42 protein-coding genes and 6 pseudogenes (1 of these 48 running past the window's edge) are annotated in these 57,671 nt (G+C 57.0%); 35 read left to right on the top strand and 13 right to left on the bottom strand.

Annotated elements, in window-relative coordinates; translation table 11 throughout:
• The 3 genes from AC1RQP_RS37940 to AC1RQP_RS37930 all read right to left on the bottom strand — a co-directional run.
• A protein-coding gene (locus tag AC1RQP_RS37940; protein ID WP_492942652.1) for an ATP-binding protein crosses the window boundary here: on the bottom strand, positions 1-377 show its 5' end (the start). The gene continues 2,482 nt to the left of window position 1, outside the view; the window shows 377 of its 2,859 coding nt (coding positions 1-377); its start codon is at positions 375-377; its stop codon lies off the left edge, out of view.
• Between the two features lie 365 nt (positions 378-742).
• Entirely contained in the window at positions 743-1,726 is a 984-nt protein-coding gene (locus AC1RQP_RS37935; RefSeq protein ID WP_492942650.1) for an NADP-dependent oxidoreductase, read from the bottom strand.
• Between the two features lie 243 nt (positions 1,727-1,969).
• Positions 1,970-2,599: a hypothetical protein gene (locus AC1RQP_RS37930; protein ID WP_492942648.1), complete on the bottom strand. Its 630-nt coding sequence runs from the start codon at positions 2,597-2,599 to the stop codon at positions 1,970-1,972.
• Between the two features lie 138 nt (positions 2,600-2,737).
• Between AC1RQP_RS37930 and AC1RQP_RS37925 the strand changes: the two genes are divergently transcribed.
• From AC1RQP_RS37925 to AC1RQP_RS37890, 8 genes and pseudogenes are all read left to right on the top strand, one after another.
• Positions 2,738-3,307, top strand: coding sequence for a cupin domain-containing protein (locus AC1RQP_RS37925; RefSeq protein WP_492942646.1), 570 nt, complete (start codon positions 2,738-2,740; stop codon positions 3,305-3,307).
• Between the two features lie 598 nt (positions 3,308-3,905).
• Positions 3,906-4,706: an indole-3-glycerol phosphate synthase TrpC gene (gene trpC, locus AC1RQP_RS37920; protein WP_492942737.1), complete on the top strand. Its 801-nt coding sequence runs from the start codon at positions 3,906-3,908 to the stop codon at positions 4,704-4,706.
• Between the two features lie 204 nt (positions 4,707-4,910).
• Positions 4,911-5,591: pseudogene (locus AC1RQP_RS37915) on the top strand (response regulator).
• Positions 5,592-5,714: 123 nt separating this feature from the next.
• Positions 5,715-6,059: a hypothetical protein gene (locus AC1RQP_RS37910; RefSeq protein ID WP_492942644.1), complete on the top strand. Its 345-nt coding sequence runs from the start codon at positions 5,715-5,717 to the stop codon at positions 6,057-6,059.
• On the top strand, positions 6,056-7,024 hold the full coding sequence (locus AC1RQP_RS37905) for a cytochrome-c peroxidase (protein ID WP_492942642.1): 969 nt from the start codon (positions 6,056-6,058) through the stop codon (positions 7,022-7,024). The genes AC1RQP_RS37910 and AC1RQP_RS37905 overlap by 4 nt, the downstream gene beginning before the upstream one ends.
• 58 nt (positions 7,025-7,082) lie before the next feature.
• Complete coding sequence (locus tag AC1RQP_RS37900) at positions 7,083-8,423, top strand: DAHL domain-containing protein (RefSeq protein ID WP_492942640.1); 1,341 nt, start codon at positions 7,083-7,085, stop codon at positions 8,421-8,423.
• Positions 8,366-8,506 (top strand): annotated as a pseudogene (locus AC1RQP_RS37895) (hypothetical protein); the annotation flags it as partial. The gene AC1RQP_RS37900 and the pseudogene AC1RQP_RS37895, both read left to right, overlap by 58 nt.
• A gap of 84 nt (positions 8,507-8,590) precedes the next feature.
• Complete coding sequence (locus AC1RQP_RS37890) at positions 8,591-9,187, top strand: ATP-binding protein (RefSeq protein WP_492942735.1); 597 nt, start codon at positions 8,591-8,593, stop codon at positions 9,185-9,187.
• A 326-nt stretch (positions 9,188-9,513) separates the two neighbouring features.
• On the opposite strand, the gene AC1RQP_RS37885 is transcribed toward AC1RQP_RS37890, so the two are convergent.
• Complete coding sequence (locus AC1RQP_RS37885; RefSeq protein ID WP_492942638.1) at positions 9,514-10,152, bottom strand: HD domain-containing protein; 639 nt, start codon at positions 10,150-10,152, stop codon at positions 9,514-9,516.
• A 446-nt stretch (positions 10,153-10,598) separates the two neighbouring features.
• On the opposite strand from AC1RQP_RS37885, the gene AC1RQP_RS37880 reads away from it, so the two are divergent.
• The 7 genes and pseudogenes from AC1RQP_RS37880 to AC1RQP_RS37850 all read left to right on the top strand — a co-directional run bounded on the left by AC1RQP_RS37880 (position 10,599) and on the right by AC1RQP_RS37850 (position 16,163).
• A complete protein-coding gene (locus tag AC1RQP_RS37880; RefSeq protein ID WP_492942636.1) occupies positions 10,599-11,111 on the top strand; it encodes a Dps family protein in 513 nt (170 codons plus the stop codon).
• 342 nt (positions 11,112-11,453) lie between these two features.
• A complete protein-coding gene (locus AC1RQP_RS37875; RefSeq protein WP_492942634.1) occupies positions 11,454-11,840 on the top strand; it encodes a DUF302 domain-containing protein in 387 nt (128 codons plus the stop codon).
• A 53-nt stretch (positions 11,841-11,893) separates the two neighbouring features.
• On the top strand, positions 11,894-12,658 hold the full coding sequence (locus AC1RQP_RS37870) for an HD domain-containing protein (RefSeq protein WP_492942632.1): 765 nt from the start codon (positions 11,894-11,896) through the stop codon (positions 12,656-12,658).
• Positions 12,659-12,821: 163 nt separating this feature from the next.
• A pseudogene (locus tag AC1RQP_RS37865) lies at positions 12,822-13,622 on the top strand (alpha/beta fold hydrolase).
• 171 nt (positions 13,623-13,793) lie between these two features.
• The gene (locus AC1RQP_RS37860; RefSeq protein WP_492942733.1) at positions 13,794-14,699 is read left to right on the top strand and encodes an MBL fold metallo-hydrolase; all 906 of its coding nucleotides are present in this window, start codon (positions 13,794-13,796) and stop codon (positions 14,697-14,699) included.
• Positions 14,700-14,762: 63 nt separating this feature from the next.
• Positions 14,763-15,200 (top strand): DsrE family protein, encoded by a 438-nt coding sequence (locus AC1RQP_RS37855; protein WP_492942630.1) that lies wholly within the window; start codon positions 14,763-14,765, stop codon positions 15,198-15,200.
• Between the two features lie 741 nt (positions 15,201-15,941).
• Complete coding sequence (locus tag AC1RQP_RS37850) at positions 15,942-16,163, top strand: hypothetical protein (RefSeq protein ID WP_492942628.1); 222 nt, start codon at positions 15,942-15,944, stop codon at positions 16,161-16,163.
• A gap of 712 nt (positions 16,164-16,875) precedes the next feature.
• On the opposite strand, the gene AC1RQP_RS37845 is transcribed toward AC1RQP_RS37850, so the two are convergent.
• On the bottom strand, positions 16,876-17,238 hold the full coding sequence (locus AC1RQP_RS37845; protein WP_492942731.1) for a winged helix-turn-helix domain-containing protein: 363 nt from the start codon (positions 17,236-17,238) through the stop codon (positions 16,876-16,878).
• Positions 17,239-18,006: 768 nt separating this feature from the next.
• Positions 18,007-19,236: an ABC transporter substrate-binding protein gene (locus AC1RQP_RS37840; RefSeq protein ID WP_492942626.1), complete on the bottom strand. Its 1,230-nt coding sequence runs from the start codon at positions 19,234-19,236 to the stop codon at positions 18,007-18,009.
• A gap of 472 nt (positions 19,237-19,708) precedes the next feature.
• On the opposite strand from AC1RQP_RS37840, the gene AC1RQP_RS37835 reads away from it, so the two are divergent.
• The gene (locus AC1RQP_RS37835; protein WP_492942624.1) at positions 19,709-25,174 is read left to right on the top strand and encodes an AAA family ATPase; all 5,466 of its coding nucleotides are present in this window, start codon (positions 19,709-19,711) and stop codon (positions 25,172-25,174) included.
• 107 nt (positions 25,175-25,281) lie between these two features.
• Here the strand turns inward: AC1RQP_RS37835 and AC1RQP_RS37830 are convergent, their stop codons facing one another.
• Positions 25,282-25,923 (bottom strand): response regulator transcription factor, encoded by a 642-nt coding sequence (locus AC1RQP_RS37830; RefSeq protein ID WP_492942623.1) that lies wholly within the window; start codon positions 25,921-25,923, stop codon positions 25,282-25,284.
• Positions 25,924-26,204: 281 nt separating this feature from the next.
• Between AC1RQP_RS37830 and AC1RQP_RS37825 the strand changes: the two genes are divergently transcribed.
• The 11 genes and pseudogenes from AC1RQP_RS37825 (at position 26,205) to AC1RQP_RS37775 (ending at position 38,741) form a co-directional block, all read left to right on the top strand.
• Positions 26,205-26,609 (top strand): response regulator transcription factor, encoded by a 405-nt coding sequence (locus tag AC1RQP_RS37825; RefSeq protein ID WP_492942621.1) that lies wholly within the window; start codon positions 26,205-26,207, stop codon positions 26,607-26,609.
• A 586-nt stretch (positions 26,610-27,195) separates the two neighbouring features.
• Positions 27,196-27,939 (top strand): SDR family oxidoreductase, encoded by a 744-nt coding sequence (locus AC1RQP_RS37820; RefSeq protein WP_492942620.1) that lies wholly within the window; start codon positions 27,196-27,198, stop codon positions 27,937-27,939.
• A gap of 222 nt (positions 27,940-28,161) precedes the next feature.
• Positions 28,162-28,364: pseudogene (locus tag AC1RQP_RS37815) on the top strand (oxidoreductase); the annotation flags it as partial.
• 3 nt (positions 28,365-28,367) lie between these two features.
• Positions 28,368-28,674, top strand: a pseudogene (locus tag AC1RQP_RS37810) (IS5/IS1182 family transposase); the annotation flags it as partial.
• A 962-nt stretch (positions 28,675-29,636) separates the two neighbouring features.
• The gene (locus AC1RQP_RS37805) at positions 29,637-30,020 is read left to right on the top strand and encodes a DUF302 domain-containing protein (protein WP_492942618.1); all 384 of its coding nucleotides are present in this window, start codon (positions 29,637-29,639) and stop codon (positions 30,018-30,020) included.
• A 764-nt stretch (positions 30,021-30,784) separates the two neighbouring features.
• Entirely contained in the window at positions 30,785-31,771 is a 987-nt protein-coding gene (locus AC1RQP_RS37800) for an MBL fold metallo-hydrolase (protein WP_492942616.1), read from the top strand.
• A 243-nt stretch (positions 31,772-32,014) separates the two neighbouring features.
• Positions 32,015-33,223: a SorA family sulfite dehydrogenase catalytic subunit gene (gene sorA / locus AC1RQP_RS37795; protein ID WP_492942614.1), complete on the top strand. Its 1,209-nt coding sequence runs from the start codon at positions 32,015-32,017 to the stop codon at positions 33,221-33,223.
• 47 nt (positions 33,224-33,270) lie between these two features.
• Complete coding sequence (sorB, locus tag AC1RQP_RS37790) at positions 33,271-33,561, top strand: SorB family sulfite dehydrogenase c-type cytochrome subunit (RefSeq protein WP_244623339.1); 291 nt, start codon at positions 33,271-33,273, stop codon at positions 33,559-33,561.
• A 276-nt stretch (positions 33,562-33,837) separates the two neighbouring features.
• A complete protein-coding gene (locus AC1RQP_RS37785) occupies positions 33,838-35,241 on the top strand; it encodes an aminotransferase-like domain-containing protein (RefSeq protein WP_492942612.1) in 1,404 nt (467 codons plus the stop codon).
• Positions 35,242-36,320: 1,079 nt separating this feature from the next.
• Positions 36,321-38,090 (top strand): MFS transporter, encoded by a 1,770-nt coding sequence (locus tag AC1RQP_RS37780; RefSeq protein WP_492942610.1) that lies wholly within the window; start codon positions 36,321-36,323, stop codon positions 38,088-38,090.
• A 522-nt stretch (positions 38,091-38,612) separates the two neighbouring features.
• Positions 38,613-38,741, top strand: a complete 129-nt coding sequence (locus AC1RQP_RS37775) for a hypothetical protein (RefSeq protein WP_492942744.1) — start codon at positions 38,613-38,615, stop codon at positions 38,739-38,741.
• Between the two features lie 955 nt (positions 38,742-39,696).
• Here AC1RQP_RS37775 and AC1RQP_RS37770 read toward each other — a convergent pair.
• Positions 39,697-39,897 carry a hypothetical protein gene (locus AC1RQP_RS37770; protein WP_492942608.1) on the bottom strand — a complete coding sequence of 67 codons (201 nt, stop codon included), beginning with the start codon at positions 39,895-39,897 and terminating at the stop codon, positions 39,697-39,699.
• Positions 39,898-40,086: 189 nt separating this feature from the next.
• On the opposite strand from AC1RQP_RS37770, the gene AC1RQP_RS37765 reads away from it, so the two are divergent.
• From AC1RQP_RS37765 to hsdR, 5 genes are all read left to right on the top strand, one after another.
• Positions 40,087-40,485, top strand: coding sequence for a hypothetical protein (locus AC1RQP_RS37765; RefSeq protein WP_492942606.1), 399 nt, complete (start codon positions 40,087-40,089; stop codon positions 40,483-40,485).
• Positions 40,486-40,572: 87 nt separating this feature from the next.
• On the top strand, positions 40,573-41,619 hold the full coding sequence (locus AC1RQP_RS37760; protein ID WP_492942604.1) for a hypothetical protein: 1,047 nt from the start codon (positions 40,573-40,575) through the stop codon (positions 41,617-41,619).
• Between the two features lie 507 nt (positions 41,620-42,126).
• Complete coding sequence (locus AC1RQP_RS37755) at positions 42,127-43,584, top strand: class I SAM-dependent DNA methyltransferase (protein WP_492942602.1); 1,458 nt, start codon at positions 42,127-42,129, stop codon at positions 43,582-43,584.
• Positions 43,581-44,378: a restriction endonuclease subunit S gene (locus AC1RQP_RS37750; protein ID WP_492942600.1), complete on the top strand. Its 798-nt coding sequence runs from the start codon at positions 43,581-43,583 to the stop codon at positions 44,376-44,378. Before AC1RQP_RS37755 ends, AC1RQP_RS37750 begins: the two co-directional genes overlap by 4 nt.
• On the top strand, positions 44,375-46,723 hold the full coding sequence (hsdR, locus tag AC1RQP_RS37745) for an EcoAI/FtnUII family type I restriction enzme subunit R (RefSeq protein WP_492942598.1): 2,349 nt from the start codon (positions 44,375-44,377) through the stop codon (positions 46,721-46,723). Before AC1RQP_RS37750 ends, hsdR begins: the two co-directional genes overlap by 4 nt.
• Before the next feature lie 293 nt (positions 46,724-47,016).
• On the opposite strand, the gene AC1RQP_RS37740 is transcribed toward hsdR, so the two are convergent.
• Both AC1RQP_RS37740 and AC1RQP_RS37735 read right to left on the bottom strand, forming a co-directional pair.
• Positions 47,017-47,730 (bottom strand): DUF6998 domain-containing protein, encoded by a 714-nt coding sequence (locus AC1RQP_RS37740; RefSeq protein ID WP_492942597.1) that lies wholly within the window; start codon positions 47,728-47,730, stop codon positions 47,017-47,019.
• A 408-nt stretch (positions 47,731-48,138) separates the two neighbouring features.
• Positions 48,139-48,447 carry a c-type cytochrome gene (locus AC1RQP_RS37735; protein ID WP_492942595.1) on the bottom strand — a complete coding sequence of 103 codons (309 nt, stop codon included), beginning with the start codon at positions 48,445-48,447 and terminating at the stop codon, positions 48,139-48,141.
• A 714-nt stretch (positions 48,448-49,161) separates the two neighbouring features.
• Here AC1RQP_RS37735 and AC1RQP_RS37730 point away from each other — a divergent pair.
• The 3 genes from AC1RQP_RS37730 to AC1RQP_RS37720 all read left to right on the top strand — a co-directional run bounded on the left by AC1RQP_RS37730 (position 49,162) and on the right by AC1RQP_RS37720 (position 52,224).
• The gene (locus AC1RQP_RS37730) at positions 49,162-50,730 is read left to right on the top strand and encodes a hypothetical protein (RefSeq protein ID WP_492942593.1); all 1,569 of its coding nucleotides are present in this window, start codon (positions 49,162-49,164) and stop codon (positions 50,728-50,730) included.
• A gap of 504 nt (positions 50,731-51,234) precedes the next feature.
• Entirely contained in the window at positions 51,235-51,630 is a 396-nt protein-coding gene (locus AC1RQP_RS37725; protein WP_492942591.1) for a hypothetical protein, read from the top strand.
• Between the two features lie 204 nt (positions 51,631-51,834).
• Positions 51,835-52,224 (top strand): hypothetical protein, encoded by a 390-nt coding sequence (locus AC1RQP_RS37720; protein ID WP_492942589.1) that lies wholly within the window; start codon positions 51,835-51,837, stop codon positions 52,222-52,224.
• Between the two features lie 1,842 nt (positions 52,225-54,066).
• Here AC1RQP_RS37720 and AC1RQP_RS37715 read toward each other — a convergent pair.
• The 3 genes and pseudogenes from AC1RQP_RS37715 to AC1RQP_RS37705 all read right to left on the bottom strand — a co-directional run.
• Positions 54,067-55,551 carry a hypothetical protein gene (locus AC1RQP_RS37715; protein ID WP_492942587.1) on the bottom strand — a complete coding sequence of 495 codons (1,485 nt, stop codon included), beginning with the start codon at positions 55,549-55,551 and terminating at the stop codon, positions 54,067-54,069.
• Positions 55,548-55,964 carry a hypothetical protein gene (locus AC1RQP_RS37710; protein ID WP_492942585.1) on the bottom strand — a complete coding sequence of 139 codons (417 nt, stop codon included), beginning with the start codon at positions 55,962-55,964 and terminating at the stop codon, positions 55,548-55,550. The genes AC1RQP_RS37715 and AC1RQP_RS37710 overlap by 4 nt, the downstream gene beginning before the upstream one ends.
• A gap of 726 nt (positions 55,965-56,690) precedes the next feature.
• Positions 56,691-57,584 (bottom strand): annotated as a pseudogene (locus AC1RQP_RS37705) (AAA family ATPase); the annotation flags it as partial.
• Positions 57,585-57,671 lie beyond the last annotated feature (87 nt).

Below are 57,671 nucleotides of genomic sequence, written 5' to 3'. Positions count from 1 at the left end.
ATAGCGCGGCTGCTGAAGAGCCCGCGCGGATCTTCCCCCGCGCGTTGCACGGGTGCGACGAAACAATAGCCACGGCCGGAAACGTTTGCGATGTACCGTAAGCCATCTCCTTCGGGATCGAGAGTCCTGCGCAGAGCGGCAATGTGGACCCTCAGATTGGTCTGGCCGACATAGACATCGGGCCAAGCTCTTGAAAGCAGCTCTTTTTGACTAACGACTTCTCCAGCGTGCTCGAGAAGCACCATCAGTATGTCCATCGCTCGGCTGCCAACGGCAAGCGATTGATCGCCTTTGCTTAGAATTCTGCCCGCAACATTCAAGCGGAAAGGTCCAAAGACGAAGACTTCTCTGCGCGCAACTGTCTTCAACTCGGCCATAGTTCAAATCCAGTGATCTGAACCTTGCAATCATGGCGACCTGGCGGAAGCAGGTCTTCGGCCGGAGAATATCCTTGTGTCATTCGAGCTGCAATTGCAGCTTGGGCCCTGTTTGCCAAAGGCCTAACCACAACTTTGTAGAGATCGTCGCAGGACAGAATAGGAAAGTTTGTCGAGTGGGGCCCGTCCTTGGACTCGCCCTGGGCGCCTCACGCATGCCGAGTCTGCGCAGGCAGTGAGTTGCTTTGCGGCGTTCTGGCCGGGCCTGCTGTTCAATTGCCATCGCCGCTTAATGCGGCTGAAGAGGAGCTCTCTTCTCGCAAGCGCATCGCCGGTCTCCAAGTCGATCGCGGTACGAAGCGGCTCTATTGGGGCGCATCAACGCTGAGCACGATCTTGCCTCTTGGACGCGAGATGCCACCCTCGAGCATTATGTGTGCCTTTCGGGCATCCGACAACGGAAGCACTGCACCTACTTCGGGCTTTAGCTTACCACGATCGAGGAGTTCGGCTATTCTTTTCAGCCTCTCAGTGGTCACTTCCACTAGGAAGAACTCTGCGTGGACATTGTGGCTTTTAGCAAGCCGTTGGTCCGGCGGAGACACTGTCGAGATCAGCTTTCCGTCGCGATGGAGGACGTCGAATGAGCGGGTCTGCGTTTCGCCGCCAACGAGGTCAATGACTGCATCGACCTCTCTGACGTGTTCCTCGAAACGTTGGCTGCGATAATCGATCACCTCGCCGGCGCCAAGCTTCCGCACGTAATCCATATCCGCGCTTGCTGCTGTTGCGACGACATTGACATTCGCGCCATGTGCGAGCTGCACCGCATAGCTGCCGACGCTTCCGGCAGCCCCATGGATTAGCACCCTCTGGCCCGAGGCAAGGCGAGCGTACTCGAAAAGAGCTTGCCAGGCAGTGACCGCGACTACGGGAACTGACGCTGCCTCGACATATGTTAGTGACTTCGGTCGCTTTGCTAACATCGAAGCGCTGGCGACTGCGTACTCGGCATACGCCCCAAGAAATTGCTTGTTCGTTACCCCGAAAACCTCTTCACCTACGCTGAGCTCGACAGAACCAGAGCCCACTTCGCGAACCTCGCCGGCCAGGTCAGAACCTAACGTTAGCGGCAGGGGTTGAGGCAAGGCGCTGCGGCCTGATCGTATCCATGCGTCCCAAGGCCCTACGCCTGCTGCACGAACCCTCACGAGCACTTCGCCGGGACCCGGCTTGGGACGATCAATCGTTTCGAACCTCATGGCTTCTGGCGCTCCGAAGTTGTGAACACGCCAGGCTTTCATCGGCAATGTAGATCGCGCGGCATCGCTATCTAGCTCGTCTGACATATCTTAACTCCTATTCGTGTTAGGATCTTTGCTTATAGCTGCCACGCGGCGAGCGGTCCAAAGCAGCTCGACCAGGTCGTTGAGGCAAACGAGATATCATTGGTCTGCAAGCACACGAAGTGAAACGGCTGCAGCCTATAATCCCGTAGCGTTCATATCCGTTCGTACTGGGCTCTGTCCCGGCAAAATCGGGCTCGCGCTGCGAAGCGGTCGTTCGAAATCGCGCTCCGGCGGATCGGGCGGCTATCCAATTGGAGCTGATGCCGATGGTTCGGCTTGGTGGCCGACACACTCCGGCGGTTGCGCAAGAAGGTCAATTGCCGCAACACGATTCAGGTCGCTCAGACGCCCGTCCGCCGACTTTGATAAGTCGAGACTATCTAGGACCTCCAGCAAGCCAGCAAAGGCGCGATCAGCGATCGAAACCGGAACGGGCTCTTCGTAGAACGCATCTATATAACGCGATGCGAGCAAGCTTAGCAGCTTATACAAAGCTCTGTTATTCGGGTCGCCTACAGCGAGAGTCTCTAGCTCCTGCCGGAAGAGCTGGAAGGTGCGCAGCCCGTGGTGCTGTCGCGAGAGCCAATCGTGGAGGTCTTTCATGATGAGTGCTTCTCCGAGCTCATTGAAGAAGCCGCAAAGTCCTATTCTCCGGTTGCTAGACAGTAAAGTGGCTAGAATGCACGCCTCATATGAATAGCATTCAGCTGTAGGAGCCGGGAGCGCCATTGTCTCGAATGGCTCGATGAGACAATTTGAATGAAGAGAGTACCATGCGCCATGCTCACGATAGTATTGAAATCGTTTCACTTCCATGGTCGCGCATATTTGTTGGATGATGCAGAGCGAGATGAGCGCCTTACTGGCGAGCATCTGCAGGGGCCCAAGCGCGAGCGCTATGTGCGTTGTGGCCGTAGATAGCGGCCCGTGGCAGCTAACAACCATTGCACGCTGCTGTCATCGCGACATGTTCGTCAGGTGCCTCGGCCTCTCATTGCAGGAGTACACTGAATGTCGTCATGTAAGTCGATTGCATCGCTCATTGCGAAGGCTGCCATCGTGACTATATCCCTTCCCGCTTTATCAGAGGCTGCGCCGAAGGCGCACGAGGATAGCGAAGTATCCCTTACTCGTTACCAGTGGTCAGAGATGATCTCTGGCGAGGCGGCCAAGTTCCAAATGACTCAACTGAAGGAACAGACTCGGGAGTCAGCACCTGCGGCAGGCCAACCGTCTGAGAGCGTAAAGCCAATTTTCGAGCGGCCGATTCCCAACCTGCCTGACAGAAAGATGATTGCAGTAGTCGTCAGCTACCCCCCGGGGGCACGGTCTCGGCCTCATCGCCACGCCGGATCCGCGTTCATCTATGCCTACGTGCTCTCCGGAGCGGTCCGCAGCGCAGTCGGCGCAGAGCACGAACGAGTCTATCGCCCTGGCGAAAGCTTCTACGAAGAACCGGGAGCACATCATTTGATCAGCGAAAATGCAAGCGATACAGAACCGGCAAGCATGTTGGCGGTCTTTATAGTCAAAGCCGACGATAGGCCCCTCACGGTACCTGACACCGAACCTGGCAAGTAGTGTGGTAGGCATGTAGTTCGCGGGCAGGCCCGACCTGATCGCCGCCACAGCCAGAATGCAGCACGACTTGCCGGAGCCTCGCACATGGTTCGTGGCAGAAATGCGAGGAGAGGTTTCAGCTGAAATCATAAATCGATGGGAGTAGCGATCCTGTAGCACCCAAGCCTCATCATATTTCCCATGGACCATGAAGGTCCCGCGGAAGACAGGGTGTCTGCAATGACCGAGACGTCAAGGGTGAACAATGAACGGGATAATAATAAGAGCGACTTCCACTATGGTTCAGGCTCGGCGAACTCAGGACCTTCCGGACCCGAGGGGACGTCCGTAGAAAGCGTGATTCGCTCGCTAGCTCGCTTGGACGATGAGACGCTTGGCAGTTTTGGCGTTTATGATCGAGATATGATTGAATTCACCGTGCGGTACTGCTTCGAGTGTTGAACGCGCCTTGCCAACTCGCTCGATGCGACCACGTTCGCCGACCGAACATGTTGGAACGTTAGGTGGCCGCGCAACGTCAAGCGCACCGATCTGTGGCTGTACTAGCCAGCTGGTTACGAGCTCCACAACAACTCATGCGCAAGGCAGATGAGACATGATACCGGATATCCTGAAAAGAATAGAAGAATACAAGCTTGCGGAAATAGTGCATGCCAAGCATGCGCTACCGATGAGTGAGTTGCTCTCTCGGGCCAAGCGTTCGGCGCCCGCCCGAGGCTTTGCGTCTGCGCTTCGGAAAAAGCGAGCATCGGGAGAGTGTGCCCTAATTGCAGAGATCAAAAAGGCGTCGCCCTCTAAAGGGCTTATCCGAGAGCAGTTTGATCCTGTCGCTTTGGCGAAAGCATATGAGGCGGGAGGTGCTGCTTGCTTATCGGTTCTAACGGATCAACCGTCCTTTCAGGGACAACTTGAATTCCTGACGTGGGCTCGAGATGCGACGAGTCTGCCGGTTCTGCGAAAGGACTTTATGTTCGACGTATATCAGGTGGTAGAAGCGCGGGCCTATGGCGCAGATTGTATTTTGCTGATCATGGCCGCCCTTGACGATCAGACCGCGGGCGAGCTTGAAACCGCGGCATTTGACTTGGGCATGGACGTGCTGATCGAAATACATAATCGCACTGAACTGGAACGTGCCTTGCGCCTGCGTTCACCATTGATTGGGATCAATAATCGTAACCTCCGAACATTCGAAACGACGCTTACCGTCAGTGAGGAGTTGGCCCGGTACGTCCCAAAGGATCGGCTGCTCGTCGGGGAAAGCGGGATATCCACCCCGGACGATATCGCTCGTCTCGGGCGAATAGGTATATCCACCGTCTTGGTCGGAGAAAGTCTCATGCGGCAAGCGGACGTGACTGTAGCAACGCGCGCCTTGTTGACGAGGAATCGCAGATAGGCTGCCGAGCTCACTAGAAGGGGGCTTGGCCCACAGAGCGCCGAAGCTCGTAGCGAGAGCAAGCGTCGCTCGTCCGCTGAGGGGTCGACTATCAGGCTTAGAAGCGCGGCCATCTGAGCTAAACGAGCCCGACCTCCATTGCAAAGACTTGACGTCGCTGCCCACCAAACGTTGACGTGTGTCGTCGTCGAAGACGATCTTACAATGCGTCAGCTGGTAACCGACTATCTGACTGATAACGGCTTTCACGTGATCTCAGCGTCGTGACGAGAACAGCCGCGCGTCATTCTCGCGCAGCATAAGCCGGATCTCGTGATTCTTGATCTTCGCCTCGGGCAGGAGGACGGTCTGGACCTGCTCCGCGAGATCAGGGCGAAAAGCGATATCCCAGTGATTATTGTGACAGGTCATCGGCGCGACGAAATCGATCGTGTAGTGGGACTAGAACTTGGCGCGGACGACTACTTGATAAAGCCTTTCGGCCTGCGGGAGCTTCTTGCACGTATCAGAGCGGTCCTGCGGCGCCGAGACGCAGGGTTGGCCTCGGCTCAAGCGGATAGGGGGAAGGGTCTCTGGCGTTTCGGCAATTGGCAGATCGATAGGCGAGCGCGTCGCCTGACCAATTCTAGCGGCGAAGCAGTACCTCTTTCCAAGGGGGAATATGCATTGCTGACGGCGTTTTTAGATGCTCCGCAAAGGCCGCTCTCTCGTGAACATCTTCTCCAAGCAACCCGGGTTCACGAGGATATCTATGATCGGAGTATCGACGTGCAGGTTCTTCGATTGCGACGCAAGCTCGAAACGGACCCAAGCGCACCCTCTATCATTCGTACGGAGCGAGGGATCAGGTATGTTTTCACGCTGCCTGTGGAGCGGCTCTCGTGAACATCAGAAGGCATTCACATCCATGCCTAGTGTTGCTGATGTAACCTCGTTATCGCTGTTCTGTACTGGCCAGGCAACGGGAGGCTCACACGATGTGCAACGTCGGTTGCGGCGGAGAAAGGCATGTTGATCAAGCAAATCGGTCTCGTTCGTGAGAGAGTGGAGAACCGCCGGAAATCTATTACGAAAAGACAATCGTCGACTGATCAAGAAAATCAGCCGCCTGTCCGGCCGAGCTGGGGGCTAGATCCAATTGTGGCAAAGCCGTCGAGCCTAATTGTGACGTTCATCTGCCAATACAGCCGCCTGTCTGTGGGCCAGCCTTCCTGGCTGTTGGTCGCAGTCTGCTCGTGGGTCATCGCCAATGTTGTCTCGTTAACGGCGCAGGCTCATGCCAAGGCCCTCGATAAAGAAGGCGCGCTTGCATCAGTCGCCCGCCAATCGAAGCGTCGGGGTTTGCGGAGATGATGAGCGGGCCCAACGGTAATGCGCGCTTGTTGTCCGTGATTTTTCTGGCTGCTGCTTCAGCTTCTGATCTAACTGGTGCCGTTGCTGACGGCCAAGGAAGTAGCGGCTGGTCATCACTTGAGCAATTTCAAGTCGGCGCTACGATTGTCCCGATCCCGCAGCCTCCAAGGGCCGACCCTCGGAAGCTGGGCTTGGGCGAGAGTCTGTTCGGAGATGTGCGGCTGTCTGCGGACGGTAAGCTATCGTGCTCCAGCTGCCACGACCTTACGAGCAATGGAGCTTACTCGCATCAGGCGCCGTCAAGAGGTGCAGCTCTCGATGTACCGACAGTCTTCAATGCGGCACTGAATTATCGGCATACATGGAGCGGGAGCTTAAGAGACCTTTCCGAGCAGGCGAGGGCGTCGATTGCGGACCCCTCCGGCATGCATAGCGACATTGAAGATGTTGTCGTTAAGCTGAAGGCCGACCGGGATTTAGATGAGAGATTTCTGAAAGCGTATGGACGTTCCGTCGACAGTGAAGGCGTGCTTGACGCACTGGTAACTTTTGAGAAGTCGTTGCTTACGCCCGACAGCCGCTTCGATCGATGGCTTCAGGGGGACTCGACGGCTCTGACGCCGGCGGAGGTTGAGGGATACAATACTTTCGATGCGGTCGGATGCAGTTCTTGCCATCAGGGAATCAATGTCGGGGGCAATCTGGTGACCCGGCAGGGTATCTTTGCTCCCCTAGTGCAATCGGGCCCGAGGCAGGTCCGTGTTCCTAGTTTGCGCAACGTGGAAGCAACCGCTCCCTATTTTCACGACGGAAGCGCGCCAACACTTGAGAGTGCTGTTCGACGAATGGCCGCCGCTCAGCTTGATCGTAGCCTGACCGATAATCAGATCGCTTCGGTCGTGGCGTTCCTGAAAACCCTGACTGGCAATTTCAGAGGCCGGCCCGTTGTGGGAGGTCGACCATGAGCTTCCATCGACCGATGATAACCGGTTTCAGCCTTATTGTGATCCTCACGGGGCTATCGTGCGCGCAATCAACCCTCGCGCCGAGCAGTTCGACCTCGCGCTGAACGACATCGATCGTCTCGAGCTCGTTCAGGATGCACTGTATCGTGATCTTCTGGAGACCCGCATCGGCTTATCGCGCAACTACGATCTGGTTGTGAGTGAGATGGATAATTCGCATCGCCTCGTTTCTCATTTGGAACAAACGGCCTCGTTCGACGAGCAAACAAGGGAAGTCGTTAGTCGTTTGAAGGAGTCCATTGATCGTGAAGAGAGCCTAATTGAATCATTCAAGCGGGAAAACGCGGTTCTTCGCAACTCGTTGGCATTTTTCGCTCGATTTGCGATCCGTACCGACGTGCGCGAGCTTGATGCTGCGATCGGCGCTGCCGCAACCTCAATTCTCCACCTCACTCTGGACACGTCGCCCGATGCGGTGGCGAATGCGGCTATGCGGCTCGAGAATTTGGAACGTCAAGCAGAAGTGGCGGGACAATCCGCTGAAGTGGAACCTCTTGTCGCCCATGGACGTCTTCTGCATAGGCTATTACCCTCGATCGACGACACTCTCAAGGAGACCTTGATCCTCACCAAGAAGGCAGATCTGGATGCGCTGCGCGATCTGATACAGATTCGGCAAGTCTCTTCTAGAAACACGGCGCGCAGCTACAGATCAGCGCTGTATCTCGCGTCATTGGCGCTGCTGGCATTCCTTGTGTACCTCGGAATCCGGTTAAAGGCACTGGTAGCGGACCTTCAGAAGCGAGCCGCCCTGGAGCACTTGCTTGCGGATATCTCCATGCAACTTGTGAAGACGGCGCCGGGCGAGATCGATGCGCAGATTGAGCGTGCGATAGGGCAATTAGGGTCCCACAGCGGCTATGATAGGGCATATTTGGTGATGCCAGGTGAGCGCGAAAAGGCATATCGTTGGCATTGCGCGAGCGCGCCCTTTCCTCCCGGCTGGCCGGAGGCGGTTTTGGAGCTTGCCGCGCAGACTGGAGAGAGTGGGCACCTCGGAATTAGCGCGCCCCGAGTTAGCCGCCTACCCGCAGGGCGAACTAAGTCTCAACTCGATCAGCTGGGCGTCAATGGTTGGGTATGCGTAACCGGTATCGATCGACAGGGAAGCGTACTCGCGTTGGGCCTAGAGACCCTCAGTCCGGTGAGCACACTCTTTCAGGATAGCGGTGAGCTTACATTGCTCCGTATGCTGCTTGACACATTCATCCATGTGATTGACCGCAGGTCTATCGAGGAGGAGCGCATTCGCCTTAGGGACGCATTCAGCAATCGAGCAGAATGGAGGAGATTGGAGCATTTTCGAGCGGCATCGCTCACAATTTCAACAACATACTAGGCGGCATTCTGGGCCACGTGGAGATGATGCAGAAGTCGAGTGCCGTGTCCGGAGATAGCACGCGTCATCTCGTCGGAATTCGGAAAGGTGCGGAACGGGCGCGAGATCTAGTTGGTCAGATCCTGGCGTTTGGACGACGCCGCGAGATCGGCTGGAGATCAGTTCGCATGGTCGAACTCACGCGCGAGACGATCCGACTTTGTCAGGCGTCGCTGACATCTAAAATCGAACTCGAGATGACATCAGTTCCAAGCGGCGTGATCGTAAAGGGAGAGGCCGTTCAACTGCAGCAGGTGATACTCAATCTGTGTCAGAGTGCGGACGACGCCATGGGAGGGAAGGGTCGCATTCAGGTCATTGTTGAAACCGACCAGACCGAGACAAAGATTTCTCTCATGCACGGCGAACTCGCGTCGGGAGGGTATTTGAGGATCTCGGTAGTGGACACCGGAATCGGAATGGACGCGGGCGTACTAGATCGCGTATTTGAGCCGTTCTTTACAACGAAGCCAGATGGGAACGGGCTGGGGCTTGCAACGGTACGTGATATCGTTTGCGACCATAGAGGAGGGATCAATGTCGCAAGCCTTCCTGGAAGAGGAAGCAGGTTCGAGGTCTGGTTGCCGTTGAGCGCCGAAACAGCTCTTTTGCCTGCCGCAACCACGAGAGATGATGGCCTCGGCCGAGGCGAGGCCATTATGCTTCTGGAACCTGACAAGGACCGGTTGCTCGGCGATGAGGAGAAGCTTGCCGCTTTGGGATAGGAAGCGGTCGGTTTCACGACGGCAGAGGCCGCTATAGACGCGTGCATCACGAGATCGGGCGGTTTCGACTTTGTCGTGTTGGGCCAGCTAGGTTCCTTGGCACACTCTCTCGAAGTGGCGAATGATCTGCGTCAGGTGCTGCCTTTTACGCCATTTATCGTCGCAACGACGTCGGCTTCTGAGACCGATCCCGACTCTCTCGTGGCCGCAGGCGTCTCGGACGTCGTTCGATGGCCGATATGTTTGGAGGAGATTGCAGCCGTTTTGTCACGGCTTTCGGAGCAGCAGTTCAAGAGAGAGATCTCGGCGACTCCGGTGGTCTGTCGCTAGGCGCTCCAGTGTGAGTGCCGGATCACGCTGCAGAAATTGATCGGACGGAAGTTAGGGTCCTTATCCGCGAGGACATCCGCCTTGACATTGCCGAAAGTGGTATGCGGCTTATGTTTTATTCCCTGATAGAACGCGGAGATAATGTCCTCCTTGAAATGTGGCGTCCTGGGGTTTGCGGCAACAATCGCGAGGCGTTGTTCGTCGGAAAATTCATCGTACCCTATTCCTAATACGTCCATTTCTACACCAGCAGTGACGAGTGCTACGATCGGATGCATGTGGACGGGGATGCCGGGGGTTGTGTGGAGAGCGATTGCCGTCCAGACAAGATCGATGTCCGCTTGCGAGATGCCGCGAGCCTTCAGAAAATCGCGAGCAGCATTGGCTCCGTCTACTTCGAACCTTTCGGTCTTGCTGCTGTACTTCGGCGTAAGGCCCATGTCGTGGAACATCGCGCCCGCGTACAGGAGTTCGCGGTCGAAGGTGAGGCCGCGACGGAGACCCGTGAGCGCCCCGAAATGATAAACTCGGCTTGAATGATTGAACAGAAGCGCGGATTCGGTGTCGCGCACGAGCTCTTGGATTTCCTTGCAAAGCGCCGTGTCGGGAACCTGGATATCGTCGATCGTTGCCATTAGCCATCTCGCTGTAGACCGAACAAGAAATAGCTGCCTGCGCATGAGGTTGAAGCGGCAGCCGTTTGGAAGCGATTGTGGCTCAATTCGAAGAAGCGGGGGAAGTGAATTTCCGCCAACATCGGTATGACAAGTCTTCATGCTGCGGAAGGACCGCGAGGTCTAAATCAGGTCGTGCGGGGTTCGACCTCTCTCATTCGCGTCCTGAATACAGTGCACTTGCGTCGAGCTTCTCGAACTGAATTGCTGGTGGCTCCTCCCTGACTCTTGCCCGTCGCGCCTTGGACGCGACGGGCTCTTTCTGGCGTAAGCACTGCCTCTTACTCTCGCGCCTGCAGTCGAGTGAAACGGCGTCATCTCGCCTGTGAAGGAGTTTCACTTCCACCTGCGCGGATGAAGGCGCATACCACGGCGACCGGGTAAGCAGCCAAACAGGAAATGTTGAGATGGGTACCGCAATACAAGCCAGGAGTGCTTCGCCTGTCTCCCATATCGAGCAGAGCCTACCTTCTGATGTTGCTGTTGAGATCAGCGGTGCGCTGACAGACATACTTGCGGACGTTTTCGCTTTGTATCTGAAAACCAAGAACTTTCATTGGCACATCGCGGGACCTCATTTTCGGGACTATCACCTGCTGTTGGATGAACAAACCGATCAGGTGTTCGCGATGGTCGACGCGGTGGCCGAACGTTGCCGAAAAATTGGTGGTCAAACGATCCGGTCGGTGGGCGAGATTGCCCGTAGGCAGCGGCTCAAGGACTCCGATGAAAGCGAACTCTCGCCAGAGGAAATGCTGAGTGAGCTTCGGGCTGACAACCTCCGGCTCCGAGAATTTATGCTTGATGCGCATGTTCTCTGTGACCGACACAAAGATGTTGCGTCAGCGAGCGCGCTGGAAAACTGGATTGACGAAGCCGAAGGCCGAATCTGGTTCCTGTTGGAAGCTACGCGCAACTAGGGCCGAGGTAGCAAAATGGGCCGATCCGCGACTCATGTTGGTTCAGGAATTCTCTTGCCTGAACGGCTACTCTGTTGTTCACCGCGGCCGGTCAGCCTCTTGACTTTCTGTGCAGCAGTCTGGCGACCAGCTATAGGGGCAGGTGGCTTGCAGGGTGCTCAAGGATCAGTTGCCGTTCTTTCACTTCCTTCTCGGCGCTGATGGCGCAAAGTGCCCTGCAACTTGTCATGCCAACCTGTGACAATTTGGGATCGCGGATGGCTTTGAAATTGTGCCAAGCGGCATTGTCCGGAATTTGCGCCGTTACCCGAGTGGCTGCCGCGGAAGAATAGAGAGAAAGCCGTGAGACTGGAAAGCAATTACTCATTTGCCGAGACGTTCACTCGCTTGCGCTCAGCCATCGAAGCGAGCGGCTTGAGAAGTTTTGCGACCATCGATCACCGAGCGGCGGCTCAATCGGCGGGATTGGAGATGCCCCCGACGACCGTCCTCATATATGGTGACCCGAAAAGCGGCACTCCTCTGATGTTGACTGCTCCAGATTTTGCGCTCGAACTTCCGCTGCGGCTCCTTGTTCGAGAAGGTGAGCAGGGTAGAACCTACGTAGCCTACAACTCGTCTGCCAGCCTCGATGGAAAACATGGGCTGCCGGCAGGCATGGCATTAAGGCGTGCTCGAGTAGGGCACATTATCGCCAATGCGCTGGAGCCTCCCGCTGCGAACAACTGAGAGAGGTCCGATCAAGTGCGGTCCGCTAGTTCGACTACAGAAGGAGTATGTCCATGAAGCTGTGTACCACTCTCACCTTCGCGGTCTTTGCGATGGTGTTGGTCGGAACCGCATCGGTGTCAAGGAGCCAGGTCGAAGCCGTGAAACCGCCAGCTGTCAAAGCGCCTTCAAATGCTATCGAAGTCGCCGGCATAAAAGTACCGGACAGCGATCTGGCTCGCGACGCAGCTCAGGCAATCCGAGATCGTGAAGGCGAGTTACTTTTTCAGCACTCTATGCGCGTTTATTGTTGGGCTGCCTTGGCTGGAAAGCGCAAGGGCCTGCGGTTCGATCCGGAGCTTCTCTTTGTAGCGGCGATGTTCCACGACTACGGATTAACCGCTGACTACAAGGCAAGCCATTTGCGCTACGAAGTTGATGGCGCGAACGCTGCACGTGAATTTTTGCACCGTAAAGGCATTTCGGAAGCAGACCGTCAAAAGGTCTGGCTTGCGATCGCGCTGCATACCACGAATGGGATTTCCCCGCATCTGTACCCGATTGCATCGCTCCTCGCGGAAGCTGCGAACATGGACCTTGTTGGCGCCGGTTTTGATGACTTCACTGCGGAGCAACGGAGCGCTGTAGAGGGAGCTTACCCGCGTCCGCGGCAATTCGCGGAAGGCTTTCTGCAGGCTCTTTACGATAGCCTCAAGCACCGCCCTGAGACCACTCAAGGCACGGGTTTGGCTGATGTATTGGCCTACAAGGACTCCAACTTTCGCCGCAGAGACTTCAGCAGTCTGATGCGGACGTCGCGCTGGGTTACCAGCAAATAGCCGAGGTGCCTCGATAGCCGCCCCACTTCTTGACGGCCTTTAATGACAGCTGGTTACCAAGCCCGGGCTTTGAACGAAGTCTAAGGACCGACGAGCAACACCTGTACCTTTGGATTCCATTTTTAGCTCGGTTCACGCGGTTCAACTAAGGAGGAGGTTCGCGATGCCCACGATCACCACCAAAGACGGCACAGAGATATTCTACAAGGACTGGGGTTCGGGACTGGCCGTTATCTGCCGACGATTGGGATGCGCAGATGCTGTTCTTCCTTGATCATGGTTTTCGCGTCATCGCCTACGACCGCCGTGGCCATGGGCGCTCGAGCCAGGGCTGGACCGGACACGACATGGATTACTATGCTGACGATCTCGCTGCACTCACTGAGCACCTCGACTTGAGAAAGGCGGTACATGTCGGCCACTCCACGGGTGGCGGGGAGGTCGTGCATTATTTAGCCCGGCACGGTGAAACCCGCGTGGCTAAGGCTGCAATCCTCTCTGCCGTACCGCCCTTGATGGTACAGTCGCCTACTAATCCGGGGGGCTGCCGAAGGGAGTGTTCGATGGCTTTCAGCGGGAATTGGCGGCAGACCGATCGGCATTCTACTTCAATATCGCCTCGGGGCCGTTCTATGGGTTCAATCGGCCTGACAGGAAGCCGTCGCAGCCCGTGATCCTAAACTGGTGGCGTCAAGACATGATGGGTGGAGCGAAAGCACATTACGACGGCATCGTCGCGTTCTCGCAAACTGACTTCACTGAGGACCTAAAGAAGATCAACGTCCCCGTACTGGTGATGCTCGGTGACGACGATCAGATCGTGCCATATGCCTATTCCGCACCACTCTCCGCTGAGCTTCTGATCAACCGTACACTGAGGATCTACAAAGGGATTCCCACACGCCATGCCGACGACAGAGGCCAACACGACGCAGACCTCTTGGCATTCGTCGAGAGCGAATGAGGATCGCCGTTGGTTGTACCCGACCGCGACCAATGGCAAGTCGACACAATCGTTCGGATCGAAGATTGCACTCGCAACGCCGTATCCTGCGCCCTAAGGGGTTCCTAGGAGCTACCTATGGCTACTCTGAACCAGCATAGCATGTCACGACGTGGATTCTGCTTGTGCTGCATGGCGGCAACGACCGTTACGGCGGCGGGGGGCTGGCTCTCGCCGGGACATGCTTTTGCCAAAGCGCGCAACCTTGTGGACCTTATTCGTGACGACGCTGCCAAAGCCCCTATCAAGATCCACAAGCTGAGCGCAAATATTAGCATCCTCGAAGGTTCTGGTGGCAATATCGCTGTAGTAACGGGCGCGGACGGCAAGGTCTTTATCGATGCGGGGATCGCTGCATCTCGGCTGCGGATCTTGGAAGCTGCAAATAGCCTCAGTCGCGACCCGGTTTCCCACCTAATTAACACGCATTGGCACTTCGATCATACAGACGGTAACCAGTGGCTGAATGCGGAAGGGGCAGCCAGAATCGCCCATGAGAATACCCAGAAGCATCTGCTAGCCGCCCAGAGGGTCGAAGACTGGGATTTCAACTTCCCGTCTTCTCCGCTGTCGGCCGTTCCCACCGAAACCCTTTCGTCTGAAAAAGTTCTGAAGCTGAATGGATCCACGCTTCTGCTTAAGTACTACGGTCCCGCGCACACCGACGGCGATTTATCGGTGACGATCCCTGAAGCAGACATTTTTCATTGCGGCGACACCTATTGGAACGGCATCTATCCATTTATCGACTATTCAACTGGCGGCAACATTGACGGGATGATCAAGGCGGCTGATGCGAATATTGCGGCGGTATCCGATAAGATGATCGTCGTGCCAGGGCACGGCAGCCCGATAAGCAATAAGGCAGAACTGTTGGCCTATCGCGACATGCTTCTCGCAATCCGCGACAATGTCGGCGAGCTCAAACAGCAGGGTTGCTCGTTAGACGAAACGATGACTGCCAAGCCGACGGCGGCTTTCGACGCGAAGTGGGGCCAATTCCTCATCAGCCCGACTTTCTTCACCCGACTTGTTTAGGAAGGCGTCTAGACCTCATCTCAAATCACATAAATGGTCTCATCGCTCGATAGGAGAATTCATATGTTATCCTCCGAGAAGCCGCTTCTTATTGATATCCCGGTAACGCTTGAGGACGTGAAGACAGTGTATAGCATCGGAGCGCTGACGTTCGAAGGCGATCTGCCGGCGTCCATTTTTCACCTTCAGCTTATCACTAACGACATCGCCGGCTCGCGCGCCAGGTCGGAGGTTATCGCCGTTTTTCACACAAATGCCGGCCACGCAACGCTGCACGATGCGGCCTACAACGCCGATCGCAACATCGCGACCGGTAATCCCTACAGAGAGCTCCTGACAGACTTGATGGGCCGCGGTGTGCGCCTAGAGCTGTGCGGCGCTACCGCAAGGGCTCACGGCTGGGGCAATGCTGATTTGCTGCCTGGTATAAAAGTCAATACAGACGCCATGGCAAGAACGACGCAGCTTGTTCAGCGAGGATTCGTGAAGATTACTGAATAAGAGAGATGGTCGAATGTTGAAGAGCTGACCCGCTTAGCTCAACACCGTTGACGCGCCTGTGTGTATGCAACGGCTAAGTGATCGGAGAAAACGCAGTGCGTTGTGTCTTGGGATTGTGCTTCTTGATCGGCTTGTGTGCCTATGCGAACGCCGCAAGATGGCATCACAAGTCTGGCCATTTCATCGTTCGCCCTACCCAGGTCCCGCTTCCGAACTACGTCACATTGGGAGGAGCGCGGATTTATCGCGACGATTCAGCTCCAGGCGGTCTGCGAACCGACCACGACGAGCCTCCTGCTTACGATGATCCATCCAAGTTCGGCGGCGGCTGATCCAATCCCAAGTGAACGGGCACCTGTAGCTCACAATGTGAACAATCACCTTAACTCGCAGGGCCCCAAGTGTTTATCCGCAGGGGTTCAGCACGAGCTTTGTCTTGTCTCCCATCTCGCCAGAGATGCTGGTCTTGTGACAGCTCCTGGCTGCTGACACGTCAGTGCGCACGTCATCGGCAGCCGCCGTCTTTGACGGCGCAGTGCCGCTCCGTTGCGCTGCTGCGAGATCGGGAGATGGCACACTCAACCTGATTATTCGTTCTTTACCACCTACTTGGCGGAGAGACCTCCTATGCGGCTGATGCAGCGCGCGCGTCCCTACCCGCAAACGGACAGCGATTTTGGGAAGTTAGGAACGAGGTAATGTCTTCCACATTCTTCCTAAGGTGCAACAAGGAGCCTCAGCATGGCAACGCAAATCGTTATGGATCACAGCGGCGACAGCCGGCACTTCTTCGACCGCTCCAGTATAGATGCGCTGGCGGAGGCGGAGGACCGCTTTGTGGAATATACTAGCAGGGGATATACGGCGGCGGTGCGGAGGGGTCCGGGGGAGGTAACCAGGATCACCGCGTTTGATCCGACGGCCGAGGAGACGCTGTTCTTCCCGCGGCTCGTCGGCGGGTGATCACCAAGTGAAGGGAAAGCTTGGTCTCGTAGGACCGCGCACAGTTCGAGGCCTAGCGGTTGGTCGGATTTATCAAGGATTTAGGGACGAGAATACGATTCGGGCGTACGCTGAGGCTGCTGCGCTCCTGGCTCGCGCCACAGGAAAGAGCTCAGTTCAATGCGAAGGGGTACTTCGACGTTGTAGGATGTGATACGGGGAAGCGGTACCGCATCCGGCGGGGAACGTCCGGTAACGTCAAATGAGATTGACGGACACGGACGCCTCGGAACCGGGTTGGTGCTTCGTGCCGCTGGGTGGCTTGGTCGAGGGCGATGTCATGCTCGCCCGGAGAATAGCTCTTGAAACTAACGAGCCGCGCGCTTTGAGCATCGCCAACTGTTCCCCGGGGCCAATCAGGTGGCGCCTACTGGTCAATCGTTGCTCAGAGGGGAGAAGTTAGCGTGTGCGCCTTTATCCGAGCTAGAGCCTATACAGGACACTGCAATTAAGCCCCCGCTCGTCACCGAGCGGACTGCGCAGCCAGAGGGACTGCAGGTGGTTAGAGGTGGGCAATCCCGCATTGCAGGGGAACGGTGCGCCACGACAGCCGGGGCAGGGGAACCTCACGCGGCAACGGCCTAGTGATCGATCCTTGCACAAGGGTGGCGCCGCCGGGCAGGCGATCAAGCGTCGGAGACAACCAAAATCAACCTACCGGGTGCTCTCGAACTCAGCTCGTAACCGTATTCCTGTTGAGCTGGCAGCACGTGAGGCGCTGTACCGGCGCAACAAACACATAGCCTCTTGTGGGTACGGTCACGATGAAGCGCTCACAGTTCGAGGCTAATGCACGTCTAAGATCGGAGACCTGAACTCGGATGCTTGACTCGCTAACCGTCAAGTCCTGCCAGACCTGGTCTAAAATCTGCCGATGAGTGACAACTTCTCCGGATCGCTTTACCAAGAGCGCCAGTATGTCGAAAGCCCGTCCTCCCAGCTCCACTTGCTGCTGGCCATCAAGGAGAAGACGTCTGCTGGGAATCAGGTAATAACGTCCAAACTTTAGAACTTCTGGCGATTGGCTAGTCGGCATATCCAATATTTGCCCTAACACATCCTGTTGGCGGGGTATGCGGGCAGGCACGAGTTCGTTGATTTGCATGGCATTTACCAGTCTTTCTTGGTTGTCCTCAGGCGCTTGCTGCAAACCAATCAAACAACAACCAGGTCCAGCGTCGCAATCGCACATTGGTGGGACCGAGAGGTCGGAAAGACAGAAAAGCCTATACAATGGTATAGTAGTTGTGAGATCGGAATACGTTGGCTCTGAGGGACTCTGAAGACAGACACCCCCTGCAATGCTTTGAAATCACAGAGCCGAATTCGGTGATAGACCTGGAAACGAGTGGCCGCCCTGATAGTACCTTTCATGCTCCGTTCTAGGGCGATGGACATGGTCACTCCGAGCCGCAGGCACGTGTAGCTAGAGCAAGGCGCAGTTGCGCTTGAACTCGTCAATGCGAGCGATCTGGGCGAACAAAGGTTCAGGAGCGAACTGGTTTGCCCCGTCACACGTCCGAGGCTTGCCCCGGGGCCGTGAAATGATCAATGCTGATGTAACGAGGGGCTCCAGGAACGGGGAAATCTCCACAAGATCATCCCCGGTCCTGACGTCATCCTTGGGGGCGCCACGTGCACTCCTCTGCCTGGCTGCCGATTACTAAAAGTACCTTATACGAGAGCAAAGCGGAATCCTCTTTGCTGCCCGGACAACGGGTAACAAAGGTTACTGGGGGCGTGACGCATTAGAGTATACCCCACAGAAGGGTGAGGAACAGTAGTCGCAGCAAACTCGCATCCGTTACTGCGTGCCCATTTCGCCAGAAAGCGGTTTACCGAACAGTTCGTTGTACTCGCCGTTGAAGCGCGAGAGCTGCATTTGCTCAATCGGATTAAAATCGCTTTCGTTGGTGTTGATCTTTATGCCCGGGAGAAGGACGCCAAGCTCAAGATCCTTCAAATTAGCCGCTTGTCTCATGATGTTCGCGCGCGTCAAATCGTCGCCGCATTGCTTAAGAACCTGTATAAGCGTCTGTGCGGTCGCGTACCCATACACGGTGAAGGTCGAACTCTTGTCGCCATCCGGAAAGTGCTGGTCCATGAAGGCCGACCATTCTTTGATGGCCGCGTCATCCTTCCAAGTTGGATCGGTTGGGTCTTTGAGATAATTCGCAGAAATAACTCCCTTAGAGTTTTCCAAGCCCGCCGGCTTGAGGACTGCGCCTACCGAATTCGAAATATTGGCCAGGATCAAGGTTGGCCTCCAGCCGATTTCTGCGGCCTTCTTGATGGCTTGGGCGGCGAATTTTGGTGAGGCCTCGTCGAAGAAAATGTCGGCGCCCGATGATCTCAGCGCCACCACCTTCGAGTCCACCGTCGGCTCAGTCAAGTCGTACGAAATTTCGGCGACGATCATACGCTTTGCTGCGGCTTCCCCGAGCCCGTCCTTCAGACCTTTTAAGTAGTCACGGCCGGAATCGTCATTCTGATAAAGAATGGCGATCTTGCCATGCGGAATATTCTCGAGGATGTGCCTTGCATAAATGCGTCCTTCGGTCTGGTAGGTCGGCTGCCAACCTATAGTCCAAGGAAACGTCTTGTAGTCGCCGAACCTGCTCGCTCCGGTCGCTACAAACAAATGAGGGACGTGCTTTTCGTTCATGTACCTCTGTATAGCCGCGTTCGTGGGGGTGCCCAAGCTCTCGAAGATGAAGAGCACCTCATCGCCTTCAACGAGCTTCCGTGCTTGCTCCACGGTTTTTGGCGGACTGAAGGCATCGTCATAGCTGATGAAATTGATCTTGCGCCCGTTGATCCCGCCATGTTCGTTGACCATCCGGAAATAGGCCGCTTGCGTCCGCCCTATTTGCGCGTAGGCCGACAGTGGGCCGCTATACGGCATGATGTTCCCGACCCTGATCTCGGTATCTGATGCGCCAGGATCGTATTTCTTCTGAGCAGCACTTGGATGTGTAGCGAGCGAAACTAACAACGCGACGGATACGAACAGAATGAAGCGGAGCTGCATCATGACAATCATCCCTTGCCGTGGAGAGACAACGCTTAATCGAGCAACCAATAATGCCCTCTGTCTGATTCCAGAGGGTCGGGGATCCCTCTCGAGGCTGCATCCCAAAAAATGCATTTTACAAGTCTTCCCACACTCGGCCACCTCCCTTTGGCTTAAGCCGATTTATACCAACGTATGATGGAAGGGGTTTTGGCGCTGCAACAAGTCTCGGGCGGCGACTGGCATCTCAAGTAACCATCTCGTCGGGCGGCTATACTTGAAAACCTGTCGTCGTCGAAGCGTTCGGCCGATTGCTGTGTCGCGCTCGACTCTGGAAAGCTTCCACGACATTGCGCAAAAATGCTAGCTTGGAACAAAGAAACTGGTTCGCACCTTTAGTGCCTCTGACCTTTTTGACGCGTGCCGGCTATCCGCGCCTCGTGGCCAGGGTAATGATTGCCAGGGCAATGATTAGTGAGTGGGACCATTTCCAATGGTGAACGCGCGCGGAATAGATGTTCTTGAGATCTTATCGGAAGACGGTGGGTTCATCTTCGGCCGAGGTTCACGGATCGCCTCAGGATGGCAGCGCCAAAAAGTACTGGTTGCCTTTCCGGTTGCGACAGGGGAAGAGGCGACATCCCTCGGCCGCTTGGCGCATGAGTATTCGTTGAGGGATGAACTTAAGGGTGACTGGGCGCTGCAGCCGAGTGAACTCCTGATGGACTGTGGTCAGAGCATTTTGCTGTTTGAAGACCCCGGTGGCAAGTTGCTCAGCGGACTACTCGACGCTCTGATCAGCATTGAAGTGTTCCTGCGAGTCGCCCCCAGCATTGCAGCGGCCCTTCGAAAGGTCCATGAGCAAGGCCTCATCCATAAAGATATTAAACCGAGCCATATTCTCGTCGATGCGGACAGCGGGGAGGTACGGCTCACCGGCTTCGGTATCGCGTCACGCCTCTTGCGAGAACGGCAGGCGCCATCCGCGCCGGAGTCTATTGCAGGGACCCTCGCTTATATGGCTCCGGAACAGACAGGGCGGATGAACCGCTCGATGGATTCGAGGAGCGACCTGTACTCCCTGGGTGTCACGCTCTACCAGATGCTGACTGGGGCGCTCCCCTTTAGTGCGCGCGATCCCATCGAATGGGTCCATTGCCACATTGCTCGAACGCCTATACCGCCGAGCCACCGGTCAGACAATATTCCCACGCCGCTTTCTCAAATAGTTATGAAGCTCCTCGCCAAGACTGCTGAGGAGAGATATCAGACGGCCGCGGGAGTCGAACACGATCTGCGACGATGCCAGGTCGAGTGGGATAAGCGGCAGCGTATCGAAGAATTTCAGCTCGCGGAGCACGATTTAACAGGCCGGCTCCAGATCCCTGAAAAGCTCTACGGTCGTTCGCACGAAATCGACACCCTACTGAGCGCCTTCGATCGAGTCGTGACCACCGGTGCGCCCGAATTGGTTCTCGTCTCTGGGTATTCGGGCATCGGCAAGTCCTCAGTAGTTAATGAACTTCACAAGGTCCTGGTGCCGCCGCGAGGGCTGTTTGCCTCTGGCAAGTTCGGTCAGTATGAACTTCACATTCCCTATGCCACCGTAGTGCAAGCCTTTCGAACTCTCGTCCGCCAGATACTTAGCAAATCCGAAGCGGAGCTCCGACGTTGGCAAGAGGAGTTGCGCAACGCGCTTGGCGAAAATAGCGGATTAATCGCAAATCTCATCCCCGAACTGGAGCTCCTTATCGGCAAGCCACTGCCAGTCGCCGATCTACCTCCTCAGGAAGCGCAGCGACGATTTCAAGCCGTCTTACGACGATTTATCGCTGTGTTCGCCCGTCCGGAGCACCCGCTGGCGCTTTTCCTCGACGATCTGCAATGGATAGATGTCGCAACGCTGGACCTGATCGAAAGCCTTACTACGCAATCTGATGTCGGGCATCTGCTGCTGATTGGCGCTTATCGGGACAATGAAGTCGACCCTGGGCATCCTCTCTTAGCAAAGGCCGACGCGTTACGTGGAGTTGGCGCGAGAGTACATGAAATCGCATTGGCGCCACTAACCTTGGCCGACCTTTCACAATTGATCTCGGATGCCTTGCGCTGCGAGGCACATCTCGCCGAACCGCTTGTCCGGTTGATTCACATAAAGACCGGCGGGAATCCCTTCTTCTCTATTCGATTTCTTTCATCCCTCGCGAATGAAGCGTTGCTCGTGTTCGATTCTGCGAATTCACAATGGTGCTGGGATCTCGATTGCATTTACGGCAAGGGCTACACGGACAACGTTGTCGATCTCATGACCAAACAGCTCGGCAAGTTACCGGTAAAGACTCAGGAAGCACTTCGGCAGCTCGCCTGTGTTGGTTCAGGTGCGACGTTTGGGCTGCTTGGGATGGTCTGCGAGATATCACAGGAAGATCTTCATGAATGCGCCTGGGAGGCAGTTCGAGCCGAGCTCATTCTGCGCTCAGATGACTCGTATGTATTCCAACACGATCGCATTCAGGAAGCAGCCTATTTGCTCATCCCCGAGGAAGCGCGCGGGGAGAGTCACCTACGTATAGGCCGGCTGCTCTTCGCATATACGCCGCCTCACAAACGCGAAGAGGCGATCTTTGACATCACAAGTCATTTCAATCGAAGCGCGGCATTGATCACCTCGCAAGAGGAGCTAAATCAAGTTGCGCACCTCAATCTGCTTGCCGGCAAACGCGCCAAGGCCGCGGCTGCTTACGCCTCTGCGCAGACCTATTTTGCCCTCGGGCGTTCGTTGTTGGCAAAAGACTGCTGGTCGCAGCTGTACATACTCGCTTTTGAACTGGAGTACAACCTTGCCGAGGCCGAGTTTCTGAGTAACGATTTGGGCGCCGCAGAACAACGATTGTCCGCGCTCGCGAAGCGCGCGAAAAATATCGCCGACCTAGGCACTGTCACGTCGCTGCGCGTAGATCTCTACGTGATGCTCGCTCGTTCCGAGCGCTCCGTCGAGGTGGGACTGGAGTATCTCCGAAAGGTTGGCATCAACTTGTCGCCTCATCCAACAGACGAGGATGTGCGGCAAGAGTATGATAAGCTCCGGGAACAACTTAGACTGCGCTCCATCGAGGATCTGCTTGATCTACCATTGATGGAGGACGCCACCACGCTTGCGACTATGAACGTCCTGTCCAAGCTCATGCCGTCCGGCAACAATACAGATTACAACCTCAATTGCCTTTTGATTGCGCGGATGGTGAACCTCAGCCTCTCACACGGCAACAGCAATGCTTCATGTCTTGGATACGCATCCCTGGCCCTAGTTTTGGCCACCGACTTCGGAGAGTATTCCATGGCGGAGCGCTTAGCGCAGCTCAGCCTCGATCTCGTCGACAAGCGTGGAATGGACCCGCTCAAGTCCCGCATTTACCTAAGAGTCGGAGGGGCAGTTAGCCCATTGATTCGCCACTTTCGTTTTGGACGCCTGCTCGTCGCAAGGGGCAGCGAAGAGGGAGATAAAGTAGGCGACGTCCTTTACGCTGGTCATTGCCGCTCTCACCTGATCAAAAGCTCGCTTGCCTCTGGTGAGCCTCTTGATGCCGTAGAGAAAGAAACCCTCGCAGCGCTGGATTTTGTGCGTCGGACTGGATCCAGTTTTGTTTACCTCCTCATCCTCAACAAGCTCTACTTCGTTCGTACTCTGAGGGGGAGACCTCTGAACCTCAGATTGTTTGATGATACTGAGATCGATCAAGCTGCCTATGAGCAATATCTCGAGGCAGATCCTAATCTGACAAATCCTGCGTACGCATATTGGACAAGAAAGATGCAGGCGTGCGTCTTCACGGAAGAGTATCCGTCAGCGCTGAAAGCGGCGAACAAGGCGCAAGGCATGCTCATGGGCCCATCTCCAATCGAGCGTGCCGAGTACCATTTCTATTCCGGATTGGCGCGAGCGGGATCGTTCGGCAGTTTTGAAGGCGTCGAACCTGACGAGAGGAGGGCGGCACAGAAGGCACTGACGGCTCACCACAGGCAGCTTCATATCTGGGCTCAACAATGTCCTGAAAATTTCGAAAACCGGGCGGCGCTAATTGGGGCGGAGATGGCTCGCCTCGAGAGGCGAGACATGGATGCGCAACGGTTGTACGAGCAAGCGATCCGGTCGGCCGAGCTTAACGGCTTTGGGCACAACGCGGCTCTCGCGCGCGAGTCAGCTGCACGTTTTTACGCGACGCGCGGCCTTGAGGGGATCGCCGATTTGCTTCGTGAAAAGGCGCGACACGGCTATTTGCGGTGGGGGGCTGATGCCAAGGTTCGGCAACTCGAGTCCCGGTATCCTCACCTAGCTATGTCCGATCTTCGCAGAATGAAAGGAGAAACCGGGACACCGGATCAACAGCTCGACGTTGCCGCTGTAGTGAAGGCATCACAGGCCTTGTCGGGAGAGATGCTGTTGCCTCGCTTGATCGAGCGGCTCATGACGATTGCCATGGAGAGCGCGGGAGCCGATCGTGGCTTGTTGATCCGGCCAGGCGAAGGCGATTACCGAATCGAGGCAGAAGCGCGGGCAGATGGGGAGCAAATTGTCCTGAATTATGGCTCAGAAGCAAGTTCGGCGGTGCCCGCAACTGTCGTTCGGTATGTTATGAGAACCCAAGAGACTTTGATACTCGACGATGCGGCCAAACAGCATCTTTTCTCGGAGGACTATTGCCGCTCAGGACGCGCGCGATCTATCCTTTGCGTTCCGCTTGTTCGGCAAGGAGCGCTGGTCGGATTGATTTATCTCGAGAACGCGCTGGCCTCGGACGTTTTTACGCCGGATCGCGCGAGGCTTTTGGAGCTCTTGGGTTCGCAAGCGGCGATTTCACTTGAGAACACCCGTCTCTATAGCGAACTACAGGAACGTGAGGCGAAGGTTCGCCGCCTTGTCGATTCCAATATCATCGGGATATGCATTTTCGATTCCAATAGTTGTATTTCTGAAGCGAATGATGCGTTTCTTGACATAGTCGGCTATAGTCGTAGTGACTTCACGTCTGCTCGCCTGAACTTTAGCGACTTGGTACCTCCGGAAAGGAGTGGCACCGAAGTGCGGCTGTTGGACGAGATAGCCTCAGCGGGAAGCTCAGAGCCAAGTGAAGAAGTTCTTGTGAGGAAAGACGGCACTCGTGTACCCGTGCTTGCCGGTGGAGCGTCGTTCGGAGAGCCCCAACGCCAAGGTGTAGCCTTTGTCCTCGATTTGACCGACCGAAAACGCGCCGAGGAAGAACTGGCGCACGCAAATCGGGTCGCGACTATGGGGCAACTCTCTGCCTCCATAGCCCACGAGGTCAACCAGCCTCTTGCTGCCCTGCTCACAAATGCCGGAACCGCGGCGCGCTGGCTCGCTCGTCAGCCGCCGAACTTGGAGAAGGCCCAGCTGTTGATTGACCGGGTTGTCGGTGATGGCAAACGGGCCGCGGACATTCTGAGCCGGATTCGTGATTTCTCCAAGAAAGCGCCAGGACGCGCCGAGGCATTAGACATCAACAAAGTGGTACTAGAGATCTTAGGGATAACCCGCGTCGCTCTATCCGAACATAGCGTCTCATTGAAAATGCACCTTTCAGATCAATTGCCTATCATTTTTGCAGATAGAGTCCAATTGCAGCAGGTGATCTTGAACTTGATTATGAATGCCATAGAAGCGATGAGCGGGGTTAGTGAAGAGTCGCGCACGTTATCGATCACCACGAGTGCAGCCGATTTAAGCGGCGTACTTTTAGCTGTAAGCGATTCGGGGCCCGGCCTCTCACCAGCGAACGCCGAGCGAATCTTCGAGGCGTTCTTCACGACGAAGCCAAGCGGCTTAGGAATGGGTTTGTCGATCTGCCGATCAATCGTTGAGGCCCACAGCGGGCGACTGTGGGCGATGCCTAACGAGCCTCATGGCGCCATGTTTTGCGTGTTGCTGCCTGTTGAAAAATGAAACTGCAAGAGTCTCAAAGCCCGAGCTTATAAGTGGCTGGTTTAGGGGCACTGCTGCAATCGCGCTGTCTCTCCTGCAAATCTCAGCAGGCAGAAAAGCGACTAATGCTAACGGATCGTATTGCCACGGCAACCTTTCAATGAGTCGGCCATTCGAACCAACTCGGCATAGCTTTGAGCGCTCATCTTGTGCATGACCGCTCCACGATGAATCTTGACGGTGATCTCGCTAATTCCAAGATCGCTTGCCACCTGCTTGTTCATTTTCCCGGCTGTGACGTGCCACATCACCTCCTGCTCGCGTGGCGAAAGAGTTTTGAAGCGCTGTTCCAGCTGAAAGACATCGTACTCAGTGCTCCGACGTTGCCGGTCTCGCTCGATGGCAGCTATGACTGCATCGAGCATGTCCTGGTCACGAAACGGCTTAGGAAGGAAGTCGACCACGCCATGCTTCATGGCACGGACTGACATCGCAATGTCGCCGAAACCGGTTATCATTACCACCGGCATCCGGACGCCGATCTGGCCCAAGCGACCTTGAAACTCAAGACCGTTTACGTCCGGCAGTCGGACATCGAGAACGATACAACCGGGTCTGTCGGTCCGGCCGGCCGAGAGGAAATCCTCAGCTGTTGCATACGTCTCAGTTTGCAAGCCTACCGAATCAAAGAGCTCTGTCAACGCACTACGCACCGACGCGTCGTCGTCAACGACATGCACCAGGGGTTTTGTCTTCTCTCTGGCCTGCATGCCCCCAGTCTAAACCGTCTCTCGCCAACACTGCTATCAAAATGGCATGGATTCGGCGATCACACTTTTGTATGATGGGAAACGTCTGCTTCACAGACCCATTTAAAAGCGGCTCTATGACAAGAGGTTAGAAGCATCACAGTGGCTCTCCCGAACAAGCATTTTGTCCGCGGTCCAAAGGTAGTAAAACAATAAGCCATCGCAAAATTCAACCATCCCGCGCGAACGGCGTAACACTCTCGTATGATTCCACCCGACCGCATTGCGTGCGAGTGTACCCCGTGCTCCACTTATCCATAGCTCAGTTGAAAGCAAAAGTGCCAAGAGAGCTTGAGATCGCAGTCATCGATGATGATGAGTCATTCCGGACGGCGCTGGTGGAGTCGCTTTCCTCGCTCGGATTTGGAGCGAGTGGATACGCTTCCGCGGCGGAATACATCAGCGCGGTTGCAAAGACCTCATTCGATTGCGTTGTCACGGATATTCATATGCCCGGAATGAGTGGGCTGGAGCTGATGAAATGGCTCAAGGCGCGGGGATCAACAATTCCGGTCGTTCTGGTTACGGCGCACACCGAAGAAAACTTGGAGGGCAGAGCGGCGTCTGCCGGAGCAGTATCCTTACTGCGAAAGCCGTTTGAAATTGATGATCTGATCGAATGCATAGGGCGTAGGCGGCAGAATTAGCGGCGGGCATTTAGTCGGCAATGCACCGCCATGACGTCGGAGCCAATAGGCCAAGCTACGGGACCGTTTTGGAAGCGTTTTCCAGCGATACCGGTGAAATTGCGGATTGCACGACAGCCGCCCAGTTTGGGCGCCCGCGAGCGCGAAGCCTAGGACTGGCCTGCCGATGCTTGGACGACCAACGAAATTCCGTGCCCAACCCCTTTCAATAGCCTTGCCATAGCCACGTTGAGGACAACTCAGAGCGTTTCCAGATCCGCATCGTTTCGATGATGAAAGCTGCTTGATCTCGTCGATCCGGTACTGGATGGACAAATCATACCCCGCGCTTCGAACAGGAACTCGCGAGGTCGTCAGTCTCACTCATGCTCAAGTTCGAAGGGCCTGACTTTGGTTCATCCGCGAGTTGAACCAAGTTCACTGGTAGTGGTGGGTGCTATATGGGACGAGAGCGGTGCCCAAAATACGAGCGTCCGGACTGCGGAAGAACGGCCCTGCTCCCAACCGTGTGACTGTTTGATTGCATATTGGGTCGTTCTCACTTCAGAAAAGAGGAAAGAAGATCATCGGATAAGAGAGAAGAAAAATGTCCAATGTAAATGGAAAGAAGGTAGCCATTGTTACGGGTGGTTCGCGCGGCATCGGTGCTGCAATCGTCGAACGGCTCGTCAGTGATGGCTTTGGGGTTATCATCAATTATTCAGGCAAAGCGGCCGAGGCGGAAGAGCTGGCCAGAAAGATCTCTCAGGCAGGCGGTCGGGCTATTTCTGCGCAGGCGGACGTTAGTAACGCGAGCGCTGTGGCGAGCATGTTCGACACCGCGGAAGCTGTATTCGGCGGCGTCGACGTGCTGGTGAACAGCGCCGGGGTGATGCGCCTAGCGACGATTTGTGAAGCCGATGATAATGTCTTCGACAGCCAGATAGCCATTAATCTGAAGGGCACCTTCAACACCCTACGCGAGGCGGCACGCCGGCTGCGGGAGGGCGGCCGCATCGTCAACCTATCCTCGAGCCAAACTGGTCTCTTGCATCCAACTTACGGCATTTATGCCGCCACTAAGGCGGCTGTAGAGACGATGACGCAAGTCCTGTCCAAAGAGTTGCGTGGCCGCAACATTACCGTCAACGCCGTAGCACCCGGACCGACTGCAACGAAACTGTTTCTCGACGGCAAGCCTAAGGACTTGATCAATCACCTCGCGAGCCTCGCGCCCCTGGAGCGGCTCGGCGAGCCTAGAGATGTGGCGGCTACGGTGGCGTTTCTCGTCGGGCCAGATGGAGGCTGGATTAACGGTCAGGTGCTCCGAGCCAACGGCGGGATCATCTAATGATTCGACCGGGCGTCAGCAGATAGCTCGAGAGAGATATCCCATGAGTAAGATTGTTCTAATCACCGGCGCGTCCGGGTCGTCTCATGGTCGAAGCGTTGGCCAAAGCCGGGCACGTCCTCTACGGCTCCATGCTTTGGACCTCGCCCCGCAACGCGCCCGTGGCGGCGCAAATGACGGTATTCTCTCGCGAGAACCATGCAGAACTGCGTCCACTCAAAGCAGGGCCTGCTAGTCTGGATTTCCTCCTCCAGCTTGGCCAGCGGCACCCCGCCTTATCTTGCATTTTGCGGCAAAGGCGGGAATGAGCTCGATAGCCGTGCAGTATGCCCGGGAGCTGTCGCGTTGGGGTGTCGAGACCTCGATCATCGTGCCAGGCGCCTTCACCTCGGGCACCAATCACCTTGCTCATTCGGGGCGGCCATCGCTGCGCGTTCAAGCTCCGGTGCTGCCCGACCCAGGCTCACGAAGGGTGGCCGGCTCGGTCTACGAGGGCGCTCGCGGCATGGCGCGCCAGATCGCAAGATCGGGGGAGGGCGCACTTCTCGTCGGCTTCGCAAGAAGATCGAGATGCTGTTCGCGCACCTCAAACGCATTCTCCAGCTCAATTGCGTGCGAAAGGGGCCGAACGGCGCGCCCGACGAGTTCACCCCCGCAGCCACCGCCCAGAACCGCTGCAAAATGGCCAAAGCTGATCCCAATGCCAACCCCGAGGCTCGCATAAGAAGCCGGTGAGCCGTCGGCCGCATCGGCGCTCGCACCATTACAACGAAATACTCCGACGTTTTCAACGGAATCTGAACCAGAGCAGACATCCGCCCCGCCTAGGTAGAATGACAAGCTTCCATGTCTTTCTTGTCAGTTGGCTCAAGTCGCGGCCGGACATTATCGAGCATTTGCAGAGAGTGTCATTGGCTTGGCAAGCCAGCCCAAGCGGCTGGGAGCTGGGTGCAACATCGCTGAGCCGCTTAGTGATCTGAGCACGCAGGTCATGACCATGGCGCGTACCACCTACTTCAAGGGCTTATCGCTTCTTGCGCTTCGCCTTCCTCGACCAACTAGCTACGTCCTACGTTGTTTTCCGTTGCCCGGTGCGTTCCAGTACCTTCACAGTCCAGCGCTCGTGCAGAGTTCTCATCTGGCGCCTGCAATCGTTTCATTTCCGTAGTTAACATCGCTTCGCTATCAATGATGAACGATCTGGAGAGAGCCATCCATTACGTCGATCAGATATGTCAGGCGGACCAATTGTTGCGTTTGCGGTGAACCCGATCATCTAGGATAAGTCATGTCTTGCAAGTGGATCGCAGTGGCTTTGACGATACTCTTGACGACCAGATTGGAGGCCGCGGGGCAGACTGCGCAGACCAGCAAAGAGCCTTGGCCCATTCGGAACGGTCATAATATCCAGCCGACCGCGCGAGAGCTCAGAGCCTTAGGTCGAGAGGATGTCACGCCCGAGGAGGCGAGTGAAATCGATCGATTGTACGATCAACTCTTGGGAAACGACAAAAAGGCTTCGAAGGCCAAGCGGCCTTCTGGACGAAATAGAAACGATCGGCGTTCTGACCTTCTACTGCAGCGTGGGTAGGACATATTCTGTCGATTAAGGCATGGCGAGATGAATTGCGTTCACGCGGCCTCTCAAGACGCTCGCAGGAATTGTCTACCTCCAGATCAAACAAACGGCGGTCGCTATGAAAATGGAAAGCAAGTTTTCTTTCGACGATACCGTCACCACCCTGACCGCCAGCCTGACGGCGTACGGCTTCACGATTTTTTGCGTGATTGACCATCAAGCGGCCGCGCGGTCAGTGGGATTGGAGATGCCGCCCGCGACCGTTGTTGTTTATGGTAATCCGGAGGGAGGGACGCCAGTCATGATCGCGGCCCCTGATTTCGCCTTGGAGCTCCCCCTGCGAGCCTTGATTCGAGAGGAAAATGGCAGAGCGTACGTCACGCTGAATTCGTCAGCCTCGTTAGAAGGCAAGCATGGCTTACCACCTGGCATGGCAGCTAGGTTCGCTCCAGCGGAAAGGCTTATCGCTTACACAATATCAGCAATAGCCGAGGCCAGATAGCTGGTAGAGCGAGATATTCGTTTTTTATGGCAAGAGCTTTCAGGAGTGTCGTGGACACGTCCTGTATCGCATGACTGTCTGTTGCGACGAGTGGCCTGGATAGAAGGAATGCCATCGTGAATGAACGATCACCTGCACAGCTAACTGCAACGCCTATTGCTGCTTTTATCAGCCTGCTCGCATCAATGGCAGCCGATGCAGGACCCGCGACCCAAGACGAGGTCAGGCAGGAGGACTACTTTCATACGGGCGCCGGCTCTCGATATCTCAAGCGAGCCGAGCCAGATCTCTTGGTAGAGCCTTTACGCGGAGGACTCACCGTTTTGATGGGGCCCGGCGGAGACATCACAGTCTTGCCTGGCAACGAAGGAAGGTTCTTTGGTTGATGTTGGGATCAGAAAATCGAAGTGTATTGGAGACTGCACCCCACACTATCGGCTCGTCGCGGTTGAGATACGTTGTTAACACCCATTGGTATTGGGACCACGACGGACGCGAGTGGATGTATGCCGCTCGTGCGACCATCGTGGCACGAAGGAACACGAGCACGCGGTGTTGCGCACACCATGACTTTGTGGTCGGCGACATGAGCGATGAGCCGCTCGCGCCTGTAGGTCCTCCGTCCATACACTGTCATCGGCGCCAGGTTTATTTCCGGGCGGCGAACGCTATTTTCAATTCAGGCAAGCGCAATGCATGCAAAACATCTCTGACGCATATGGCCAACTCTTTGCGCCGGTTGCGTTAGGAAAGGAGATCCAGTCATGGCAATCAGCCGGCTTACCATTCCATCGATCGCCGTATTCATTTCGGCTCTTGCTTTTGGATATGCCGCCCCCGCAGCCGCCGCCGCGTTGGTAAAAGGAGACTATTTCCATACTGGGGCTGGCGCGCATTATCTTGAGCGAGCCAAGGGCGACATCGTCACTGTGCCTGTTCGCGGCAACATCAATGTCCTTATGGGATCCGGCGCGAATATCGTGGTTCTCTCCGGAAGCGAGGGCAAGTTCCTCGTCGATTCAGGCATCAAGCCTTCAAAAGAAAAGTTGCAGGAGGCTCTCAATAACCTCAGCCCGTCACCGTTGAAATACGTCGTAAACACTCATTGGCACTGGGATCATACCGACGGAAACGAGTGGATGCATGCAGCCGGCGCCTCGATCATTGCGCAGATAAATACGCTGAAGCATCTTGCCGAGACCACTCACGTCGATGATTGGAATTGGACGTTTGATCCCGTTCCAGCCGGCGCGCGCCCGACGATCCTCGTGGACAATGAGAAAGAGTTCACCTTTGCGGGTGACACTATAAAGGTGGAGCATTTCGGCGCCGGCCATACCGACGGCGATGTGGTGGTGTATTTCGAAAAGGCCGATGTGATGGCCCTCGGCGACGCGTTCTGGAACGGAAACTATCCGTTCATCGACAACGAAGACGGCGGCAGCGTCAATTCGGCCATCGCCTTTGCCAATAAGATTATCGACCACACCACGGATAAAACAATCCTGGTTCCGGGTCATGGGCAGGTCGGCAACCGCGCTCAATTGATTGAATTTCGCGATATGCTGGTCGCGGTGCGCGATAAGGTCGCTGCACTGAAGTCGCAGGGAAAATCCCTCGATGAAGTCATAGCGGCGAAGCCGACCGCCGCCTTCGACGCGAAGTGGGGAAGATTCGTAATCGGTCCGGAATTCTTCACAAAGCTTGTGTACGAAGGACTTCCGGCACGTTCGCAGAAAGACCCATCGTGAACGTCGTGCAATCTACGTTCGAGGGCGATCTGTCCACACGTGCCAGTCGGTCGCCAACGCTTTCGAAAAGCATAGCGTCGACGTTGCGCGGTGGCCGACCGGCATGAGTTCGGCCGATATTTCGCTGCTGGCACCACGAGACGTTCCGCAAGGTGATGGCGGTCGAAAGCCGCATCATTCCCGACCCGGTTGAGATCAGCGACAGCTGAACTTCATTTGGACGAAGGCAACGAGAGGACCATCATGATCGACAGACGCACCCTCATGCACTCCGGAATGATGCTTGCGGCGTCCGGTGCCGCTATATCTTTTTCATCAAAGTTGGCTTTGGCTGAGACTGTGACGTTGCCGTTCGGCAATGGCGAGCGGCCGCTGATCAAATACCCTCAGAAGCGTCCGCTGATCGGCCTGACCAGCCGGCCGCCGCAGTTAGAGACGCCGTTCTCTGTGTTCAATGAAGGTGTGATCACACCGAACGATGCGTTCTTCGTGCGCTACCATCTCGCCGATATTCCGCTGGAGATCGATCCGGATACTTTCTCCGTCGAGATCAAAGGGAAGGTGGACAAGCCGCTGAAGTTGTCGCTGGCCGAGATCAAAAAGATGCCGGCCATTGAGCTCGTGGCAGTCAATCAATGCTCCGGCAATAGCCGTGGATTTTTTGATCCGCGCGTCGGTGGTGGTCAACTCGCCAACGGCGCCATGGGCAATGCACGCTGGAAGGGCGTTTCTCTAAAGGCAGTCCTCGACCAAGCCGGCATGCAGGCTGGTGCTAAGCAAGTCGTATTCGGTGCGCTCGATGGTCCGGTCAGCGACAGGACGCCGGATTTTGCCAAGGCACTCGACGTCGATCATGCGAGAGACGGCGATGTGATACTGGCCTATGCCATGAACGGAGAGGACCTTCCGGTCCTTAACGGATATCCGCTGCGCCTGATCGTGCCCGGCTACTATGGCACCTACTGGGTCAAGCATCTCAACGAAATCACTGTCATCGACACGGTGTTCAATAACTTCTGGATGAAGAGTGCCTATCGAATTCCGGACAATGACTGCAACTGCGTCGAGCCGGGAACGGCGCCAAAGGCGACCATTCCAATCAATAAATTCACCGTGCGCTCCTTTCTGACCAGTCTCGTTGACGGCGCCAAGGTGAAGGCTGGTGCTGAGACGCCGTTAAGAGGCATTGCATTCGATGGCGGAAGCGGCATCAAAGAGGTCGCGGTCTCGACCGATGGCGGACAGATCTGGACGCCGTCACGCCTCGGCGAGAATCTCGGCCGGTACTCATTCCGCGAATGGACGTTGATGGTCAAATTGCCGGCCGGCGCGCATGAGTTGAAGGTCCGCGCGACCAGCAATGACGGACAAACGCAGCCCTTGCAGCCATTGTGGAATCCCGCTGGCTACCTGCGCAACGTCGTCGAAACCTATCGTATTGTGGCAGCTTGAGGAGAGTGGTCATGAAGCTCGTGGTTATGACTGGCCTCCTGGGTGCGATGGCCTTGGCAGGAATTGCTTACGGTCCGATGTTGGCGAAGGCCAAGCCTGTCTCCTACAACCTTCCCGAGGAGACAGCTGCTTTCAAGCCAGGGCCAAACCTGGAAGTCGTCCAGAACAACTGCACCGCATGTCATTCAGCCGACTACATCAAGACTCAGCCACAGGGCCCCAAATTCAAGAAGGATTTCTGGCACGCCGAGGTCATGAAGATGATCAAGGTGTACGGCGCACCGATCGACGAAGCGGACGTCGACAAGATCGTCGAGTATCTTTCGCAGACGTATTAAAGCGACCAGCCCGCTGTATCGATCAGTCGGACAACGGTGAACGACCACTGCGTTGCCCGTTCGAGCCCGTATCGAGATGGCAGCAACGAAGTCGTGTTCGTGCAATTTCCTCAAAAAAAGTCTTGAGGAGATGGACCACATCTACCAAGTTCATGAGGAGGGCTCCCTCAACGTGGAGGTAAAAATACTACCGAAGGATATCGGTCAGCTACACGTAGCCCCATCACGTTGGTGGCCTCGGAATTCAGTCTTGGTCCTAACACGAGAGGCAGTTGTATGAGCTGGACTCCTACACTAACCGATCGCGAAGGCCCGGTTTATTTGCGCATTGTGGCAGCCTTGGCCGCGGACATCGAGAGCGGAAGGCTAGTGCGCGGACAACAGCTCCCCACGCATCGGGAGCTGGCGAAGACGCTCGGCATCGATCTCACCACGGTGACGCGCGCCTACACGGAAGCTCGGCACCGCGGGCTGACGCAGACCCGCGCCGGGCAAGGCACGTTCGTCGTCGAGTGTCTATCGTTCCCGAGGCGCAGCTCGTACCAGGCGCCGGACATCGACCTTTCGATGATTCTTCCGCCTCAACCGCTGGACAGCGACCTGGAAGGGCGGCTCACGCGCGGACTCGCAGCGATCCAGCGCGAGGTTGGGTTCTCCGCGCTTCTCACTTACCGGGACCCTCGAACATGCCAGGCCGAGTGCAACATTGCTGCGGAGTGGCTCCGTTCGCGCATTGCGGACGCGCGTGGTGATCGCCTCGTGATCTGCCCCGGAACTCAGAACGCAATTTTCATTCTGCTTGAAACGGTGACGTCGCCAGGTGATGTGGTTCTCACCGAAGCGCTGACCTATCCCGGGATAAGGGCCGCGGCCGGATATGCGGGTGTTCGCCTGGTCGGGGTCCCGATCGATGAGGACGGCGTCGTTCCGGCCGCGCTCGAAGAGGCGTGTCGGCGACATGCCCCCAAGGCGGTGTATTTGGTTCCGACGATCCACAACCCGACGACCGCGACAATGCCGCTTCCGCGGCGCCAGGAGGTGGCCGAGGTATTGCGGAGAAATGACGTACTGCTGCTGGAAGACGATGCCTACGGCGCACTCGAGCCGGAGGCGGTGCCGCTTGCGTCACTGATTCCGGAGCGGACATACTTCATGGCGAGCCTTTCAAAGTGTATCGCTCCCGGCTTCCGTGTATCATTTGTTCTGACCCCCGACCACGCGTCCAAAGAGCTTCTGGCGGCCGCGCTGCGAGCGAGCGTTCAGATGCCGATGCCCCTCACCGTCGCGCTCGTCACGCGGTGGCTGCAGGACGGCAGCGCCAATGCGATCATTGATGCCGTCCGCGCCGAAGCGGCAGCAAGACAGAAGCTGGCCGCCAGCGCGCTCGCGCGACACTCCTATCGCGCACATCCCAACGGTCATCACATCTGGATCCCGTTGCTCGGTGATTGGACCAGCACCGAATTCGCGTCGCATGTTCAGGGTCAAGGTCTTGCGGTCGTTACCTCCGAACCATTCGCCGTCGATAGAGTTCCGCGGCACGCTGTTCGCATATCGCTCGGCGCCGCCACCAGTCGATCCGATCTCATCAGAGCGTTGAATCTCGTCGCCGCCGCATTGAATCATCAATTGACGAGTCAGTCTGACTCAACCCAGTCTAACCAACTGCGTCGTCGCTAATACGAGCCGCTCAGTACTCTATCCCGCAACTGAAGTACCCGACGGCGGTTCTGATCTATCGAGCCCGCGAGACTGCGTTGGCCCACGCTGAATGCAGCTTCTTTTATCGCCTGCAGGTCCTCGGTCCATACACTGCATCGTAGCGAGCTTTATTTGCGGTAGGCGGAAGGCTACTTCTATCCGTGCAAACGCAATTTGACAGTTCGATGCGCGGATGACGATTGAATGAGTCCTTACGCGCACAACTTTCTGGCTCGCCGAGTGAGTGCTCGCATGTCTTTTGCCAAAGATCGCGGTTCAAGTCTTTTTAAATCTGACGAGCCGATTGTGTGGCCCGAACGGAACCGGACGGCGCGAGTCGCATTTGGTCTCAGATCATTCTGGCTATTGGCTTCAGTGTCTGTAGCGTTGCTGTCTGGCTGCTCTGACAAAGCTCAGAGCTTCCTGGCACCAGGCGCACCCGTCTTGGAACGAGAGTATCATCATTTGTGGTCGATCACGCTGGCCACGCTAATCGTCCTGGCGTTGTGCCTGATGTTGTTCTCGGGGTCGCTAGTTACCCTTATGAACCCGCGAATTATCTGGCTACTTTTCAACCTACATAAGCGGATAATGTCGGTAGCCAACGCCGCCAGCCTTGAGGTCCTCTTTCCCGGAGCCGAACCATTGTAAGTCGATGTCCCGATCTCATGCGACAAGACTGCACGAACCCAACCATCACCATGAGGAGAAAGAAGATGATAATTTCACTGTCAGCCCTAGTCCTGGCTTCGCAACTGATCGTCACGGTTGCGGATCATGTTCCAAACTTCAACATTGAACGGGGGTGCAAAATCGAAAGCACCTCCGCAGTCGACCCGAATGCAGGTTTGAACGCAACGGTAAAGAAATGTGTGGACGACGAGCAAAGCGCAAAGGACCAACTTCAAACGCAATGGGCGCAATATGCACCGTCCGAAAAGAAAATATGCATGGCATTAACAACGGACGTCGCTTCTATCCCGCCAAGCTACGCCGAACTGGAGACGTGCCTTCATGGCCAACAGCTAGTCCGACCGAAGGATAGCAGGTAAGGCGCGTTGGCTCTTCACTCCAAGAACGCGATAGAGCACCACCTCGCGGACAAGCAACGCCGCGGCTTCCCGTGGCAGCTTGCTATCGACAAGGCCGGCGTCGGTATCGAGGCTCGCTCCGTGTCAATTGCTCGGAAAGTTCATACGCGGGCGAGGCAATTCATTCGTCTGATCTTCCCCGAGCAGATCATGTCCGCGCATGCCGGCACGGCTGCAGTCTGCCGCGCGACGGGTTTCCGCGGCGGGCTCGCCGTCGCCCCACCGGACATGGGTCGAACGAAAGCAAAGATAAGAAAAATGAAGCACGAAAGGTCGATAACTCCCACGGCACCAGCGAAGAGCGAGGTCCAAAATCTCGATCCAAAGCGGTGGTGGGCGCTCGCGTGTCTACTAGTGGGTTCATTTCTGGCGCTGCTCGACTTCTTCATCGTCATTGTCGCAATGCCGTCGATCACGTCGGGTCTGCAAGCGACGGCGGCGGACGCGCAGCTCATCATTTCAAGTTACTCCGTGGTCTATGCGGTCTTTCTCATCACCGGTGGACGGCTTGGGGATATTTATGGGCGCAAGTCCATCTTCCTGATCAGCCTTGCCGGCTTCGCCTTGGCTTCCGCATTCTGCGGCCTCGCTTGGTCGCCATCCTCGCTCATCATGGCGCGCCTGTTGCAGGCGATGGCCGCCGCCGCCATGGCCCCGCAATCGCTGGCGTCGGTGCATGCCCTGTTTCCGCCGCGCGAGCGCGGACGCGCGCTCAGCATTTATGGCATCACCCTCGGCCTCTCCTCGGCCGTGGGCCAACTTGTGGGCGGCGCCCTCGTTGCCGCCGATATCGGCGGATTGAGCTGGCGGTTGATCTTCCTGATCAATGTGCCGATCGTGGTTGTCGCATTCATCGCCACGCTCCGCGTGCTGCGGGACACGCGTAGCGAACGCCGTCCGCGCCTCGACTGGGGCGGCGTCGTTTTGTCCTGCGCAGCACTTACGGCTTTCGTGCTGCCGCTGGTCGAAGGGCGCGAGCGCGGCTGGCCGGTGTGGTCGATCGTCATGTTGCTGACCACGCCGATCTTCGTCGAGTGGTTCCGACGCTACGAAATCCGGCTGGCTGGGGCCGGTGGCGATCCGCTCATCGCTCTTGAAATCTTTCAACAGCCTGGCCTGATGCGCGGCCTGGGCGCCATCATGACGCTCTACGCCATTTCCACGTTCTTTCTGATCTATTCGATTTATCTCCAGGCTGCGATTGGCTTTACCGCCCTGCAGGCCGGGCTCGGAGTCATTCCGTTTTCCATCGGCTTCGTGACCGGATCGACCTTCAGTCCACTGTTCGGCCGCTGGTTAGGAAGGGCAGCGACGTCGCTCGGCTTTTCTCTTTCGGCGACCGGCGCTATCGCGATCGCGTTGATTGCTTCCCATTTCGCCGCTGGTGTCGCTCCGCCGTGGACGTTGCTGGGTCCAGCGGTGGCGGTCGTCGGGCTCGGCATGGGCATGTCCATGCCGACGATGATGCGGGCGATTGTCGAGCGCGTGGAGCCGCGCCACGCAGGTCTTGTCGGCGGCATTGTCAATTCTACGTTGCAGGTCAGTGCCGCGGTCGGCATCGCGGTGCTCGGCGGCCTGTTCTATTCCGTCATTGGCGCGCATGCCGTTCCGGCAACCGTGACGCGAGCCTTTTCAGTCACCCTTGTCGGGATTGCCATCTGCCATGTCGGCGGTGCTTTACTCGCCGCCGGTTTGGGGCAGCGCAAGCCGCGCTCCCCAACGGGCACGGTATTTTAGGAGTCGTATCGCGCTTAAGTGAGGACCAGCCAAATCATAGCCATGACGGCTGCCGTACCGCCAATACCGAATACCCGATCGAATAGCCCACAGGACCTTAGGCCCCGAGATTTTGCAGCGCCAAAACAATGCGGACGTTTACCGAAGTCGGCTGATGATCGATACTGTTGAAAAAGTCGAAAATAGTACTAGCGCAAAATGTCGCTGAGATCAGCTCAGGGCGAATTCCGGCAAGAACAGCTTTCACGGCAAAGCTAGGAAGATCGAAGAGCGATTCAGCGCAGATTGACGTGGCGCCCCGTGTCTAACGGCGTCGACCGCACCGGTAGCCCTTAGAAAATAGGCATGCGCGACAGATCGGACTTTTTCAACAGAATCGCTCCTGAGCAGAACAACGCAAGAGCCGTCGCTATGTCGGCTGTCTGCGGCAGAGCGTGCGCCATGTGCTCGCTGAGCTGACTGCTGCTGTTGACCCTGGCTGTGTGAAGAGCCACGAGTCAGCTACGATTCCCCCGTTTCCTGATGGGGGATACTGTCCAGCCGATCAACTATCCGACGCGCGGCACCGAGCGGCTGCGCATTACCGCGACGCCCTACCACGATGACGCCTGGTTCGCGCCGGTCGCTTTAGCGAGCTCGCAAACGATTTGAGCGCGATCGTCCTGTGCACATGACTGCACGACGATGGGCCGGCCTTCGTATTCCTGACGGTGGAAACTCCTAGGCCAACTCAACCGGTGAGAGATAGCGCGCCGCGGACCCAACTATCGCGCCCGGCGCTCTTACTCGGCTCAGCCTCAAGAGCTGTCCTTGAGACCTTGAACTTGCCGTGTTGCTTGCAATCAAACCCTTCGGCATCACCGGTTCTTGGAAGCTCTCCGATTTCGTTTCCGCAAATCGGACATGTCGCCATTTGGAATCCTCTCCATGCGGGGCCGCTCATGGCACTGCAAAACCAAGCGAGATTTAGCGTGCGAGAAGCGTGCCGCTATAGGCGCATTCCCGCGCACGTTTCTGCATTTGTACTCACTGCGCCTACCCCGATGGTTTTCCAAAGAGCCTAAAAATCAAAGGGGGAAGCTGGTGCTGCCAGACAGGATTGAACTGTCGACCTCTCCATTACCAATGGAGTGCTTTACACGTACGGCGCATCGAATACTGGAATGGCGCTGGCGGCTAACCACCGATTGACCACCGAAACGCCGTGAACAAACGGCTTTAAGGTGGTCAATCAGGAATGATCTTGATTGTTTTTGCTGGATTTTTCGATTGCTACTTACGTTCGGGACGCAGGGGTCGCAGGCCGGAAAAAGCGCCGGCTCGTGATTTACAACTCAGCTGTAACCCATTGATCCATATAGCTCTGCTGTGACCTTCTTTTACATCTAAGTACCTGTAGTTATTTAGAAAACATCAGACTCTTAATCAGCGGGTCCCAGGTTCGAGCCCTGGTGCGCCCACCATATAATCCCTAGCAATGACTTAGAAATTCCCCTCGGCACGCGGCCCCGGATTATTTCGGGCCCGAGGCAAATAACCCAGATTGCCCCGACGCCGCTGCTGCTGGGCCGCGGCATCGTGGCTATCACCTTGAGTAGTGGTGAGCCTAGTTCTTGGTGTGCGGCAGGTGGATGACGTCCGGCGGCTGAGGTCCTAGATCGCCATCATCGCTCAGGCCCTCGGCACGCATCCTGAGGTCGGCCGCCTTGGCAACGAGCTTTGCTGAGAGTTGTGGGTCTGATGTGGCCTTCGCGAACGCCAACAGCGTCGCTGCCTGCGTCGTCAGGAACTGCTTACTCACTGCCACGTCGAGAACTCCCCGTGGCCCCGCCTCACTATGCTTGAGCAGGCCTAGGGTTCCAGGAACCTGCAACAATTCGCCCTCGGCCCAAAAAAATCCCCCTCTGTCGAGCAAGCTTGTTGCGGTACCTCAACAGCACCTGCTGCTGATCTTGCGAAGAGTGACTTCACGACGGCCATATGAAGAGGCAGGACCATGAGAAAATTCAACCCGACTTCGTCCCATCCCGAACGCGCCGTTCAGGCGTGGCAGATCCTGGTGGGCAAAGCGAAGAACAGACAGACCGTCACCTATCAGGACCTCTCTGTCCTGATGTACGGCCACGAGGCGGCCGGGGTACTGAACGACATCCTTGGTCACATCGCCTACTATTGCAACGACAACGCGCTCCCGCCTCTTACGGCAATAGTGGTGGGGAAGGGCCGGGGGACGCCGGGTGAGAACATCCCGATCGATCAGTCGACGCTCGATAGGCAGAGGGAGGATGTCTATGACGCGAAGAGAGTGGACTGGTACGACGTCTATCCCCCGTCCGCGGAGGAGTTGGCCGAGGCCTTCTCTCGTCATCGCGACCAGGCACGAAGGGCCGTGTGAGCCGCAATCACCTTAGCGCCGTACTAGCGAGAAGCGCTGACGGGCCGCGCAGCTTGCTAGTTCACGCCCAACATGTCGAGGACCGAAGTGCTTCGCATCGATAGGAGCCAGAAGTTACTCGTCCGGCTCAAGTCCGAGAGCTCCGTAGGCCTCGGGCTGCTGGAGCGCGAGGACCTTCAGCGGATGATCCTGCAGAGTTCAGAGGCCTTCTTTGAGGAGATGGGCGAGAACCTGAAGATCATCGGCGAGGAGGTGCGTCCCACAGACTTCGTCGCCGATCGAATTGACCTGCTCGCCATCGATTCCGACGGAGCTGCGGTCGTAATCGAGCTGAAGCGCGCCAGTCACAAGCTTCAGCTCCTCCAGGCCCTGTCCTACGCCGGGATGATCTCGAAGTGGTCTGCGGACAATTTCATCGAGGAGCTAGAGCGACACAAGACGCGTGACGCGGCAACGACCGAGCTGGAGGACTTCCTCGAGCAGGGCGAGCTGGAGAGCATCAATCGTTCGCAGCGAGTCATCCTGCTCGCGGAGGAGTTTGACTTCGAGGTTCTGGCCGCCGCCGAGTGGCTCTACGAGGGCTACGACGTCGACATTCGCTGCTACCGTCTCGCGATGGCAGTCGACAATGAGCAGGTGTTCTTGACGTGCGCGCGACTCTACCCGCCGCCTGAGCTGACGGCCCAGGCCAGGCGTCGCGGCGTGCGCGCTGCCTCGGGGGCGCAATTTCCTGATTGGGCCACTGCGCTCGAAAAGATCGAGAATCCCGTCGTGCTCCAGTACTTCAAGGCAGAGGCAGAGCGCGGTCGCGAGAAGGCGCCGCGAAAGGCCGTGCTTCGCTTCCGCGCCTCTGATCGGATTCGCTTCAGAATGGCTGCTAAGAGGACCTTCGCCTACGTCAGTCAGAGGGGGCGCTTCCAGGCAGACCAGGAGTTCTGGGCCGCTCGACTGAGCGACAAGGAGCAGATCAGGCCCGTGGCTGCGGGGAAGAGATTGCGGTTTCGCCTTCATACCGAGGAAGACTTCCGGGCGTTCAACAAGGCGTGGGACGAGCAGCTGCAGACCGTACCATTCGCGATTGCCGTCGAGGGCGAGGGGCCCAGTGCCGACGACGAGGCGGACGAAGATAGCTGAGCGTGAGGAGGTCCTGCGATGTCTAAGAAGTCGGCCGACGTGACCTCGGCGGGGGTACCCTGGTCAGAGGTCCCCGAGTTTGCCCGGCCCAGCGAATCGGCCTCTCCCGACGGTCGACGAAGTACCTGTGCCTCCCGAGTTCGAGGACCTGCCGTGTCCCCATCCGGATCGCCCGCGCGGGACGAAGCCGATGATCGATGCTCACGCCTCTAAGGCTCGACTGGCGAACTGCCGCCCTGGGGCCTGGCTCGTCAGCCCCTACACGGGCTGGGAGTGGCCGAATGGCGAAGTGGCCCGGCTCCCTTCTTCAATTTGCTTGCCAGAATCGCTCAGAATCCGTGCCTTATAGGGGTTGGAGGCCTGATCTGGTCCGCAATCGGGCGCCCCAAGACTAGATAGTTTTTATCGCTAGACAACCGCGCATCTTCCTGCATCTTGCGATTGAACAACGTCGTTGGGGTTTGCGGGCTAGGTGCAGCTTTTGCTGCGCTCGCGATAGGGGCACATATGTTCGAGCAAGTATTCAAGAGCATCGACGACTTCCTCTGGAAAGAGGTCGGCTGCGCCACCGAGCTGGACTATGCCGAGCAGACGTCCTGGATACTCTTCCTCAAGTATCTCGATGACCTCGAAAAGATCAACGCGGACAAAGCAGAACTCAACGGCAGGAAGTATCAGTCGATCATCGACAAGCCGCACCGCTGGTCAACCTGGGCCGCACCGAAGAAGAAGGACGGCTCCTTCGATCACGACAGGGCACTGACCGGCGACGATCTCATCGGCTACGTCAATGATAAGCTCTTTCCTTACTTGAAGGGTTTTAAGACCCGCGCGGAAGGTCCGAACACGATCGAGTACAAGATCGGAGAGATGTTCGGGGAGATCAGGAGCAAGTTTCAGAGCGGCTACCTGCTGCGCGACGTCCTCGAGCTGGTTGACGGTCTCAGTTTCCGGTCGCAGGCCCAGAAGCACGAGCTTTCCGAGCTCTATGAGGCCAGGCTCCGCAATATGGGCAACGCCGGTCGGAACGGCGGGGAGTACTATACGCCGCGGCCGCTGATCCGCGCCATGATCCAGGTGGTGAAGCCCAAGATCGGTGAGCGCATCTACGACGGCGCTTGCGGATCGGCCGGTTTTCTCTGCGAGGCGTTCGAATACCTGACGCGTAACCGGGAGAAGCTGACAACCAAGGACCTCCACACTCTTCAGACGAAGACTTTCTTTGGCAAGGAGAAGAAGCCGCTCGCCTATGTGCTCGGCGTCATGAACATGATCCTGCACGGTATCGAGGCCCCGAACATCGTGCGCACTAACACGCTGGATGAGAACATCAGCGACATCCAGGACAAGGACCGCTTCGACCTGGTGCTGGCCAACCCCCCATTCGGCGGGAAGGAGCGTGCGGAGGTCCAGCATAATTTTCCGATACGCACCGGCGAGACCGCTTTCCTGTTTCTACAGCACTTCATCAAGTCTATGAGGGCAGGCGGCCGAGCAGCGATCGTCATAAAGAACACCTTCCTGTCGAATACCGACAACGCTTCTGTGGCGCTACGCAAGGAGCTCTTGGAGAGCTGCAACCTGCACACGGTGTTAGACATGCCTCCAGGCACCTTCCAGGGGGCAGGCGTCAAGACCGTAGTGCTGTTTTTCGAGAAGGGCTCACCGACGCGGAGGATCTGGTACTATAAACTTGATCCCGGTCGCAATCTTGGCAAGACGACCCCACTCCGTGATGACGATCTTAAGGATTTCGTCGCGCAGCAGGCGAATTCCGAGGCCGGCGAAAGTTCGTGGTTCGTCGACGTCAAGAGCGTCAATAAGTTGACTTACGACTTGTCGGTAAAGAACCCGAATAAGCCGGACGAAGCAGCTCTGCGCGATCCGAAAGATATCATCGCCGAAATAGCCGCACTGGATGCAGAAAGCGCAGAAATCCTGGCAGACATTGGAGCTTTGTTGTGACGGGCTGGGAAGAAAAGAAGCTGGGTGATGTGTTGGCCCTTCAATATGGCAAGCCGCTGCCTGCAACGGAGCGGAATATTGATGGGAAATATGCCGTCTATGGTGCCAACGGTATTAAGGATCGATCTAACCTATTTTTCGTAGATGAGCCTTCGATCATTGTGGGTAGGAAAACCACTGAGCTTGGTAATGAAGTGCGATTTATTGACTACCGCGGAAAGACTCCGCCAAAACGAAAGGCGGGAATTCGATTGATCACGGCGAAAAATGTAAAGATGAATCGTATTAGACGTGAGCCGGAGGAGTTTATTGATCCGAGTGTCTATCGCAGCTGGATGACGAGAGGGTTTCCAAGAAAAGGCGACGTGCTTTTCACAACTGAGGCGCCTCTCGGAAACGTTGCACAGCTGGATACTGATGAAGATGTGGTTATCGGCCAACGGTTGATTACGATGCAGCCCAACGATAATGTGCTCGATCGAACCTTTCTGAAATATGCACTGATGTCTCGACCGATCCAGCAAGAAATTATTAGGCGGGGCACCGGAGCCACTGTTGTAGGCATTAAGGCGAGTTTGCTGAAGCAAGTTCCTATCTCATTTCCGACTGAGGTCAAACAGCAGCGAGCATTGGCTCAAGCGATCGAGGCTAACGCAAATTCGGTTCAACGGCTTGCAGATATTTATCGGCGAAAGCTAGTCGAGCTGGCCTCCCTAAAACAATCCGTCCTGCAAAGGATGTTTTCCGGAAAACTGAGTACGCCCTCCGCGGCCATCAGAGAGGCGGCTGAATGAATGAGGCCGAGACCCGCGCCGAACTCATCGATCCGGCGCTCCGGCAAGCTGGCTGGGGCGTCGTAGAAGATAGCCGGATGCGGCTGGAAGTGATTTGCCCGGGTCGTATCGAGGGCATCGGACGCCGCGGAAGGTCCGAGATTGCCGATTATGTCCTGACATTCCGTAATCATAAGCTAGCGGTGATTGAGGCCAAGGCCCGCGACAAAACCGATACGGAAGGCATTGGCCAGGCAAAGGCCTATGCCAAAAGGCTGCAGGCTCGATTCGCCTATTCTACCAACGGCCGGCGCATCTACCAAATCGACATTGAGACCGGTGAGGAGAGGTACGTCGAACGTTACCCGACGCCGGAAGAGTTGTGGGCCAAAGTATTTGCTGTTCCGAACGAATGGCGCGACCGCTTCGCCAGCGTGCCGTTCGAGGAACGAAGTGGCACATGGCAGGCGCGTTACTACCAGCATAACGCAATCGAGAACGCGCTTGAGGCCATCGCGGCTGGCAAGCAGCGCATCCTACTGACGCTCGCCACAGGTACTGGCAAGACCGCGATCGCTTTCCAGATCGCTTGGGCTCTATTCCAGAGCCGCTGGAATCTGTCGCGCAAGCCTTCGCGGCGGCCGCGCATCCTTTTCCTTGCTGATCGCAATATCCTTGCTGATCAAGCCTACAACGCTTTCTCTGCGTTTCCTGAGGACGCACTGGCCCGCATCAAGCCTGAAGAAATTCGTAAGGCCGGTCGGGTGCCGAAGAACGCGAGTATCTTCTTCACCATCTTTCAGACCTTCATGAGCGGGACGGATCTGGATGGCGAGCCCGCTCCCTATTTCGGTGATTATCCCCCCGACTTCTTTGACTTCATAATAATAGACGAGTGTCATCGCGGCGGCGCTAACGACGAAAGCAACTGGCGCGGCATTCTCGACTACTTCGCGCCTGCAGTGCAGCTCGGCCTGACGGCCACTCCGAAGCGCCGTGACAATGTCGATACTTACAAGTACTTCGGAGAGCCGGTCTACACGTACTCGCTGAAAGACGGCATCAACGATGGATTCTTGACTCCATTCAAGGTGAAGCAGATCGCCACCACCCTCGACGACTACGTCTATACGTCGGATGATACGGTAGTCGAAGGAGAGATTGAGGAGGGGCGGCGTTATAAAGAACCGCAGTTCAACCGCACCATCGAGATCGAGGAGCGGGAGCGCTACCGGGTCAAGCTGTTCTTGGATCAGATCGATCAACGCGATAAGACGCTGGTATTTTGTGCCAATCAGGCGCACGCGGCGCTCGTTCGCGATCTGATCAACCAGATGAAGACGAGCGTCGATCCGAACTTTTGCGTGCGGGTAACAGCCGAGGATGGTGCCCGGGGCGAACAGTGGCTGAGGACGTTCCAGGACAACGAGAAGACCATCCCGACCATCCTGACGACTTCCCAGAAGCTCTCGACTGGGGTTGATGCTCGGAACGTTCGTAACATCGTGCTGATGCGACCAATAGGAACGATGATCGAGTTCAAGCAGATCGTCGGGCGTGGCACGAGGCTGTTTGAAGGCAAGGATTATTTCACGATCTATGATTTTGTGAAGGCCTACGAGCACTTCAACGATCCCGAATGGGACGGCGAACCTAAGGAGCAGGTAGAAGCGGAAAGGCGACGGAAAGATGAGGATGCAGCTGGAGACCGGGCCAGCGCTGATGAGCTCGAAAGAGACACGCCCAAGAAGATCAGGATCAAACTAGCCGACGGGAAAGAACGCACTATTCAGAGCATGACGGCGACGAGCTACTGGAGTCCCGACGGCAGGCCGATATCTGCAAATCAGTTCATCGAGAAGCTATTCGGCGAGCTGCCTCACTACTTCAAGGATGAGGAGGAGCTGCGCCGGCTCTGGAGCAAGCCCGACACGCGGAGGGCGCTTCTGGATGGGCTGGCCGAGAAAGGGTTCGGTAGCGAGCAACTCGCCGAGATTGGCCGGATGCTAGACGCGGAGAAGAGCGACATCTTCGATGTGCTCGCGTACGTGGCCTTTGCGCTACCGCCGATCCAGCGCTCAGAACGCGTAGAGTCGTGCCGTCCTAAAATCTTAGCGAAGTACGACGCGAAAATTCAAGCCTTCCTAGACTTCGTACTGGCGCAATATGTGACCCTCGGAGTGGAGGAGCTGGACCAAGAGAAGCTCGGAAGCCTTCTGGAGCTGAAGTATCACACCATTGACGACGCGGCGGACAAGCTCGGAGGTCCCCAAGCCATCCGCGAGGCGTTCATTGGATTTCAGCCATATCTATACCTGCCCGACGCGGCCCATCAACAGGCAACGGGCCGTTCTTCGTCGAATTGAGCTTCCAATTTTTAGCCTCTACTCCGCGGCCACAGCCGGCTTGGTTCCTACTGTCGCGCTGCTTCTGGGCTCGTGGACGGAGTGGAAGTTGCCCCCGCTGTCCTCCCGCATCTCGCATCGCTCCAGCAGCGCTCGCTTGGTTGCCGCGACCCCCTCCAGGACATCTGCCATCGCCTTCCTCAGCTGCTGCTGGGCGCTGCCTCGGCATCTCCACCGCTCGAATGCGCTACTACCATCTTGCTGCCGCTCTCGACAATGAGAAGGTGTTCTTGACGTGCGCGCGACTGTAGTCCTTAATTCTCAAGAATCGCTCCTCTCTTGTCCTCTCGCGCGTTTAGGGCACGAATGATGTCTGCCCCTAGTGCCTGAGTGTTCTTGATGTCGCCCTTCGAGTTGAGGACCTCCACGCCCAGCTCAGACGCTATGGGTCTAAGCACGTCCTTGACGACGACGGGCTGAACGATGCCGTCTCGCAGGACGCGGATGGCCCCGCTCTCGTACCTGACTATATCTAGGCCAGAATGGCTGGCTCGGGCCATAACTCGCAGCTCCTCGACGGGGCGCTGCTCGCGCTGCGAGGCTCGCGGGATCGCGTAGACGAAGTTCGCGCCGGTGTGATGCATCTTTCCCTTGGCGGCCTCGGCTGGCTCATCGAGTATCTCCTCGACAGATATTCCCTTCTCCTCGTCCACGTTGACCCGCAGGACCATCACTCGATCGACCAGCTCGAAGGTCGTAGTATTGAACGTCACATGGGTCGAACTGGTAATGGTCTTGACGGAGATGCGCTCGTTCAGAGCGGAGACCACGTCGTAGCCGCGCTGATTGGTCTCCAGCGCCATCTGGCCGCGGGTGATCATGGCGGCGTAGAGCTCGCCTATTCTTCCGGTGAGGTGATTGAGCTCGCCCGGAGAAACGCCCAGCTCAATTCCTTCAAACCACGATAGCGCCTCGGCGAGCGACTGGATGATCTGGACCTGGGTTAGCGTCGGCTTGGCCTCGTCCATGAGTCTCTTGTCCTCTCACTTAGGCTCCGTGATGTGACCTGCCCCTCAGGTGACTGTACTAGAGCGGGATTCAGACTCGTTGCGATACTAGAGCAGGATTCAGACTCGTTGCGATCCCCGGGCCAGGGCTACTGAGTTTTCTTCTTGGTCAAGAGCGCGCTCAAAGGTCTCCCGCTTGTGCCTGTCCTGCTCGATCGCAAGCAGCTTTCTGTGCTTTGTTTGCTCGATCCACGAATTCGTCGCATGCCATTCTCGGGGAGCCAGATGTGCCACGCCTCACGAGGCCAACCGACGTTGCGCGATACCCACAATGCAATCGGCGCGGGACCGCCACTTGCATTGTCGCGGAACTAATCATGGCGCAGCGAAAGTGAGATTTGGAATGACGAAACAACTTCCGCTTCCTCTTCATTTGAGGGTAGCGACATGGGCGGCAATGTCCGCTGCCTCGTTCCGCGTCAGCTGCATATTGGGCATCCTCGGATGCGGATCGAGCAGGAAGAAGGCGAGCTTGCCGACGTTGAACCCGGGCCTCTTTGCCACCGTAACGAAAGGGGTTGCCTCGGTCGTCGGGCCCTGCTGCCCACGCTCCACAAGGTGACAAGCGCTACACCACTGCTTGGCCAGAAGCGCTCCGTTGCGCGCGTCGGCAGCCGCTGCCGAATGACAGCTGAAGCAAAGTAGTGCGAATACCCAAAAGGTAAGTTGTTTGATCATTGTCACCGCTGGTGATTAGGAGGGGAAGTCGGCCTCTTTGATCTCGATGTGGTCAGCGTGATCCGACCATTCGGAAAGACGATGGTTCTCGCAGAATAGCCTTTTCGCAATCTCAGCTGCTTGGGCCCGAGCAGTCGCGTCGACTTCTAGAACAGACTGACAAACCTGGCTCTCCCGGCGATTCTCACCAAGTACCTGCTTGAAAAACCGGACAACGAAACGCGACATCAACAAGACCTGCTTTGCTCGGCCGCACCCCGACCATAACCCGAAGCCCTGGAAAGAGGTCCGTTGGCTTCCACAGCGCGGGGTTGCGATATGTCAATCCGGAGAAGGGGCTTCGGCTTATGCATTACAAATGCCGAACCCAACCTATGAATGCCCGGTAACTGGAAGAGCGTGTCCCCGCCCGATTGCGCCAGACCCAAACGCCGATCCAAGCTTGTTCGAGCTTCTGAAATGCCCGGCGTGTGGCCTCTCGCATCTTGTGAACAGATCAACGGGCCTGAGGAGAGCCAGCCGACCTCCCCGTCGAGCAGCCAACAGGCCGCATGAGGTCAGGCATAAAGCGGCGGACCGGGTTTTGATGCCGTAGCTGTTCTGTCGGTGCTCGCTCTGAAGTTGATGTTTGTCAACTTGCCCGCTTCCTGTGAGAGTACCACTTGGCCTCGTCACAGGTGTGTCGTGTGACGAGAATCGGGGAGGAACTTGCCCGTGTTCAAGCGCGTCCCGTTTACTCCTGGAGATCTACGCAACCATCATTTGGGCACCGATGACACCCTCATGGGTCAGCCCGTGACCACAAATGTTTCGATCGGCGATGCTGGTGGCAGCATGTTCGATTTTGCCAAGGGCGGCAACGACACCATCTTGGGAGGATCGTTTAACGCCGTCAACTTTGGTTACGGCGACGCGGCCGGTAATATGTTCGACCACAGTAAAGGTGGAAACGACGTCTTGACGGGCGGCGGCAATCCACCTGGAGGTGGTTCCACGTCCAACACCTTCTACGGTGATGCGGGCGACAACATGTTCGACCACAGTAAAGGGGGCAACGATACCTTCATGGGTGGCTTGTTTTCCGGCAGTAAGTTCTACGGCGATGCCGGGGGCGGCCTTTTTGATTTTGCGCAAGGCGGCTCCGACACGTTCACCCCAATCGAAGTATTCGCAAGCACCATCGCTTACGGCGACGCCGGCACCGACATGTCGGGCCACAGTAAAGGGGGCAACGATAGCTTTACGGGCGGCTCCATTTCCAGCAACACCTTCTATGGCGACGCTGGCGGCAGCATGAGCGGCCACAGTCAAGGCGGGGACGATACTTTCACAGGGGATATTAGCTTCTTCGGTGGATTGGAAAACTCCGTCAACTCCTTCTACGGTGACGCGGGTGGCAACATGTCCGGGCACAGTAAAGGTGGCGATGACACCTTTGACGTCTTGGCGCTTAGCGGAGTGTTCAATACGTTCTACGGCGACGCGGGCGGAAGCATGTCTGGCCACGCTCACGGCGGCAATGATAGCTTCAAGGCAAGCGGCTCCTTCACAACCAACGCCTTCGCTACGGGCATTGATGTCGTGAACACTTTCTATGGTGACGCGGGCGGCGATATGTCCGGTTCTAGCCGCGGGGGCCATGACGTGGCCGTGTTGTCGGAAATTACCGGCCAGCCCGGTACGCAGGCGGTCAATGAAGCCAGCGGCGACGCTCTTACCATCTCCGGCCATGCTGCGGGCGGGAACGACGCCCTAACCGGCGGCGACGCTTCCGGCGATGGAAGCATCGGTAACATCCTCCGGGGCGATGCGCGCGGCATGTCCGGTTCCGCTCGGGGCGGCAACGACATTCTGATTGGTGGCGACAATAACAGTGGCAGTGGCCAGCTTAACAACTTTCTATACGGGGACGCGCAATCCCTCTCCAATTCCAGCAGGGGCGGCAGCGACATCCTGATCGCCGGGACCGCAGCACCGGGCTGCGCTGTCAAGAACGTTCTATGGGGTGACGGGTTATTGTTAGGTGGCGCTAAGGGCGGCAACGATCTGTTTGTATTCAAGGACGATGGTCCGATGACGGTTGGAACCAATAACACCATCGAAGACTTTAGCCAGCGCCAGCATGACCAAATTAAGTTCGTCGATGTGGCGGGCGTAGAGTCATTCCACAATCTCGTGATCGTCCAAAGCGGAACTGATACCGTCATTACCGCAGGAACGGACCAAGTCACTCTGCACAACTTCACGAGCGTGTTGACAGCCCACGACTTCCTATTCGCCTGAAAAGCCACATTACGTCAGAAGAACCGAGAGGTTCACTACAACCATGCTTGCTGCTCAACTTGCGATGTCCATGTCTGTCCTGCGACCTCGGAAGCCATCTGCCCTTGGCCGATGCTGGGGGTAAACCGAACGTTAGGCGGGCAGTCGATTAATAAGCGCCTGTCCTAGTTCCTTGCTCGGAACAAGGATCGCACGCCTAGACGCAATACTCCTGAAACAATCCGCTGCTTTCATGCCTGCATCCGGGCAGGTGTTTGTATCCTTAGCTGTTTGCATCCCGGGGCTGGTACGTTATTTTTGTCCGAAGCGCTCAGACTTCTGACAGGGCCGCCGCGAAGGCGACCCTTTCTTTTTAACCGCTAGTGCCGACGCCTGCCGAGCCCGCCCGCTAGGTCGTTAGCCGTCGTCGCCGGAACGATTCATCTCCGAAGGACTCGTACCGCGCCAACTCGGCCAACGGCATCTTCGGCATCCGTTCTTCAAGGGCCTGCGGGAGGATCTGCGATGGTGCTTATATCCGATGCCGAGCACATCGAGCAGAGCTACGGCCTCGCCATGATGGCGCTGGACAACTACCTAACGCATGAGCGCGACGCTGTGGCCACAGTCGATGCACTGATGCGCATCCTCGATCGCGACAGCCTTCGCGACTCCATCACGGAGGTGCTGGTCGACTCCCGCGTGCATCCAGGCCAAAGGCGGACGAGACGGCGCGGCGAAATTAAGCCGCTGGCCCGCCAACGTGAACGGCGGGCTGAAAACAAGGCGGGCCCGGTGTGCCTAGGAGCCCGGGCCCATAGCCTCAGCAATTCGTGCGGCGAACCACTCGGCTACATGCTGATATTGCCGGCACGGCGAACGATCGCATTGAGCTACGTCAAGACCGAGACCACCCCGTAAATTTCCCTCGTCCAAAAGGATAATCGCGATCGCTGGCCACAGGCGCTGCTTTGAGGCAGATCCTGCGGCCTGTGCCGCGACGTTCCGCACGATAGCCACGACACGCAATGGTTAGCACGGCGGCCCACCAGCGTGAACCGGCGTGGCTGCACCTTCGGAGAACAGCGTTGGGAACGAATGAGGGTTTAAGGCTTTATCGACCCCATGAACGCCAGACTGCTTTCATGGCTCCTCTTGATCGTAGTCGTTTTGGGCGGCGGCGCGTTGTTATGGCAAAACGGTCGGTATGCGACCGAGCCGCATTCGGTGTCCTCGCAACCGCAAGCCACGCCCACTCCGCCGGCCTCCGACGCGACAAAGGAGGCACTAACGGGCCTCCAGCAGAGTCTTGGAGACATTCAGTCAGCTCAGCAAAAGCTCGAGGAGCAAATCAGCCAGCTCCAGCGGCAGCTGTCAGGGGAACAGGGCGAAAGAAAGTTGCTTTCGGAGCAAGTGGGCGCGCTCAGTGCCCGTTTGGATAATCTGGTTTCCACAAACGCCGAAAAGCCGGTGCCTCCACCAGTAGGCGCGAAGAAGAAGCGAGGCTCGCCCTGACGCAAGGCGCCCGCCAGCGTGAACCGGCGGGCCCTTTTTGATTCTAGCGTGCTGGTGCGCTTTTTCTCGTTGCAGGCGGCTTCGCTTTGCTCGGAGTGTCGTAATGCGCTGAGTTACGTCCACCACCGGGCTTGCCATCCATTTTCCCGGCGGATGCGGGAGACGTTGTAAATCCTGCCGCCACTACGGCGGCTCCAAATGCGACAATGACAAATAGAGCTATACCTCTGCAAAGCGGCATGTTCTGCTCCTAATTCGGTTTACACAAAATGCTACGTCAGTCGCGTAGCTCAACGAGCCTATTCCTGAGCTGCCTTTCGAGCGAGTCTTTCCTTGAGCAGAGGCCCGTCAGCGTGAACTGGCGGGCCATCCACACCCCCGACAGGCAGTAGCCGGCGCTCGTTCCGATCTACTAGGAATCGATAATTTGCTACGCACTTTCGATACCGCTTTGATCGCGGCATGCCCCGCGCCGCCCAACGCCATACCCATACGCACGCCGACGGCCGGCCGCTTAAGATCACCTTCGGCGAAATGCGGAGCATGGGCGTTCGTGGTGTGCTGGTCTATTGCCACTGCGGCCGCCACGTTGCTCTGGACGCCGCCCGCTGGGGCGATGACTTGCGCCTGTCTGATGTCGAGCCACAGTTCGTATGTCAGGGGTGCGGTAGCCGTGGCGCCGACGTGCGACCCGACTTCGAGCGAGGCAATCCGCGGCTTGCGATCATAGGCTGAAAGAGGCCGCTAGCCGAGGCGCGTGACTGCTGCTTGTTCCGCTTCCTAATACAAGACCTATGCTAACGGCCATGAAAGTTTCATTTTCGGAACTTGCGAAAATGATTCGCCTTGCCGAGTTTTCCCGATTAGGATTCTGCTCACCGGGGCTGGCTTCATATTCCACCTAGAACTTTTCACCCGGATTTTTGACACGGCGCGGGCCGCAGCGAAATGAACCTCCGCTGCGGCCTTCGTGTGTGTGCTCACTAGCCCGCTGGCGTTCGACTGGCGGGCTCCTTCGTCAGAAGTGGTAGGCGGGGAAGCAACGCGCCGGGGCCGTCTCTAACCCGATGATAGCGGCCCCAGCGATTGCGAGTTCGTCGGAGGTCCGAGCGCCGCGGCACTCGTCCAGCAACCCGCTAAGCGCAGCGGTCTTCATTTGCTCGTTCCTTCACTGTTGGGGATCCGTGGGTCAGGCATGCGAGGACCATTCGGCATATCGTGTATCCAGCCAAGCTCAACGAGGTCGGCTATATAGCCGCTGTTGGCAGACAAGCGGACATCATACGTAGAGCAGGACGCCTAACTGAAAGCGTGTGGACTGGTGGGACGTTGGACTGACCCCTTTAGTATGTTGTAGGAGAGTAATTGGCTGACCTCTGCCGTATTTTGCTCCTCTCCAGCAGAAGTCGCTCCATAGCTCCGAGTCCACCTCGTAGATCATCTAGCGCTTTGATCAACTTCTGCTTCGCTTCTGACTCTTGCGGCGTCAGGTCCTCACGTCGATGCAGCCGCTCGACTTCCCTCGTGGCCGCCGAGCTTGCACTCTCGAAAGGCCTGAACCCAGCCAACTGCTTGATCGCCTCGCGGCCGGCCTCAGCGCGGCGCCGCACGATCTCGTCAGAGCTGAAAGCTTTGCTTTGTTCGATCTCCAGACAGTCGTCGTCAAAGGCTCGCGCGAGTTCATGAAACCGCAGTACGCACTCATGCAGCTGCCTCCAGACAACGCTCGTGGAAGCATCAGGCCAGCGCAGGTGTGTTGGTACGATACGTATGGCTATCTCGTTCTGGCTCAAGCGCCTCATTGCGGTCTCCTTGTCTGTTGTAACAATTCTATCGTGGCGATTAGTTCACCTTCCTCCACCTGATTCGCTCGCGCTCAATCGGGCGCATGGTCTTTGGATCGAGCTCGCACCCCGGCGTGCTGCCCACCACCGGATAGGTAAAAATCCGGAGCCGCGGACGAAGCACGAGGTTGGAGGCGAGGACGCCAGCGACAGCGTTAGCTAAGTCGTCGTGAGCCCCGGGAGGATGGTCGATGGACTCCTTACCGCTCCTGGCGGTGCGCCGCTCTAGGGCGATCAGCTGTGTGGTGAGTTTCGGGTTGTCGAGCAATTCAACCCGGCAGCTATTCAGGAGAGGTAGCAAGTCGAGATACAGATCGCTTTTCGACTTGTTCGAGACATCGTAGCCGATGCCTTGCTTGCGAAACTGCTCTCGTGGAAACTCGCCTGCGTACCTGTCACCTGTAATCCGTGAGATCCGGTAGGACCTGCAGGTAGAGGCGAACTCAGCAATTGCGGCTTCCGGTGAGAACGGTGGCCTGATCTCGCGAAGGCAGTCCAGGATCAGGCTATCGTCCTCTCGATGAGCTACGGCGAGCGTGAAGCTGTCAGACGATCCGCCACTCGGGTCAGTGAAGGCGAGGTAGCGTAAGCCTGATCTGGGCTGGCGTTCCAACGTGCCCCTACTAATGCACGCCTGCACGGCTTCGAGGTTGATGAAGGACTCGACGTCGGATCTGAACTCCGCGCCGAACTCGGCGCTTGCAGAGGCTGGATCGCGCTCATACGCCTGATCAATCAAGCTCTGCGGGATCGTCGGGTTCATCACCCTGGTCGGTGCTTGCCAAACCAATACTGGATCAGCATCGCGGCCGAAGTGTCTGCGGTGAGCGTCCCACAGCGCTCCGCGTCGGGCATAGGGACTGGAGGCGCAGAGGAGCAGCGAGTTTGGGAATTGCGCCATGCCGGGCCGCAGAGCATTGATGATCTCGAAGTCCGGCTCTGCCGCGTCGTCGGTCGGCCAGAAGGCGATCTCATCGCAGAGCGCAGCAATGATGCTGTAGCCCCGGGTGCTCCGGAACGAGGCGACGTGAACCTCGATGGTGATCTGTTTGTCGAGGTCGAACGCCTCCGCCGTCTCGCGCTCGATCATCTGGGCGAGGAGTGGAACGTGCAGCAGTGCTCTGATGTACCGGAGGATGATGCGAGCCTGCATTCGGTCGCGGGCAATGACCATGATCGTGCCGCGCTCGCCAGGCGCCAGGAATTGTCGGTAGTCGCGAAAGCAGGCAACAAATACGGCGAGCATCGCCAAAACAAACGATTTGCCACCCCTTCTTCCGACCGCCAGCCAGGCCTCGGTTGCCGCTGTGGTGGGCAGCGCGTCGCGTCCGGTGCAGGCTCGATAGATTGAGGCCTGCTCATCGGTCATCTCGAGCGCGAACAGCGCAGCAAGAAAGGCGAACCACGCGGCCCACAGTTTGCGGTTCTTAATCCAAGGCGCGAAGAGGTGCGGGTCGCGGGCTGCGTCGAGGATGGAGATCACGTCGTGTCCTCCTCGTCATCGGCCGACTTGCCCTTGAGATAGCTCTCTAACGAAGGCAGGACCTCCCGCGCCCTGCGGTTGATTCCGATGCGCGACGCCACGCGGACCAACGTCGATGTGAGTTGTGCGTGTTCGGCTACGTCGATCGAGCCGCCGCTCGCGAGGCTCGCCTCCATCTGCTCGGCCATGACGCAGCAGGCGGCGAAGCGCCGGATTAGCTGAAGCCTCGCCTCGGCGAGGCGGTCGATGCCGCCCTGGTCGGCGGCGATCTGGGCGGCGATGTCCTTGAACCGCCGAGCGACCTTCGACCTCCCATCGATGTCAGGCAGGATCGTGCCACCGTTGGTGATGGCAGACTTGCCAAAGGCCGATCGGAGGCGCTGATCGAGGGAGAGGTTCGGCTTGGAGGCCATCGGAAGAGCTTTCCTGGGGGATCATGCTAGGTAGTATTTCCCTTTTTTATGAGACCTGCCAGGGCGCTCTCAGGGAGAAAAATCCCTGTAGATTCAGTCCTCTAACCCGGTCTGTAGGGGGCATTTCCGCTTACTTGACGCCTGTACCGAAATAAAATTAAGTAATATCAACAGGTTGTCTGAAATGCCCACTAATTGGGGATTAGTGGGTAAGGCAATTTTGGCCGTTTCTAGAAGGGTTTATGAAGCGTAGAAGGCGGTAGTTGGCCTTCTAAATTTACTACCTAAGGTGTTAGGACCTATTTCTACCACATGGGACTAGACGACCGCGGGCGTGCCTTCGAGGACTGAGCCTTCGACGACTGGGCCCGTCCGGGGGAGTTTGAGCTGCCATACGTCCTCCTAGGCCCCAGTAAGCCCCTTTCCAGAGCTGGCCCTAAGCGGTCCACGGGATCAGCCGAGGCAGCTCCGAGCGCAGCGTTTCGCGTTTCAACCTAAGGAAAGGACCTGAAACGAAACGTCCGAAAACGAGGCCCTAGTGGGACCTCGTTTCGGCGATATGTTTCATCTGAAACGCCTAAAGATCAGCACCTTAGTCACGTTTTTATCTTGCCTCGTTTCACCCGAAACGCTGGGGAACTCGCGCCTAGGAGGCGGCCGACCGTTTCAAGACGGGGTGTGGCCCCCCAACCTGCGGAAGTTCCACCGAGGATCTCCGAAGGACTACTATAATACCTCATTGTTACTGGCGGCCCGCCCGGCTTTCGTTAGCTTCCAGTGCCCTCCTTCTTTCTTGACCAGTCCGCGCGCTTCCAGCTGCTTCATGGTCCGGTCGACGAGCGTCTTGTTCGGTTCGCCGTTCTTATAGAACCAGCCGATCGCGCGGGCGAATTCGGCTAGGGTGAGACCGTCCCTCGTCAGCATGGTTCGAAGCAACTCGCTTTCCCTTCGCCTCCCGATGTCTTCAGTCTTCGCCGACTCCTCAGCGGTCAGCGGCCGCGCCGTGACTGTCCATATCGGTCTGCCCTTGCTGTCCTTGATTTTGTTGCTGGTCCCAGCGTCCAGGGCAAATGCGATTGGGTGGAAGTCGGGTCCGCGAAACTTACCGTGCCAGTGCATCTCGACGACCTTTGGGACCTCGGATCGCGGACGGATCACCAAATTGCCGTCGACCTCGTTGACAAATGCGCCGCCGCCCCGCGGCAGCAGGTTCTCGGGGTTGGCGTTCTTCACGGGATGGCAAAGGACGATGACTGCCGGTCTGCCCTCGATCTCCGTCAGGACGCTTCGCAGCATTCGCCCGTAGTTGCCGAACTGCGTGTTTGAGTTTTCATCATCGCCCTCGAAGTATGCGGCGGCAGAGTCGATGATGATCAAGGCAAACGGCCCGTGCTTCTTGGTCTCCGCGTGAATTGTCTTCCGCAGCTTGTCGATCGAGAACGTTCCGGCCACCCAGAACGCCTGATCCGTCGCCGGGTCGATCTTCATCTCCTCGCACAGCTTTATCCAACGCATCCGAACGTCGTCGGGATTTTCGCCTGACAGAAACAGAACCTTGCCCTTCTCGATTTCTCGATCAGTAAGCTTTAGGCCCTGCACAACGTGAGCTGCTATTCGAAGCGCGACCGTTGTCTGCGTATTCCAGGGATGGTGATCAGGTGTTCCAGGCGATGGTGATCACGGATTCCACTGATCGTGATCAGGTTC

This window comes from Bradyrhizobium sp. GW821-FHT13H06 (genome assembly GCF_058803975.1).
This window is presented reverse-complemented; position numbering and strand designations above follow the sequence as displayed.

Coding starts and splice junctions, on each gene's coding strand:
- AC1RQP_RS37935 (WP_492942650.1), bottom strand. CDS start 1,726: ATGTCAGACGAGCTAGATAGCGATGCCGCGCGATCTACATTGCCGATG.
- AC1RQP_RS37930 (WP_492942648.1), bottom strand. CDS start 2,599: ATGCTCGCCAGTAAGGCGCTCATCTCGCTCTGCATCATCCAACAAATA.
- AC1RQP_RS37925 (WP_492942646.1), top strand. CDS start 2,738: ATGTCGTCATGTAAGTCGATTGCATCGCTCATTGCGAAGGCTGCCATC.
- AC1RQP_RS37910 (WP_492942644.1), top strand. CDS start 5,715: ATGTTGATCAAGCAAATCGGTCTCGTTCGTGAGAGAGTGGAGAACCGC.
- AC1RQP_RS37905 (WP_492942642.1), top strand. CDS start 6,056: ATGATGAGCGGGCCCAACGGTAATGCGCGCTTGTTGTCCGTGATTTTT.
- AC1RQP_RS37890 (WP_492942735.1), top strand. CDS start 8,591: ATGGTCGAACTCACGCGCGAGACGATCCGACTTTGTCAGGCGTCGCTG.
- AC1RQP_RS37885 (WP_492942638.1), bottom strand. CDS start 10,152: ATGGCAACGATCGACGATATCCAGGTTCCCGACACGGCGCTTTGCAAG.
- AC1RQP_RS37880 (WP_492942636.1), top strand. CDS start 10,599: ATGGGTACCGCAATACAAGCCAGGAGTGCTTCGCCTGTCTCCCATATC.
- AC1RQP_RS37870 (WP_492942632.1), top strand. CDS start 11,894: ATGAAGCTGTGTACCACTCTCACCTTCGCGGTCTTTGCGATGGTGTTG.
- AC1RQP_RS37860 (WP_492942733.1), top strand. CDS start 13,794: ATGGCGGCAACGACCGTTACGGCGGCGGGGGGCTGGCTCTCGCCGGGA.
- AC1RQP_RS37855 (WP_492942630.1), top strand. CDS start 14,763: ATGTTATCCTCCGAGAAGCCGCTTCTTATTGATATCCCGGTAACGCTT.
- AC1RQP_RS37850 (WP_492942628.1), top strand. CDS start 15,942: ATGGCAACGCAAATCGTTATGGATCACAGCGGCGACAGCCGGCACTTC.
- AC1RQP_RS37845 (WP_492942731.1), bottom strand. CDS start 17,238: ATGCCGACTAGCCAATCGCCAGAAGTTCTAAAGTTTGGACGTTATTAC.
- AC1RQP_RS37840 (WP_492942626.1), bottom strand. CDS start 19,236: ATGATGCAGCTCCGCTTCATTCTGTTCGTATCCGTCGCGTTGTTAGTT.
- AC1RQP_RS37835 (WP_492942624.1), top strand. CDS start 19,709: ATGGTGAACGCGCGCGGAATAGATGTTCTTGAGATCTTATCGGAAGAC.
- AC1RQP_RS37830 (WP_492942623.1), bottom strand. CDS start 25,923: ATGCAGGCCAGAGAGAAGACAAAACCCCTGGTGCATGTCGTTGACGAC.
- AC1RQP_RS37820 (WP_492942620.1), top strand. CDS start 27,196: ATGTCCAATGTAAATGGAAAGAAGGTAGCCATTGTTACGGGTGGTTCG.
- AC1RQP_RS37805 (WP_492942618.1), top strand. CDS start 29,637: ATGAAAATGGAAAGCAAGTTTTCTTTCGACGATACCGTCACCACCCTG.
- AC1RQP_RS37800 (WP_492942616.1), top strand. CDS start 30,785: ATGGCAATCAGCCGGCTTACCATTCCATCGATCGCCGTATTCATTTCG.
- sorA (WP_492942614.1), top strand. CDS start 32,015: ATGATCGACAGACGCACCCTCATGCACTCCGGAATGATGCTTGCGGCG.
- sorB (WP_244623339.1), top strand. CDS start 33,271: ATGGCCTTGGCAGGAATTGCTTACGGTCCGATGTTGGCGAAGGCCAAG.
- AC1RQP_RS37785 (WP_492942612.1), top strand. CDS start 33,838: ATGAGCTGGACTCCTACACTAACCGATCGCGAAGGCCCGGTTTATTTG.
- AC1RQP_RS37775 (WP_492942744.1), top strand. CDS start 38,613: ATGGGGGATACTGTCCAGCCGATCAACTATCCGACGCGCGGCACCGAG.
- AC1RQP_RS37765 (WP_492942606.1), top strand. CDS start 40,087: ATGAGAAAATTCAACCCGACTTCGTCCCATCCCGAACGCGCCGTTCAG.
- AC1RQP_RS37755 (WP_492942602.1), top strand. CDS start 42,127: ATGTTCGAGCAAGTATTCAAGAGCATCGACGACTTCCTCTGGAAAGAG.
- hsdR (WP_492942598.1), top strand. CDS start 44,375: ATGAATGAGGCCGAGACCCGCGCCGAACTCATCGATCCGGCGCTCCGG.
- AC1RQP_RS37740 (WP_492942597.1), bottom strand. CDS start 47,730: ATGGACGAGGCCAAGCCGACGCTAACCCAGGTCCAGATCATCCAGTCG.
- AC1RQP_RS37735 (WP_492942595.1), bottom strand. CDS start 48,447: ATGATCAAACAACTTACCTTTTGGGTATTCGCACTACTTTGCTTCAGC.
- AC1RQP_RS37725 (WP_492942591.1), top strand. CDS start 51,235: ATGGTGCTTATATCCGATGCCGAGCACATCGAGCAGAGCTACGGCCTC.
- AC1RQP_RS37720 (WP_492942589.1), top strand. CDS start 51,835: ATGAACGCCAGACTGCTTTCATGGCTCCTCTTGATCGTAGTCGTTTTG.
- AC1RQP_RS37710 (WP_492942585.1), bottom strand. CDS start 55,964: ATGGCCTCCAAGCCGAACCTCTCCCTCGATCAGCGCCTCCGATCGGCC.